Annotated in this window: 52 protein-coding genes, 3 tRNA genes and 1 other RNA gene (2 of these 56 cut by a window edge); 21 read left to right on the top strand and 35 right to left on the bottom strand. The window is 24.0% G+C overall.

Annotated features, from left to right (window positions below):
• The 6 genes from mnmA to N8G13_RS01455 form a co-directional block, all read right to left on the bottom strand.
• Window positions 1-732, bottom strand: partial view of a tRNA 2-thiouridine(34) synthase MnmA gene (mnmA, locus tag N8G13_RS01430; RefSeq protein ID WP_262289166.1) — the 5' portion only. It extends 387 nt beyond the left edge of the window; the window shows 732 of its 1,119 coding nt (coding positions 1-732); its start codon is at window positions 730-732; its stop codon lies beyond the left edge, outside the window.
• A gap of 97 nt (window positions 733-829) precedes the next feature.
• Window positions 830-1,183 (bottom strand): 50S ribosomal protein L20, encoded by a 354-nt coding sequence (gene rplT / locus N8G13_RS01435; protein ID WP_216488969.1) that lies wholly within the window; start codon window positions 1,181-1,183, stop codon window positions 830-832.
• Window positions 1,184-1,196: 13 nt separating this feature from the next.
• A complete protein-coding gene (gene rpmI / locus N8G13_RS01440; RefSeq protein ID WP_216488966.1) occupies window positions 1,197-1,385 on the bottom strand; it encodes a 50S ribosomal protein L35 in 189 nt (62 codons plus the stop codon).
• The gene (infC, locus tag N8G13_RS01445) at window positions 1,378-2,010 is read right to left on the bottom strand and encodes a translation initiation factor IF-3 (protein WP_391510160.1); all 633 of its coding nucleotides are present in this window, start codon (window positions 2,008-2,010) and stop codon (window positions 1,378-1,380) included. Before infC ends, rpmI begins: the two co-directional genes overlap by 8 nt.
• A gap of 155 nt (window positions 2,011-2,165) precedes the next feature.
• On the bottom strand, window positions 2,166-2,351 hold the full coding sequence (locus tag N8G13_RS01450) for a TM2 domain-containing protein (protein ID WP_262289167.1): 186 nt from the start codon (window positions 2,349-2,351) through the stop codon (window positions 2,166-2,168).
• A gap of 41 nt (window positions 2,352-2,392) precedes the next feature.
• Window positions 2,393-3,277, bottom strand: coding sequence for a bifunctional 5,10-methylenetetrahydrofolate dehydrogenase/5,10-methenyltetrahydrofolate cyclohydrolase (locus N8G13_RS01455; protein ID WP_262289168.1), 885 nt, complete (start codon window positions 3,275-3,277; stop codon window positions 2,393-2,395).
• A gap of 251 nt (window positions 3,278-3,528) precedes the next feature.
• Between N8G13_RS01455 and N8G13_RS01460 the strand changes: the two genes are divergently transcribed.
• The 3 genes from N8G13_RS01460 to N8G13_RS01470 all read left to right on the top strand — a co-directional run bounded on the left by N8G13_RS01460 (window position 3,529) and on the right by N8G13_RS01470 (window position 8,109).
• On the top strand, window positions 3,529-7,662 hold the full coding sequence (locus tag N8G13_RS01460) for a hypothetical protein (RefSeq protein ID WP_262289169.1): 4,134 nt from the start codon (window positions 3,529-3,531) through the stop codon (window positions 7,660-7,662).
• A gap of 117 nt (window positions 7,663-7,779) precedes the next feature.
• Complete coding sequence (locus N8G13_RS01465; RefSeq protein WP_262289170.1) at window positions 7,780-8,001, top strand: phosphopantetheine-binding protein; 222 nt, start codon at window positions 7,780-7,782, stop codon at window positions 7,999-8,001.
• A gap of 33 nt (window positions 8,002-8,034) precedes the next feature.
• Window positions 8,035-8,109: transfer RNA gene (locus N8G13_RS01470), tRNA-Trp, on the top strand.
• A gap of 87 nt (window positions 8,110-8,196) precedes the next feature.
• On the opposite strand, the gene N8G13_RS01475 is transcribed toward N8G13_RS01470, so the two are convergent.
• The 3 genes from N8G13_RS01475 to N8G13_RS01485 all read right to left on the bottom strand — a co-directional run bounded on the left by N8G13_RS01475 (window position 8,197) and on the right by N8G13_RS01485 (window position 10,229).
• Complete coding sequence (locus tag N8G13_RS01475; protein ID WP_262289171.1) at window positions 8,197-9,693, bottom strand: hypothetical protein; 1,497 nt, start codon at window positions 9,691-9,693, stop codon at window positions 8,197-8,199.
• Between the two features lie 108 nt (window positions 9,694-9,801).
• The gene (locus tag N8G13_RS01480; RefSeq protein WP_262289172.1) at window positions 9,802-9,954 is read right to left on the bottom strand and encodes a hypothetical protein; all 153 of its coding nucleotides are present in this window, start codon (window positions 9,952-9,954) and stop codon (window positions 9,802-9,804) included.
• A 200-nt stretch (window positions 9,955-10,154) separates the two neighbouring features.
• Window positions 10,155-10,229, bottom strand: a tRNA-Thr gene (locus N8G13_RS01485).
• 67 nt (window positions 10,230-10,296) lie between these two features.
• Here N8G13_RS01485 and N8G13_RS01490 point away from each other — a divergent pair.
• Window positions 10,297-11,007 carry a pseudouridine synthase gene (locus N8G13_RS01490; RefSeq protein ID WP_262289173.1) on the top strand — a complete coding sequence of 237 codons (711 nt, stop codon included), beginning with the start codon at window positions 10,297-10,299 and terminating at the stop codon, window positions 11,005-11,007.
• Between the two features lie 16 nt (window positions 11,008-11,023).
• On the opposite strand, the gene lon is transcribed toward N8G13_RS01490, so the two are convergent.
• From lon to N8G13_RS01590, 20 genes are all read right to left on the bottom strand, one after another.
• Complete coding sequence (gene lon, locus N8G13_RS01495; RefSeq protein ID WP_262289174.1) at window positions 11,024-13,504, bottom strand: endopeptidase La; 2,481 nt, start codon at window positions 13,502-13,504, stop codon at window positions 11,024-11,026.
• Window positions 13,505-13,601: 97 nt separating this feature from the next.
• Window positions 13,602-14,225, bottom strand: a complete 624-nt coding sequence (upp, locus tag N8G13_RS01500) for a uracil phosphoribosyltransferase (RefSeq protein ID WP_262289175.1) — start codon at window positions 14,223-14,225, stop codon at window positions 13,602-13,604.
• A 2-nt stretch (window positions 14,226-14,227) separates the two neighbouring features.
• A complete protein-coding gene (deoC, locus tag N8G13_RS01505; RefSeq protein ID WP_216535683.1) occupies window positions 14,228-14,878 on the bottom strand; it encodes a deoxyribose-phosphate aldolase in 651 nt (216 codons plus the stop codon).
• Between the two features lie 9 nt (window positions 14,879-14,887).
• A complete protein-coding gene (locus N8G13_RS01510) occupies window positions 14,888-16,177 on the bottom strand; it encodes a thymidine phosphorylase (protein ID WP_391510157.1) in 1,290 nt (429 codons plus the stop codon).
• A 5-nt stretch (window positions 16,178-16,182) separates the two neighbouring features.
• Window positions 16,183-16,896 (bottom strand): purine-nucleoside phosphorylase, encoded by a 714-nt coding sequence (gene deoD / locus N8G13_RS01515; protein WP_262289177.1) that lies wholly within the window; start codon window positions 16,894-16,896, stop codon window positions 16,183-16,185.
• Between the two features lie 153 nt (window positions 16,897-17,049).
• Window positions 17,050-17,125 (bottom strand) — tRNA-His (locus N8G13_RS01520).
• A 46-nt stretch (window positions 17,126-17,171) separates the two neighbouring features.
• Complete coding sequence (gene rsmI / locus N8G13_RS01525; protein ID WP_262289178.1) at window positions 17,172-17,891, bottom strand: 16S rRNA (cytidine(1402)-2'-O)-methyltransferase; 720 nt, start codon at window positions 17,889-17,891, stop codon at window positions 17,172-17,174.
• Complete coding sequence (locus N8G13_RS01530) at window positions 17,884-18,768, bottom strand: hypothetical protein (RefSeq protein WP_262289179.1); 885 nt, start codon at window positions 18,766-18,768, stop codon at window positions 17,884-17,886. Before N8G13_RS01530 ends, rsmI begins: the two co-directional genes overlap by 8 nt.
• A gap of 2 nt (window positions 18,769-18,770) precedes the next feature.
• Window positions 18,771-19,406, bottom strand: a complete 636-nt coding sequence (gene tmk / locus N8G13_RS01535; protein WP_262289180.1) for a dTMP kinase — start codon at window positions 19,404-19,406, stop codon at window positions 18,771-18,773.
• An 8-nt stretch (window positions 19,407-19,414) separates the two neighbouring features.
• Window positions 19,415-19,999: a toprim domain-containing protein gene (locus N8G13_RS01540; protein ID WP_262289181.1), complete on the bottom strand. Its 585-nt coding sequence runs from the start codon at window positions 19,997-19,999 to the stop codon at window positions 19,415-19,417.
• On the bottom strand, window positions 20,000-20,293 hold the full coding sequence (locus tag N8G13_RS01545; RefSeq protein ID WP_262289182.1) for a YbaB/EbfC family nucleoid-associated protein: 294 nt from the start codon (window positions 20,291-20,293) through the stop codon (window positions 20,000-20,002).
• A gap of 12 nt (window positions 20,294-20,305) precedes the next feature.
• Window positions 20,306-22,486, bottom strand: a complete 2,181-nt coding sequence (gene dnaX, locus N8G13_RS01550) for a DNA polymerase III subunit gamma/tau (protein ID WP_262289183.1) — start codon at window positions 22,484-22,486, stop codon at window positions 20,306-20,308.
• Between the two features lie 80 nt (window positions 22,487-22,566).
• Window positions 22,567-23,574, bottom strand: coding sequence for a type I glyceraldehyde-3-phosphate dehydrogenase (gene gap, locus N8G13_RS01555; RefSeq protein ID WP_262289184.1), 1,008 nt, complete (start codon window positions 23,572-23,574; stop codon window positions 22,567-22,569).
• Window positions 23,575-23,631: 57 nt separating this feature from the next.
• Complete coding sequence (locus tag N8G13_RS01560) at window positions 23,632-24,519, bottom strand: hypothetical protein (RefSeq protein WP_262289185.1); 888 nt, start codon at window positions 24,517-24,519, stop codon at window positions 23,632-23,634.
• Window positions 24,520-24,533: 14 nt separating this feature from the next.
• Window positions 24,534-25,385, bottom strand: coding sequence for a hypothetical protein (locus N8G13_RS01565; protein ID WP_262289186.1), 852 nt, complete (start codon window positions 25,383-25,385; stop codon window positions 24,534-24,536).
• Between the two features lie 58 nt (window positions 25,386-25,443).
• Window positions 25,444-25,995 carry a dephospho-CoA kinase gene (gene coaE / locus N8G13_RS01570; protein ID WP_262289187.1) on the bottom strand — a complete coding sequence of 184 codons (552 nt, stop codon included), beginning with the start codon at window positions 25,993-25,995 and terminating at the stop codon, window positions 25,444-25,446.
• On the bottom strand, window positions 25,996-26,874 hold the full coding sequence (locus N8G13_RS01575; protein ID WP_262289188.1) for a 5'-3' exonuclease: 879 nt from the start codon (window positions 26,872-26,874) through the stop codon (window positions 25,996-25,998).
• Window positions 26,874-29,834 carry a DNA polymerase III subunit alpha gene (gene dnaE, locus N8G13_RS01580; protein WP_262289189.1) on the bottom strand — a complete coding sequence of 987 codons (2,961 nt, stop codon included), beginning with the start codon at window positions 29,832-29,834 and terminating at the stop codon, window positions 26,874-26,876. Before dnaE ends, N8G13_RS01575 begins: the two co-directional genes overlap by 1 nt.
• Window positions 29,835-29,845: 11 nt before the next feature.
• Window positions 29,846-30,985 (bottom strand): tRNA uracil 4-sulfurtransferase ThiI, encoded by a 1,140-nt coding sequence (gene thiI, locus N8G13_RS01585; RefSeq protein ID WP_262289190.1) that lies wholly within the window; start codon window positions 30,983-30,985, stop codon window positions 29,846-29,848.
• Complete coding sequence (locus N8G13_RS01590) at window positions 30,985-32,625, bottom strand: hypothetical protein (protein ID WP_262289191.1); 1,641 nt, start codon at window positions 32,623-32,625, stop codon at window positions 30,985-30,987. Before N8G13_RS01590 ends, thiI begins: the two co-directional genes overlap by 1 nt.
• A 309-nt stretch (window positions 32,626-32,934) precedes the next feature.
• Between N8G13_RS01590 and rpsD the strand changes: the two genes are divergently transcribed.
• From rpsD to ligA, 7 genes are all read left to right on the top strand, one after another.
• Window positions 32,935-33,534 (top strand): 30S ribosomal protein S4, encoded by a 600-nt coding sequence (gene rpsD / locus N8G13_RS01595; protein WP_262289192.1) that lies wholly within the window; start codon window positions 32,935-32,937, stop codon window positions 33,532-33,534.
• Between the two features lie 196 nt (window positions 33,535-33,730).
• Window positions 33,731-35,893: a leucine-rich repeat domain-containing protein gene (locus tag N8G13_RS01600; protein WP_262289193.1), complete on the top strand. Its 2,163-nt coding sequence runs from the start codon at window positions 33,731-33,733 to the stop codon at window positions 35,891-35,893.
• A gap of 139 nt (window positions 35,894-36,032) precedes the next feature.
• Window positions 36,033-37,490, top strand: a complete 1,458-nt coding sequence (locus N8G13_RS01605) for a leucine-rich repeat domain-containing protein (protein WP_262289194.1) — start codon at window positions 36,033-36,035, stop codon at window positions 37,488-37,490.
• 226 nt (window positions 37,491-37,716) lie between these two features.
• Window positions 37,717-38,514 carry an energy-coupling factor transporter ATPase gene (locus N8G13_RS01610; RefSeq protein ID WP_262289195.1) on the top strand — a complete coding sequence of 266 codons (798 nt, stop codon included), beginning with the start codon at window positions 37,717-37,719 and terminating at the stop codon, window positions 38,512-38,514.
• Entirely contained in the window at window positions 38,505-39,431 is a 927-nt protein-coding gene (locus tag N8G13_RS01615; protein WP_262289196.1) for an energy-coupling factor transporter ATPase, read from the top strand. The genes N8G13_RS01610 and N8G13_RS01615 overlap by 10 nt, the downstream gene beginning before the upstream one ends.
• A 1-nt stretch (window position 39,432) precedes the next feature.
• Window positions 39,433-40,362, top strand: a complete 930-nt coding sequence (locus N8G13_RS01620; protein ID WP_262289197.1) for an energy-coupling factor transporter transmembrane component T family protein — start codon at window positions 39,433-39,435, stop codon at window positions 40,360-40,362.
• 1 nt (window position 40,363) lies between these two features.
• Window positions 40,364-42,370 (top strand): NAD-dependent DNA ligase LigA, encoded by a 2,007-nt coding sequence (gene ligA / locus N8G13_RS01625; protein WP_262289198.1) that lies wholly within the window; start codon window positions 40,364-40,366, stop codon window positions 42,368-42,370.
• Window positions 42,371-42,436: 66 nt separating this feature from the next.
• On the opposite strand, the gene pgsA is transcribed toward ligA, so the two are convergent.
• From pgsA to rnpB, 3 genes are all read right to left on the bottom strand, one after another.
• Complete coding sequence (gene pgsA, locus N8G13_RS01630; RefSeq protein WP_262289199.1) at window positions 42,437-43,066, bottom strand: CDP-diacylglycerol--glycerol-3-phosphate 3-phosphatidyltransferase; 630 nt, start codon at window positions 43,064-43,066, stop codon at window positions 42,437-42,439.
• Complete coding sequence (locus N8G13_RS01635; RefSeq protein WP_262289200.1) at window positions 43,056-43,622, bottom strand: MHJ_0274 family protein; 567 nt, start codon at window positions 43,620-43,622, stop codon at window positions 43,056-43,058. Before N8G13_RS01635 ends, pgsA begins: the two co-directional genes overlap by 11 nt.
• 79 nt (window positions 43,623-43,701) lie before the next feature.
• Window positions 43,702-44,005, bottom strand: an RNA gene (rnpB, locus tag N8G13_RS01640) — RNase P RNA component class B.
• Window positions 44,006-44,061: 56 nt separating this feature from the next.
• On the opposite strand from rnpB, the gene N8G13_RS01645 reads away from it, so the two are divergent.
• From N8G13_RS01645 to N8G13_RS01690, 10 genes are all read left to right on the top strand, one after another.
• Window positions 44,062-44,550, top strand: a complete 489-nt coding sequence (locus N8G13_RS01645; RefSeq protein ID WP_262289201.1) for an MAG0490 family ComEA-like DNA-binding protein — start codon at window positions 44,062-44,064, stop codon at window positions 44,548-44,550.
• Window positions 44,551-44,702: 152 nt separating this feature from the next.
• Window positions 44,703-45,794: an MAG0480 family ComEC-like protein gene (locus tag N8G13_RS01650; protein WP_262289202.1), complete on the top strand. Its 1,092-nt coding sequence runs from the start codon at window positions 44,703-44,705 to the stop codon at window positions 45,792-45,794.
• Window positions 45,795-45,842: 48 nt separating this feature from the next.
• Window positions 45,843-46,796 carry a DNA polymerase III subunit delta gene (gene holA, locus N8G13_RS01655; protein ID WP_262289203.1) on the top strand — a complete coding sequence of 318 codons (954 nt, stop codon included), beginning with the start codon at window positions 45,843-45,845 and terminating at the stop codon, window positions 46,794-46,796.
• Window position 46,797: 1 nt separating this feature from the next.
• Window positions 46,798-48,306 carry an alpha-amylase family glycosyl hydrolase gene (locus N8G13_RS01660; protein ID WP_262289204.1) on the top strand — a complete coding sequence of 503 codons (1,509 nt, stop codon included), beginning with the start codon at window positions 46,798-46,800 and terminating at the stop codon, window positions 48,304-48,306.
• A 102-nt stretch (window positions 48,307-48,408) separates the two neighbouring features.
• On the top strand, window positions 48,409-48,675 hold the full coding sequence (rpsT, locus tag N8G13_RS01665) for a 30S ribosomal protein S20 (RefSeq protein ID WP_216488887.1): 267 nt from the start codon (window positions 48,409-48,411) through the stop codon (window positions 48,673-48,675).
• An 85-nt stretch (window positions 48,676-48,760) separates the two neighbouring features.
• Window positions 48,761-49,312 (top strand): inorganic diphosphatase, encoded by a 552-nt coding sequence (locus N8G13_RS01670; protein WP_262289205.1) that lies wholly within the window; start codon window positions 48,761-48,763, stop codon window positions 49,310-49,312.
• Between the two features lie 2 nt (window positions 49,313-49,314).
• Complete coding sequence (locus N8G13_RS01675; protein WP_262289206.1) at window positions 49,315-50,403, top strand: M42 family metallopeptidase; 1,089 nt, start codon at window positions 49,315-49,317, stop codon at window positions 50,401-50,403.
• A gap of 151 nt (window positions 50,404-50,554) precedes the next feature.
• Window positions 50,555-50,911, top strand: a complete 357-nt coding sequence (locus N8G13_RS01680; RefSeq protein WP_262289207.1) for a type III restriction endonuclease subunit M — start codon at window positions 50,555-50,557, stop codon at window positions 50,909-50,911.
• Window positions 50,912-50,982: 71 nt separating this feature from the next.
• Entirely contained in the window at window positions 50,983-52,257 is a 1,275-nt protein-coding gene (locus N8G13_RS01685) for a site-specific DNA-methyltransferase (protein ID WP_262289302.1), read from the top strand.
• Window positions 52,244-54,619, top strand: coding sequence for a DEAD/DEAH box helicase family protein (locus tag N8G13_RS01690; RefSeq protein ID WP_262289208.1), 2,376 nt, complete (start codon window positions 52,244-52,246; stop codon window positions 54,617-54,619). Before N8G13_RS01685 ends, N8G13_RS01690 begins: the two co-directional genes overlap by 14 nt.
• 569 nt (window positions 54,620-55,188) lie before the next feature.
• Here N8G13_RS01690 and N8G13_RS01695 read toward each other — a convergent pair.
• From N8G13_RS01695 to tyrS, 3 genes are all read right to left on the bottom strand, one after another.
• Window positions 55,189-56,532 carry an ATP-binding protein gene (locus N8G13_RS01695; RefSeq protein ID WP_262289209.1) on the bottom strand — a complete coding sequence of 448 codons (1,344 nt, stop codon included), beginning with the start codon at window positions 56,530-56,532 and terminating at the stop codon, window positions 55,189-55,191.
• Between the two features lie 410 nt (window positions 56,533-56,942).
• Window positions 56,943-57,149: a hypothetical protein gene (locus N8G13_RS01700; protein WP_262289210.1), complete on the bottom strand. Its 207-nt coding sequence runs from the start codon at window positions 57,147-57,149 to the stop codon at window positions 56,943-56,945.
• Between the two features lie 450 nt (window positions 57,150-57,599).
• Window positions 57,600-57,671: the 3' end of a tyrosine--tRNA ligase gene (gene tyrS, locus N8G13_RS01705; protein WP_262289211.1), read on the bottom strand. It continues 1,155 nt past the right edge of the window; only the last 72 of its 1,227 coding nucleotides appear in the window; its start codon lies beyond the right edge, outside the window; the stop codon is at window positions 57,600-57,602.

A 57,671-nucleotide genomic window follows, 5' to 3' on the forward strand; every position in this document is an offset into this window, starting at 1 on the left:
ACCTATTGTATAATACATTGCTCCTTTATGTGTTCCAACAATTTTTTTAGTAGCGATATCTACAATATTTCCAGGTTGTGCCGGAATATAATTTTCAAGAAAATCACTAAATCTCCTTTCGCCAATAAAACAAATTCCAGTAGAATCCTTTTTATTGGCAGTTATTAAACCTAAATCTTGTGCTATTTTTCTAATTTCTGGTTTAGTGAGATTTTCTAATGGAAAAATTGCTTTTGAAATTTGTGAATTTGATAATTGTGCTAGAAAATATGTTTGATCCTTATTTTCATCTTCAGCTCTAAATAATTCATCATTTATGCTTTTTGCATAATGACCCATTGCGATATAATCAGCTTTTAATGTGTTGATTGCATAATTTAAAAAAGCATCAAATTTTATAAATTTATTACAAAAAATGTCTGGATTAGGAGTTCTTCCGATTTTATATTCATCAATTAAATAAGAAAAAACATTATCTCAGTATTCTTTAATAAAATCTACGCGATGTAGGGGGATATTTAGTTTATTTGCAACTGCTTGTGCATCTAAATAATCTTGTTCTTGAGTACATATATTTTGATTTAAAGTTTCATTACCTTTGAAATCATTATTTGTAAAACTATCTCAATTACGCATAAAAAGTCCAATTACTTCATGCCCTTGTTCTTTTAATAAGTGAGCAGCAACCGAACTATCTACTCCACCACTAAGACCTATTACAACTCTTGCCATTTTTTACCTCCTAATAAAGCATATATTCTTTTATATTTTACTTCAAAATAGCATTTAAATAAAAAAATAGATAGTTAAACTATCTATTAAGAATTAATTAGTTTAAAGCTTTTTTAGCTTGATTTACTAATTCTTCAAATGTTTTTGGATAATTAATTGCTAATTCACTTAGCATTTTTCTATTAACTTGAATATTTGATTTTTTTAATCCGTCAATTAGACGTGAATAAGAAATTCCTAATGGTCTTGCTGCTGCATTAATACGAGCTATTCATAATTTTCTAAAATCACGTTTTACTTGTTTTCTATCTCTAAATGCATAAGTTCATGATTTAACTACTGCTTGTTTAGCTACTTTATAACCGATTGATTTGTGCCCTCAGTATCCTTTAGCTAATTTTAGTCATTTGTTACGTCTTGCTCTTGTAACTGTTCCGCCTTTTACACGCATATTAAATCCTTTCCTATATTAATTCTTTTAATCTTTTGTAATCTGATTTAGCCATTAAACCTGATTTACGTGATTGTCTTTTTTGTTTTGTTGTTTTGTTTTGAGCAAGGTGTGAACGATATGCTTTTCCGCGTTTAATTTTTCCTGATGCAGTGACTTTAATACGTTTTTTTAAAGCACTTTTAGTTTTCATTTTAGGCATTTGTATCTCCTTCTTCATTTGTTTCTTTATTTTTTTCTAGTTGTAGCACTTTCTTTTTATCTTTTTCTAAATACATATCCAAGAAACGATCATTTACTAGTGTTGCTTCTTTTGAAATTTTTGCAACATCTTCTACATAAGAATAAAATTTATTGATAACTTCTTGACCAATTTCAGGACGAATCATTTCTCTTCCCCTAAATTTTAAACTTACTTTAACTCTATCACCATTTAATAAAAATTCTTTGGCTTTTCTTGCTTTAGTTTGTAAATCATGATCTCCGATATTAACTGTTAGACGAACTTCACGATTTATTGTTACAGCTTGTTTTTCTTTTGTTTCTTTGGCTTTTTTCTTTCTTTCGTATTTAAATTTACCATAATCTAATATTTTAGTTATTGGTTTATTGTTTGCAATTGAAATTAAAACTAAATCCATTTTGTCAGCTTTAGCCATTTCGATTGCTTCTTTTTTATCTAAAACACCAATTTTTTCTCCACTTGAATCTAGTACAAATACTTTTTTGTATGGAATATCGTTATTTAAAACGTGTTCACTTTTTGGTCTTTTATCTTTTTGAAATTGTTTTTGATTTGATTGAATAAGTATCTCCTTAATAAATAAAAAAAGTGGTTTTATCCACTTCTCACTACAATATGTAAAAACATAGTAGCAACCCGATCTTTAAATAGACCAAGGTGAGAAATGAATCTTCTTTTTGCTTTTAATGCTATTATATTTTAACATATTTTTATTTTAATGATCAAAATTTGTAATTTTTAGAAATTTTCAGGTGGATTAATTGAACCAGTTGCGATTAATATTAAATCAATTAATCATCAAATTCCAAATCCTCCAGCTGTTATTAGTTTTAATACACCTAATCCAATTTGACCTTTTATAAATCTATCAATTCCTAGTCCACCTAGAAAAAATGAAATAAGTAAAAATACTAATCTACTCATAAATATAACTCCTTTATTTAATAATATAACATATTAACTAACTACTTTGAAAAATTAGCTAAATCTAAGATATCTTTGAAATATTTTTTGTACTGTGTATGCGTATTTGTGTATGAAATTAACAAATTAATTATTAAAGAAATTACAGTCATAGGACCCACTCCGCCCGGAACTGGTGTAATTGCATAACACATATCTTTAATGTTTTCAAAATCACAATCACCTGTAATTTTGTTGTTTTTATCTCTGTGAATTCCTACATCAAAAACACTTGCACCTTGTTTTACATATTGTTTTGTAATAAGGTGTTTTACACCAGTTGCAACTATTAGAACATCGTGTTTATTTAAATAATTAATATTTGATTCTTTGTTATAACTAGTTACATTTTTGTTTTTGCATAATAAAGCATATTTAACAGGCAAACCAACTATTTGACTTTCTCCTACCACACCTACGCTAGTGGTAGTTAAATTAATTTTATAATAATTTGCAAGAATAATAATACCTAAAGCGGTTGCTGGTAAAAAACTATTTTCTTGATTTTTTAATTTGTAAGCATTAATTTCATTTAAGCCATCAATGTCTTTTGTTTCATTGATGTTATTTAAAATTTGAATTTTATTTAAATGTGGTGGTAGTGGTAATTGAACTATCAATCCATCTACTTTTTCTTGAATATTTTTAATTTCATTTAAAAGGGTTTCATTTGAAATGTTTTCAGAATATTTAAATAATAAAGCTTCAAAACCTAATCTTTTTGCAGTATCTAACTTGTGTCTAATATAAATATTTGATTCTTCTAAATTACCAACTTGAATAATTCCTAATTTAGGAAGTGGATTTAAATTAAGTTTTTTTAATATATTTGCAATTTTTTGTTCGAGTAAATTAGCTAGTTTTTTTCCATCTAAAAGTATTTGCATATTCATCTCCCATTTTAAAATGACTTATATTATATTATACTTTAACAAGTATTATTTTGCTGATTAACACAGAAAAACAAACAAAAAATACTCAAAAAATCATATTTTTATGTTTTGTGATAAATTTTAGGCTAAAATAAATAATTTTTGAATATTTTTTGAGTTTTTGCTTATTTTTTTAAAAATAAATAGAAAAATTGCTTTAAAAAGCAATAAATCTATATAATTATCTTTAAATTTAAGGACTATTTATGAAAAAAACAAATTATCTACTTTTATTAACTCTTCCATTATCAATATCAGCTATCGTCCCAGTTGTAGTTTCTTGCTATAAGACACCGGAAAATATTGATAAAAAAAGTGAAAATGAAAAAAATAATACACACAATATCACTAATAAAAACCAAAATAAACAAGAAAACACAAATAATAGCACAACAAACAAAGTGCCAAAAAACAAAAATAAAGATAATTCCAATACAACAAATAAAAATGATTCAAACATTAAAGATGAGATTAATAACAAACCTAAAAAAGATATACAATCTGAATTAATGGCAAAAAATGAAAATGAATATAAAAACAATTCTGATTTATCTAAAAAAAATAATTTAGATCTAAAAAATCAAAATAATTCTAAAACTAGAGAAGACATCAAACCTGATTCAACACAAAAAGAAAATCAAAATATTCAAAATACACCAAATCAAGAATTGAATATAAAAAACACTCCAAGTGAAAGTTTTTATAATCCTAATTTTAATTTAATTGATAATTATAAAAAAAGGGCTTCAATTAATATAAAAGATATTAGTGAATTTAATTTAGATGATCCTAATTTTATAACTTATAATACATGATTAAAAAATAAAAATAATACAAAAAAACAAAAAAATGAACATTTTGATATTTCAAAATTTAATACTTTTACATTAAATTATTCTTATTTAAGAAATAATACATTAACTTTATATATTAGTTCAAAACTTTCTTTAAAAGATTTAAATAATTACAAATTACAATATAAAAAAGAAAATCAGAATTATTTAGTTGATCTTGTTTTTTATAATGATAATAAATCAAATAAAATGTTTGTAGCACAAATTCCAAATATTAATAAAAACGATAAAATTTCTCTTTTAAATGTTCAAAAAAATGATATTACATATCAACTAAAATCAAATAATTATTCATTACCGCTTTTAGATTTTTTTAAACTTGAAGATGATGTTGTAATAAAAAGCATTACTGACTGAAAAACTTGAGATGAAACTCAAAATACACATACTTTTAGTTTGCAATTTTATAATAAAAATTTAAATAATTTAACAAATTTTCCCGATCAAATGCAACTTGTATTATTAAAGAAAGATAAAAATATATCATATGTCAATTTTAAATATATAAAAGGTAATCAGTATAATGCAGTAGTAGAAACAGATAATTTTTCAAAATTAATCGCGACAGCCGAGTCATTTGAAATTTCAGAAGTTGATAAAATTTTAGGAATACAAGTTAAGAAAAATAACGAAGAATGAAAATGACTTGAAAATATACCTAATATCGAAATAAAAAACCAAGACAATGAAAAAGAATTTTTATCACTATTTAAAAAAGGACCAAAATTAACTAAAATTTCAGTTGAAAATAATAATTTAGTGGTTAATTTTCAAGACTATCAAGATTTTGCAAATAAAGAAATTGAACTAGAAATAAAAAGTTTAGATCCATTTAATCCTTTTTCTAATCTTTATAAATTAAAAAATACTTCTCAAAATTCATTTATCTTTGAAAATATTGATTTTCCTAAGGATATTTCAAAATTAATAGTAACTAAAATAAAAATTAATAACGAATTATTTGAATATGATATTAATGATCAAGAAACTATATTTAATAATGCTAAGGTGGGCAAAGAATTTCAAATTAACAAATTAAATTTTTATCTTGATAATAAAAATAGACAAATACTAGGTTCAGTTGCTATTGACTTTCATAATGATGATCTTGAAATTTTTCAAAATAAAAAATTAGAATTAACATTTAAGCGTTTAAGTCCATTTGTTGGTGAAACACAATATGAAAGCATTTATAATAATTTATTTCTTTTAGAACAAAAAATACTCATTCCATTTAATAAGTTACAACAATTTAATTTAAATGGTTTTTATGAAAATATTGAATATGAGCTACAAAAAATAAGAATTGTTGATAGTTTTTCACTTAATGAATTTGTAAATGAAACTAAATTTTCAAAAAGTTTAGAAAAATTAAATAACAAAAAATTATTATACAATTTCATAAATAACAACCAAAAAGATAATAATTTTATTTATAAAGAAAATACAGGATATACAAAAAATGATTTAATAAATAAAAAAGATGAAGATTCAAACATTGAATACACACTTCAAAATCATTATGCTATTGTTAATTATAAACGAGAAAATTGATATAAATATCAAGCAACTTTATTTGAAGATAAAATAAATAACAAAATAAAACTTAAAAATGAGTATTTAAATACTAATTTAGATAAATTTAATTTAATAAAAAATAATAAAAAAGTTAATACTCATTTTATTTCACCAAGAGAAATAATTAATAATTTAAGTTGAAATATTAACAAAGATTTTACAGAGGCTTCTATAACGAAGGATTTATCTTCTTTTAGTAATTTAGATAAACATTTAGATGATGCATTCTTTGTACTTGGTTTTGAATTTGACCCTAAACAAAGACAGGTTATTGATATAATAGAACCTGAACCATTTTTTAGATACAACAAAACTGGTTATAGAATTAATTCTTCTGTAAAAAATATGTCTAAATCATTTGTTTATTTAACTATCCCTTACAAAAGAATATTAAAAGAACAAACTATCAATAACTTAGGTTTTGAATATTTAGCAATACGAAATTCAAAAGAAGATGAATTAAATTTAAAAAAACTAATTGACTTTAGATATCGTTTTAATATTAAATACAATAACACAACAAAAAAATTAACATTTTTAATTAATTCGAAAAATAAAGACATAAAAATATTTGATACATTAGGTGATCATTATTTATCTTTAAATAATTCAGCTTTTTTAGGTAGTTCTTTATTTTTTGTTCATTGAGCTGATTTAAATGAACAACTAAATCCTATAGAATATAAACCTATTTATAATAAAGAAATATTATCAATAGGTCTTGAACAGTTAAATTTTAAAGATAATTATGAGCATTTAAAAACAACGTTAGAAGGTTCATCTAAGCGTGTTTATTTCAATAATAATGAAAAAAACGTACTTAATGCAAGACAAAGAGTATTTAATTTCGCTTCTCGGCAAATGCGTGGACAAGGTACTTGAAATGTAATTGGTAAAGTAAAACCAAATGATCCTAATGACTTTAAGTTTTTTATTACTACTAATCAACATGTTTGAGGCGAAAAAGAAATAAGAGAATTTTCTAATAATTATTTTAATCTTCCTATAGATCTTCTTGAACCAGAAGGTGGTTGAAACATTAATAAAAGCGATAAAAGAGGATTGGTGTTTGAATCAAGAAAATGAGCTAAACCTACAGTTGGTGTTAAAATTATTACAAACTTTCATAATGATAAAGCTTTTCCTACAAGTTATAAAGATTTTAAAAATAATTTCGGTGATATAAACTACAATAGTACCTGAAATATTTATGGTGAAGGACAATATGGAAGGAATACTCATTCACTTTCTAGTGCTGATTTAATTGTTGCTATCGCTGATTTTAAAGACTTTTATTCAATATTTGAAGAAAAAGATAATAAAGTTTACTATGATGGTGTGGCTGTTGATGAAAATGATTCAAATATTTATAAAACATATAAATTCTTTAAAACATTAAAAGAATTAAAAAATCTTAAACCAAGTAAACATAACTTGCATTTATCACAATTAGTTAATTTAAATTGATCATTAGCTTCTTTTCCTATAGGAAAACAAGCAGCCAATTTAGATAGTTTAGATGCAAAAAGATACCGCGAATATATAATAGGAAGCATGGATGAAAGAGGAATAGAGGGACTTTTATATCCAGGCGCAATGTCAAAAATGCCAACAGTACCTTTAAGTTCAAAGATATTTGATTTACAAAGCGGAGCATCGGGAAGTATGGCTTTTGATTCGGAAGGCAATATAACTGGATTAGTAACTGAATCTTCTTATTACCGTTCAAATGTTATGATAGTAGATACAAATGCTAATTCATTTTTTGGTGATGGTAACATTACACAAAACCCTGGATCATTTTATGAAAGAATGCGACTACTAAGTTATTTATATCCAGAAAAATATGACTCTGAACAATTTAATAATTTACCTAATTGAGAAACAAAAACTGATAAAAATATCTAAAATACCAAACACCTTTTGTGGTGTTTTATATTTAAATTTTTATTAAATAAACTATCAAAAACATAAAAACAAGTAATAAATTTGCTTTTTTCTTTTATTTTGTATAATAATATTATTATGAAAAATGATATTCAACAAAAAGTGTTTGAAACACTACAAAATTACACAAAAACAAAAATAACTTTAAATTCAGAAATTAAAGATTTAAACATAGATTCACTTGATTTAGTGCAAATTGTTGTAGAATTAGAATCTATATTTAATATTTCTGTTTCTGATGAAGAATTATTAAATATCTCTAAAGTGATTGATATTATTGAAATTATTAAAAAATATTAATTTTATTGTATAATAATAAAGCAAATATCACTTAGGGGTATAGTTCAATGGTAGAACAACAGGCTTCAACCCTGTGTGTTGTGAGTTCGAGTCTTGCTACCCCTGCCATTATTGATATTTCTAATAAAGTTGCTTTTGCAACTTTTTCTTTTTAAAAGATACTAAAAAATTTGGCATAATAGCCAAATTTATTTTTTATTTTTCTTCTTTATCTTTTTTATTTCTTTTGTTTACAAAGAAGAAAATCATTGCTGGAATAATTAGAACTGGAACAACTAATATTGTTAATAATCAGAATGAATTTTTATAACTATTTTCATCGTTTTGTAGAAGATTTTCTAACATATCACGATTATTTTCTGATGATTTTGTGAATTCAAGTTGTTTTAAATCATATGTAGATTTTCCAGTTTTTAGATCTGCAACTTGTTCTGTTAATTGTTGAATTTCTTTTGTTAATTTTATGTTTGGTAATTCATTTGCTAAAACGTTTTTAATTTGTTTAATTTGATCTTCTGAAATGTTATCATTTGCAACAATTTTACTCATAGTTTCAAATGCATCAACTCATTGAACTTCTCAAGTTAAATATTGATCTTTAATTTCTTGTAATTTTTCAGCAGTTGGGTTTACAAAGTAATTTGCTAATTCATTTAAAGTTAATTCTTTAATTTTGTTATTACTTGTATTTGTATCAACTGTATCACTAAATGTTTTAACTGGAACATATTTTTTAGATATTTCATTTAATGTATTGTATGCATCAATTAATTGTTGATTTTCTGATTGTTTATTTAAATTTAAGTTAGCAACAGTTTGAACTTCATCAAAAATTCATGCATCAACTGGATTTTCTTTATTTAAATCTTTGAATTCTTGTAATTTGTAGTAGTAATTTAAATATAAGTTAGATGTTTTAAATTCTTCTTTAGCTTCTTGAAGTTTTGCACTTAATGCTTTAGTTTGGAATGTTTTTGGATTATCAAAACTAAATTCCATATTTTTGTATTCTTCTTTTACGTTATCTAATGTTTCTTGTAATTTAGCCTTTGGTTCTGCAAATTTTTCATCATTAGTTTCTTGAAGCATTCCTTCAATTTCTGTTAATATATCTTCATAGATTTTAGTTTCAACTTCTAAATCTTTAAATTCATCTATTGATAATTTTTCTTCTGTATACGTAAAAATTCCACCATTATTTTCAGAAACAACATTTGCTTTTTGTTTAATGGCAAAGTCGTTAAATACTTTTGACTTAAGATCATCTTTCTTTTCTATTAATGAAAGTTGATTTCTAAATATTCAACTTGCATATTTTTCATTTTTTGTAACTTCATTGTCTTCTGTTTTCTTGGAAATTCTATATTTTTCATCTTTTAATTCAAAACTATAATTCTTAATAAATTTGTTTATAATTGCATCACTAAACATTAATTGTTTTTTATCGGGATAATCTAGTGAAGATTCGATCAATTTAGTTTCTTTTTTAAATATAGCATCAATATAACCTCTTAAACCTTCAATTATTAGTGATTCAGGATTCAATATCATATTTTTATATAAATTTCAATTGTGTTTAAATCCCTCTATAACTTGTAAAAATGCTTGTCTTGATCTAGCTACTATATCTCTTGTTGTTGGATCTATTACTCATTCTTCTGAAGAATCTGCTTTTGTTAATTGTGAGTCCATAATTTCAAGTATTTTATCGTATAAAGCAATATAGTAATTTTGTGCTTCCTCATATGTATCAACTTTAAATTCTCCTTCAGTTTGTCCTGCAAAAGGTTCTACATCATGCTATTTTTTACCCTCTGGTGCACTTTCAAAACTTGCAACGATATTATTTTGTTGATTGTTTTGGCTTGTATTTAAAGCAAAAGCAGCAGAAATAGCAGAAACCGATGATAATGCTAATAAGCTAGTAAGTAAAATTTTCTTTGACTTTTTCATATTTCCCTCTCTAAATATTCTATTTACTGCTTAATTATATATTAAAAACTAGCAAATTAAAAAATATTTTTTTGACTTTGTAAAAATTTTTGCTACTAACATAATTAGTAAAAATGCAATATTGTGTTATTTTTTTGCATAAAATGTGATTTTTAGAATATAAAAAAATTAGCAAGCAGCTAATTTGGTCAAAAATGATATGGTGCCGTCAACTGGAATTGAACCAGCGACCCCTTCCTTACCATGGAAGTGCTCTGCCCCTGAGCTATGACGGCAAATGCTTTATTATTATACTTTATTTTTTTAAATTAGTATTAAAAACTGTATAATTTAAACAATATTATGAACCAAGAAACAGAAAAATTACAAAAATTTGTTTCTTCCTCTGGACTAATGAGTAGAAGAAAAGCGGAAGAAGAAATAACAAAAGGATACTTTAGAATTAATAATAAAGTGGCAAATTTAGGTGATAGAGTATCAAAAACAGATAAAATCTATTATAAAAATAAACTTGTTATAAACAACAATTCGCAAATTTATATAGTTTTAAACAAACCTAAATATGTTGTATCAACTTTAAGTGATCCCCAAGGAAGAAAAACAATTAAAAACTTTTTAAAAACTTCTCAGTATGTTTATCCAGTAGGTAGATTGGATTTTGATACAACGGGTATTTTATTAATTACGAATGACGGAGAATTAACAAATAAATTACTTCATCCTCGAAATAATATACCAAGAGTGTATATAGCAACATTACAAAAAAAATTAAGCAATAAAGAACTTGATTTTTTAAATTCTAATAATGTTTTTATTGAAGGTAAAAGATCTTTACAAAAAGTTATATATTTAGATGAAGTAAACTATGAAGTTACTTTGCAAGAAGGAAGATACCATCACGTAAAAAATTTATTTAAAGAAGTTGGAAACCTTGTTATAAACCTTCATAGAAAATCATTTGCATCTATTGAAGATTCTAATTTGCGAAGAGGACAATCAAGGGAACTAACAGCTAAAGAAATTGAAAGTTTAAAAAAATACCAAGCATTATAGTTTGGTATTTTTTATATTATTTTTTAAATAAACGATTGTAGATTTGTGTATATTCTGAAACTGGTACAAATTGAATTTGTTTTTTAACTTCGTCAGGGACATCCACTAAATTCTTTTCATTGTTTTTTGGAATAAATATTGTTTTTATTCCAAACTTAGAAGCCGCTAGTGATTTTTCTTTTAAACCACCAATTGGTAAAACTTTACCTCTTAAAGTAATTTCTCCTGTCATTGCAACAGTTGGTGAAACTGGTTTTTTAGAAAGCGCACTAATTATTGCAGTTGTAAATGTTACTCCAGCACTTGGTCCATCTTTTGGAACCGCTCCTTCGGGAACGTGAATATGAATTGTATTATTTTCAAAGTCAAAATCAATATCAAATTCCTCTGCGTGGGATCTTACATAATTTAATGCAATTTGTGCTGATTCTTGCATAACTTCTTTTAAAGAACCAGTTAATTTCAGTCCTTCTTTTCCTGCAAAAGTACTTACTTCGATTGCAAGTGTAGAGCCACCATAACTTGTTCAAGCTAATCCATTTACTGAACCTATTTGATCTTCTTTTTCATTTTCTGCATCTTCAAATTTTATAGGTCCTAGGAAATTAGTTACTTCTTCTAAGGTAATATTAAATTCATCATCAACTTCTTTACTTAATAGTTTAACAACTATTTTTCTTGCAATTTTATCTAAAATCCTACTTAATTCACGAACTCCTGATTCACGTGTGTAATATTTTATAATGTAATTTAAAATATCATCTGTAATTTTAAATTGATTTTCAGTTAGTGAATTAAATTCTAATACTTTAGGGATTAAGTGTTTTTTTGCAATTTGTAATTTTTCAATTGAAGTATAAGAACTTAATTCAATCATTTCAACCCTATCAACAAGCGCTTCAGGGATATTTTCAAAATAGTTTGCAGTTGCTATAAATAATACTTTTGATAAGTCATATTCTATTTCTAAATAATGATCTTGGAAATTAACGTTTTGTTCAGGATCTAGAACTTCTAATAAAGCAGAAGTAGGATCACCACGATAATCAGCCGACATTTTATCTATTTCATCTAATAGAACAACCGGATTTGAAACACCTGCTTTTTTAATAGCATTAATAATTTTTCCAGGCATAGCACCTACATAGGTACGACGATGTCCTCTAATTTCACTTTCATCTTTAACTCCACCTAAAGATACCTTAATATAAGGTCTTTCAAGCGCTTTAGCTATTGAACGAACTAATGTTGTTTTTCCAACACCTGGAGGCCCTATTAATGTTAAAATTGGCATAGGTTGAGTTGATTCGTTAACTAAACTTCCTTCTTTACTTACAAATAGTGTTTTATCAATAAAAAATTTATCAGTATCAGGTAATTTAATTAAATCATTTTTATGAGATTTTTGCAATTTATTGTGTGTTAAAACAGCAATAAATTCTAAAATTCTTTCTTTTGGGTCTTTTAAACCATAATGGTGTTCATCAAGAATTTTTTTTGCATTTACTAAATCTAAGTTTTCTGAAGCTACTTTTCTTCAAGGTAAAACTTGTAATAAATCAACATAATTTTTTGAAATATTAGCTTCAGGGCTTGCGGGCATCATATTTTTTGTTTTTGATTTTTCTTTTTCGATTGCTTTTATAACTACTTCTGGGTATTGTTGTTTTAATTCTGCATTAGAAACTGATTCTTCATAATTTGTTTCAGTTTCTTCATCTCCTAATGATTTTTGAATAATTCTCAATCTTTCACGCAATAAAAATTCTTTTTGTTGTTCTTCTAATTCGCCTCTTAATGTGCTATCAATTTCATTATCAATTAATTGTAATTTAAATTGAATCAAAATATATTCAAGAAGTTTTTCAGATTTTAAAACAAAATCATTTTCTTGAAATACTTTATATTTTTCAGTAGTTTTTAATTTTTGTGCTTGGATTATTGTTAATAAAATTGACTTAGCACCTGCTTCATCTAAAGTTTGTACTGTGCTTGCTAATTGCTTTGCGATTTCATTAATATCAATTTGTCTTGGTGAAGAATAGTCATTCGCTGAAGATGCACCTTTTGAAAATACATCAGCAATTTTATTTAGCATTTCTTTTAGCATATCCAAATTAGAAACATATTCATTAACTTCTTCAACTTCTACATTTCCGTCTTCGATTATATCTTCTTCTGTTTCTGAAACATTTAAGGGCAATATATTTTTTAATAAAACTTTCTTTAAACCTTTGAAAACAACAATTTTATTATTTGAATTTGTTTTACTTTGTGCTTTTACTTCTACTATTTCAGCAATAACTCCATATTCATAAAAATTTTCTAAAGTTTTTGTTGAGGGTGTGTGTTTTTTTAATGTTGTAATAACAATTTTTTCATTATTTTTTATAGCATAATCTAATATTTTTAAACTATCTATTTTTCCAATGGTAATTTCTAATAAATCATCTACCATTAAAACTTTATCTTTGATACCGATTATAGGATGTTTCATGTTATTTCCTTTCACTTTCATTATTACAAATTATAGCAAATTTTTAGCACTCTAACTAAAAAAGTGCTAAAAAATAAAAAAGAGTTATTAACTCTCTTTATTTTGTACCAAATAATCTATCACCGGCATCACCTAATCCTGGGACAATGTAATTATTTTCATTTAAATAATCATCCTTTGTTGCTAAATAAATATCAACATCTGGAAAGGCTTGTTGAATTCTTTCAACTCCCTTATCCACACCTACTAAACAAACTAATTTTATATTAGTAAACCCTTCTCGCTTTAACCTATTTATAGCATCATATGCACTAACACCTGTTGCCAACATAGGATCAACCACTAAAACATATGAATCTTTTGAAACACTTGGAACTTTATAAAAGTAATCAATGGCTTCAAAAGTTTTTTCATCGCGATAAATTCCTATGTGACCTACTCTTGCCTGTGGAACTAAATCTAAAATTCCTTGAACCATTCCTAGTCCTGCTCTTAAAATAGGAACAATGACAATTTCTTTATCTAAAAAATATCCTGTTGTTTCTGCACCTATTGGTGTTTTTATTGTTGCTTGTTGAGGTTTATAATCTCTTAAAACCTCAAAAACCATTAATGATGCTATTTCGTTTAAATTTTTTCTAAATACATCATGAGAAGTATCTTTATTTCTCATTGTTGTTAATTTTGTTTTTATAAGTGGATGATTAAATATTTCTACCATGATTAGTTTCTCTTTTCTTCAAAAATTGCAACTGATTTACTCATTCCAAATCTATTTGCACCAAGTTCTGCCATTTTTTGCATATCTTCGTATGATTTAATTCCTCCAGCAGCTTTTATTAAAAGCTTATCTTGGGCAATTTTTTTCATAATTTGGATATCTTCAAAGTTAGCACCACGATAACTAAAACCTGTTGATGTTTTAATGAAATCAGCACCTGATTGCAATACTATTTCTGTAGCTTTTTCAATCTCTCAATTTGTTAATAATGCGGTTTCAACAATAACTTTCAATACATTATTCCCACACGCTTCTTTAATTGCTTTAATTTCATTTAAAACATAATCATATTGACCATCTTTAAAACGACCAATGTTAATTACCATATCAATTTCTTTGGCTCCATGATTTAAAGCTAGTTTTGTTTCAAAAACTTTTGCTTGTGTACTCATAGCACCCAATGGAAATCCAACTACTGTACAAATTAGTGTATTTGAATCTTTTAATTTTTCAAACGCATATTTAATTCAACTTGGATTTATACAGATGCTTCAAAAATTATATTTTTTAGCTTCATCTATTAATTTGTCAATCTCTTTTTGAGTTGCTTCTGGTTTTAATAAAGTATGATCTACCATTCTGTTATATTCCATAATTTTCTCCTACTGAATTTTTTTAAGTATAATTGAATTTTCAATTTGATTGTCGTTTATTTGTCAAAAATCTTTTAAGTCATTGATTATATCTTGCGGAATTGGATTTGATGAATATAAAGTGAATAAAACTTCTCCATCAATAACTTTTTCATTTGTTAATTTATTTAAATAAATTCCAGCTTCATTATCAATTTTATCTTCTTTGGTTTTTCTTCCTGCCCCTAATTTCATAGCTGCAATTCCAAATTCAAGTGAACTTAAAATTTCTAAATAACCTGATTTATGAGCAACAATTTCTTTTTTATATTTTGGTGCATATCAATTTTTATCAAAGATTTCATCGATATTTCCACCTTGTGATTTAATTCAATCTTTAAATTTTTCAAAAGCTTTACCATTTTCAATAACTTCATCAATTAATTTTTTTGCTTCTGATAAAGTTTTTGCTTTATTTGTTTCCAATAATAAACTTGTTGCAGATGAATAAATTAATTCCTTGAATTGTTCAGGTCCATTTCCTTTTAAAGTATCAACAGCTTCTAAAATTTCATTTTTGTTACCAATAGCTCTTCCTAGTGGTTGTTGCATATTTGTAATTTCAACTAAAACTTTTCTACCAAGGTTTTTTCCAATATTAACCATTTGCGTTGCTAGTTCAGTTGCTTCTTCAATATTTTTCATAAAAGCCCCTGAACCACATTTAACATCTAATAAAATTACATTAGAACCAGTTGCAAGTTTTTTAGACATAATACTTGAAGCTATTAAAGGAATTGATTGAACTGTTGCAGTTACATCTCTTAATGCATAAATTAATTTATCTGCGGGTACTAATTCTTTGTCTTGACCCACTAAGGCTAAACCATGTTGTTTAACTGTTTGTTTAAATTCTTGATCTGTTAATGTAATTTTAAAACCACTAATTGTTTCTAATTTATCAATAGTACCACCGGTGTGACCTAATCCACGTCCTGACATTTTTGCCATTGTTAAACCTAAAGAAGCAAGTAAAGGGGCTAAAACTATACTTGTTTTATCTCCAACACCACCAGTTGAATGTTTGTCAACTACTATGGTATTTAAAAAATCTCAATTTAAAACTTTTCCACTATTCATCATAGCTTCTGTTAAATAAGAAATTTCTTTATCAGTCATTGATTTTAATCTAATAGCCATTAATAAACTAGCCATTTGATAATCAGGAATATTTTTATTTACATAATTTGTAATAATAAAATTTATTTGTTCTTGATTTAATTCTTTGCCATTAGCTTTTAAATCAATTAAATCTATCATTCGCATTATTGATAATCCTTAGCAACTGATAAAGCTAATTCCATCATCTTATTAAATGATTTTTCTCTTTCGTCACTTGTAGTGTATTCTTTTGTTACTAAATTATCAGAAATAGTTAAAAGACATGCAGCTTTTTTATTTAGTTTTTGTGCTATTGTAAATAGTCCATAACTTTCCATCTCAACACAAGCGGCGTTATTACTTCTTGATTTTCTTGTTTCAACATTTTCATCGGTATAAAAAGCATCTTCTGAATGAATGTGTAAAGTTTTTAAGTCAATATTTAATTCTTTTGAATTATTTTCAATCTGTAAATTTAATATTTCATTTGGAAAAGCCATATGTTCTTCTGGAAGACTAAAAGCTTTTCTAAAACTTACATTTTCTCCATAACAACTAGAAGCTAATACTAAATCATAAAGTGCTAAATCCTTTTCATATGATCCAGCAGAACCAACTCTAACAATTGCTTCTACTCCATAGAAATTATATAATTCATAAGCATAAATTCCAATTGAAGGAATCCCCATCCCTGATGCACATACACTTACTTTATTACCTTTATAATCTCCTGTGTACATAAATACATTTCTTACATTTGAAACTAATTTTACATTTGTTAAGTAATTTTCAGCAATATATTTTGCTCTTAATGGATCTCCTGGCATAAGAACATATTTTGCTATTTCATTATCTTTTGCATTTATATGTGGTGTCATTTTTACTCCTTTAGTTTTTTAATATGTTTAAATTTTACCACAATGCATATTGTTTTTAATAGATTAAAAACAGCTAAGAAAAATAAAAAAATAAAAAACCACCATAAAAAGGTGATTAGTTATTATTCTAAAATAAAAAATTTATAAAAAAAATGGGGCGGAGGACGGGAATCGAACCCGCGTATGCTGGAGCCACAACCCAGAGCGTTAACCACTTCGCCACCTCCGCCAAGTAGTTCTTATATTATAGCACAAAATTTTTTCAATGTAATAAATTATTTATTTATTTTTGAAAATTTTTCATATTTATTTACTTTTAAATGTTTGGGTTTTTGAATATTAAAAACAATGACAAATTCACCTTTTGTATTGTTGTTTAATTGACTTAGTACTTCTTTTGCAGTTCCTGTGTAAAATGTTTCAAATTTTTTTGTCATTTCTTTAATTAAAAATATTTTACATTCTTGTTCATTAAAAACTTTTTCAAAATCTTCTAAAGATCTAAGCAATTTATGTGGTGAAATGTAAGCAACATAAACACCATAGTCTAATTTTTTTAATTGATTGATTCTTTGTTCACTTTTATCTTTTAAAAAACCTAAAAAACTAAATTGACTAGAAAAATTTGCTTTTATTACTGCGTGAATAAGTGCGGTTGGACCACTTATTACTTCAACATCTATATCACTTTCATAACATTGTTTAATAATTTCAAAACCAGGATCACTTATAACAGGCATTCCAGCATCAGAAATCAAAGCAACTGATTTATTTTCGTTTTTAATTAAGTTAATTGTTTTTTTTGCCATGATTTCTTCGTTGAAATTATGGTATGACATAAGCGGTTTTTTGATTTCATAAAAATCAAGTAATATTTTTGAATTTCTAGTATCTTCACATAGAATAATGTCAACATTTTTTAATGTTTCAATCGCCCTATATGTGATATCTTTTAAATTACCAATAGGTGTTCCTACAATGTAAAATTTATTCATATAAACTCCTTAATTCTAAAACAAAAGCCGATTTTTGAATTTTGAAATTATAAGTATTATTGGTAATTACATTTTGATATTTATTTATTAAATTCAAAATTTTTTCAGTATTTTTTGTTGTTTTATTAATTATTAATTTATCAATTTTATTTAGGTTAATGCTGTTTTGTAAAAAATAAATATTTTTAAAAACATAATTTAAAAAATTTAAAATTAAAAAACTATTTTCAAAATTCATTTTAGTGATTAAGATATCAAAAAAATTCAAGTTTTCTTGATTAATTGCTTTTAAAATGTCTTGTAAAATATTATCATTTTCTAATGAATAAAATGTATTAAAAATATCAATATCATTTGTAAGAATTTGATAAAAATTAACAAATGGAGTGTTTAAATTTTTTAAATAATTTTCAAATTCTTGTGTGTTTTCATCAATCAAATCAATAACTGTACTTCTTGAAAGTATTGTTTTTAAAACAGCACCTTTATTATTTGTTGTAATCAAAACAAAAATATTGCTAGATAAAGTTTCCAAATATTTTAATAATGCATTAATTGCCTGTGTTGATCCATTTTCAATATTTTTTATAATTAATATGTTTTTAATGGATTTATTCATTGTAAAAAATGTTTCATTAATAGAATTTAAAATTTCGTCTTTATTTAATGAATGGATATCACCTAAAATTTGGATATTAATTTGTTTTTGTAATTGTCCAAAATCACTAAAGTGAGAATTTTGTAATTTATTTATATAATACAAAATATATTTGTCGATTTTAAAGTTTTTAGATGATGAAAAAATAACTGATTGAAATGGCTTATTTTGTTTTATTGAATTATCTATTAATTTATAAACATAGTTATTATCTTTCATATTTATAAAACTTTCTTTTTAAAAATTTCTAAAACATTATTTAAAACTTCTTCAATTGGTTTTGAAGCATCCACAATTTCAAAAATTTCTGGTTCATAATCAATTAATTTTTTATAACCGTCATGTAATTTTTTATAATATTCTAAATCACTTGTTTCCATGCGATCTAAAATAAGGCGATTCTGTGTAATCCGTTGTAAGGAAATTTCTGGTTTTAAGTCAAAGAAAATAATTAAATCTGGTTTTGTGTAATCAGTTGCAATCATATTAATTTCACGAACTTTTTCAATACCAACATTTCCTAAAATACCTTGGTAAATTAAAGAAGAATGATAGTATCTATCGCTAATTACAATTTTATTGTTTTCTAATGCAGGTCAAATCGCTTTTTCTAAATTGATCCTTCTACTTGCTGCAAATAAAAGAGCTTCAACAGCTGAACTAAATGTATTATTATTATCTAGAATAAAATTTCTTATTTTTTCAGCTTCATCACTTTTTGAACTTCCTGGTTCACGGGTAAAAACAAAATTGTTTATTATATTTTCCTCGATGAATTTTTGTTTTAACTTACTTATTATCGTAGTTTTACCACTTCCATCCATACCTTCAAAAGTTATAAATCTTGCTCTTTTCATAATATCTCCTAAATTTCGGTCTTGTTTTTAAGTGATTGAATTAAAGTAATTGGATCAATATAATCAACACTAGCCCCAACAGGAATGCCTGTACTTAATTGATATATTTTTTTTGTTTTATCTTTTACTAATGTTTTTAAATATTGCATTGTCATTTGTCCCTCTAAATTACTAGGTAGCGCCAAAATAATTTCATTTGCACTCTCAGTTGATGCTAAAAATAATTCAATATTTTTTTGATCAATAGAAATTTTTTTAACAGGATTAATTAACTTTTCAATAACAAAGTATTTTCCATTAAAAAAATCAAGATCTTCAAATTTTTGAATATCTTCTGCCTTTAAAACAACTAACAATTTATTTGCGTTTTTTCTTTGTAAACAAATATTACAAATATCTTTTTTGTCAAAATTATTACAAATAATACACTTTTTATGTGTTTGCTTAAAGGTTTTTAAGACATTTGTCAAATCATCAACATATGTTTGATCAGAAAATAAAATAAAATAAATAATTTTTTCTGCTTGTTTTGTGGTTATTCCTGGTATTTGTTTTAAAAGTTTTAAAAGATCTTTATATGATTCATCTTTCATTTAAAAAGGTAGATTTCCTTGTGGCAGTGATTGACTTAATTCTTCATAAGTTTTATCAATGGTTTCCATCGCATCATTGAATGCAACTACTATTAAATCTTCTAATGTTTCAGGATCATTAGGATCAATTAATGCTTCATTTATTTTTACAGATTTTAATTTTCTTGAGCCTAAAATTGTTAATGTTATTCCCATTTTTTCAATTACAAATTCTTTTTTTGCAATTTCTTTTTCTTTTAATTCCATTTCGCTTTGCATTTTTTTTGCTTGTTTTAACATTTCTTGTATATTCATTATTTTTTTCTCCTATTTTGTTATTTTTAATTTATCTCCAAATGTTTCTTTTAGTTTATCTATACTTTGTTTTGATTGAAAATTGGTTGGATTTTTCATATTGCATTTCATAGGTACTATTTTTCTTTGTGAAATTTCTACTCTATTTTCTCTTCAATATTGACTTGCTTTTTCTAATTTATTTCTATTAACTACAAAAATACAAATTTCTTTAGAAAAAACTGATTTTATATATTCGTGAAATTGAAATTCTTCTAAATACTGCAAGTACGCATTGATAATACTTTGATAATCCGCTAAGAAAATAATAAATTTCTCAGATGAAAGTATTAATTTTATATTTGAAAATAATTTTTTATAGTTATCGTATGCAGGGTTTTTATCAGTATCTAAACTTTTTAAAATATTACTTTTATAAATAACAGATCAATTTATTGGATTTGATTCATGTTTTTCTTTTTGACTTATTAACATCATATTAATAATGTCATCGATTTCTATTTCTTTTGGTTTTTGGGATGTTTGAATGAAATTAGAATTATTTTCATAATCGTCATTTGAATCAAAAATATCAGATGCAACAATTTCCCCTTCATCTTCTTCTTGATTTAAAATACTATCTTGAACTATTTCTTGTTCGCTTGTTAAATCATTTTGAATAACTGCAAATTCTTGGGTATTATGTAAAACTGAATTGATTTTTTGATTAGTTGATTGTTTTTCAATAATAGTATCATTTACTATGTCATCAATAGGTAAAAATTTATTAATGTCCTTTGCATATGAATTTCAGGAATTGTGGCTACTTTGTTTAATATTATCTACATATGTAGTGCTTAAATTTGTGTCATACATTTCATTGTATTTTTCTACTGTTTTGTAAATATTTTCATTATTATTTTCAAAATTTTGCTGATCGTTTAATGAATTATCTTCTAAACCGGTTCAGTCTTCTTCTATGCTTTGTTGATTATTTTCAATTTCTAATAAATCTTCATTTGAATCTTTGGACGCTGAAAATTCTTGAAAATCATCATTAATTGACATTTGATTTTCTTTAATTTCAGTAGTAATTTGATTTTTAAAATCAGCGGTTTCAATATTGGTGTTTTTATGAATATCTCCATAAAGTTTAATTAATGATAGTTCAAACTGTTGTTTTGGTGTATCAGAATATTTTATATCTTTAAGAAGTTGAATGAAGTGATCTAAAATTAAATAAGAGTTTGATAAATTTAATTTTAAATTTTTAATTTCTACTTCCTGAGAATTAATTAATAATTCTGGTTCATTTGTTTGTTTGTATATAATAAAATCTTTTAATATATCTAATAAGTGAACAATTAAACGTTCAGTATCTATTCCATTATCAAAAATATTTTCATTATATTTTAGTGTTTCATTTAATGAATTGAAAGAAATTAAATTTAGCAATTCAATTATCGTTTCATTTGATGTCAAACTAAAAATTGTTTCAACATCTTTTTTTGTCACTTTTTTTTCTCCACTAAAAATAGATACTTGATCTGCCATGGTTAGTGCGTCCCTCATCGCTCCATTGCTTAGTGTTGCCAATAATTTAAGAGCATCTTCTTCGAATTCAATATTTTCTTTTTCATAAACATACTTAAGTTGTTCAATAATAAATTTATTTTCAATTTTTTTAAAATTAAATCTTTGAACACGACTTAAAACAGTTATTGGAATTTTTTGAGGATCAGTGGTTGCTAAAATAAAAATAACATGTAATGGTGGCTCTTCAATGGTTTTTAAAAGTGCATTTCATGCTGATTTTGATAACATATGTACTTCATCAATAATATAAATTTTATATTTTGAACTAGTAGGAAGATTTTTAATTTTTTCTTTTAAATTTCTAATATCATCTATACCAGTATTTGATGCTGCATCAATTTCAATTATATCTAAACTATTATCAACATTTTTTATACACTTTTCACATGCTTCAACTGCATTTACTTCATTATGTGAACAATTTAAAGTAGAGGCAAAAATTTTAGCAATTGATGTCTTACCTGTCCCTCTTGGACCACTAAATAAATAAGCATGAGATACTTTGTTATTTAAAATAATATTTTTTAATGTTTTTACAATATGTTCTTGACCTTTTACTTCATCAAAATTTCTTGGTCTATATTGTCTATATAAAGCTTTATAAGTATTATTAGTCAATTTTACTCCTTAATAACTTATTTTAATTTTACCACATAAAAAATATAAAAAAGAGATATAAATATCTCTTTAAAATATATTTATTTTAATTCTAAAACGTGTTTTAAAACTCTTACATATTGACTTACAAAACTTTGTTCATTGTCGTATCAACCAAAAACTTTATATAATTTTTTGCCATCAACTTCAATAACACTTGTTAAAAGTGAATCAAATCATGCGCCATGTGAACCGATAATGTCGCTAGATACTATAGGTTCATCGGTAAAAATAAGTGATTCTGAAGCGTTTTGTTTCATTAATTCATTAATCTCTTTAACGGTAGGTTCTTTTTCAAGTTCTAAAGTTAAATCAACAATTGAACCAGTAACAGTTGGAACTCTTAAAGCAATTCCATCCATAACTCCTGCTAATTCTGGAATTACTAATCCTATAGCTTTTGCTGCTCCTGTTGTTGTAGGTACTATATTCATCGCTGCCGCTCTTGCTCTTCTTAGATCTCTATGAGGCCCATCTTGAAGATTTTGGTCAGCTGTATATGCATGAACTGTTGTCATAAAACCTTTTTTAATTTTATATTCTTTATTTAAAATATTTGCAATGGGAGCTAAACAGTTTGTTGTACATGAGGCAGTACTAATAATTTTATCTTCATTTGTTAGTGTATTTTCATTAACTGAATATACTATTGTTTTAATGTTATTTGAACCTTTTGAAGGAGCTGTGATGATTACTTTTTTTGCTCCTGCTTCAATATGTAATGAAGCACCTTCTTCAGTTGTAAAGCGTCCTGTTGCTTCAACAACTATATCAACATTCAATGATTTTCATGGTAGATTTTTTGGATCTTTTTCACTATATATAGGAATACTTTTTCCATCAACAATAATATTATTTTCATTGAAAGTTACATCATGATTAAATTTTCTATGTGCTGTGTCATATTTTAATAAGTGAGCTAATGTTTGAGAATTTGTCAAGTCATTAATGGCTACTATTTCTATATCTTTTTCTTCGAAAATATCTCTAAATACCAGTCTTCCGATTCTTCCGAAACCATTAATTGCTATTTTTTTTGTTTTTTGCATATTTGTCCTTTCTTACAAACTATCACTATAATGATTTTAATTTAAAAATTTCAAAAATTATTTTTTTAATGTATCAAAATTTTCGTTTATTAATTTTACTAAAATATTTTTTAAATTTTTAAAAGTTTTTTCATCAAAATTATTTGTATTACTAATTAACTGCGTTGATTTTTTTTCTATATCAACAAAACTAAAAATATATGTCATTTTTTGCATTTGAGTTCTAGATATTAAAATATTCATAATATATTCTTGAAAAAATCAAAGAGGTTTGTTAATTAAACCTAACCCTGTATAAAATAAATAATCTACTTCTTTTAAAAGTGGAAGAATAGAATCTTTGATCTTGTATCCTTGAATGCTTAAAAAATTATACAAATCATTTAAATCTAAAAAAGCAACAGTTTTATTTTGTGATGCTACTAAAAAAGCTAAATATTTTAATGAATAATTTACATTAATTAAATCATCATTTACAATAAATAAACTTTTAGTAGCTTTAAGTTTTAAATGATCATTTATTAATTTTTTTATATCTCCATATTCTTTAAATGTTTCTATTGTTTTTTTAAGTGCTTCTGTTTTTTTAGTTTTATTATTTCAAAAATTATCAATATCTTTTTCAATGTTTGTTATGTTTGAAAATCAAAAATTATCTAAAATCTTTTGTTTTTTAAATCATGATTGATTGCTAAAATCTAGGTCTAAAAATCCATAATTATTTACTACTAATTCTCAATTAGGTTTTTTTTGATATTTTTTTAAGTTACTGTAATACTTATACAATAAATTCATCCCTTCTTTAACTTGTTCATCATTAAGGTTAAGTTTAGTAATAATTTCTTTTATTTGATCATCATTAAGCATTTCTTCTTGCTTTTTACTTAATTTTACTTTGGAAGTATTTAAATTTATTTTAATTTCTTTTATCGATACATTACCCATTTAAATTCCGTTCGTTAACATAAATTATTAATATTTTGTTTATTTTTTGAATAGTTTTTTATTTCTAAGGTGATTTCTAATTCTTTTTTAATATCATTTGTTAACATGATGTTTTTTATTGCATAGTCACGAGCAATAGTTTCAACATAATTTACAACAATTTGATTGTTAACTTTTAATGAAAAGTCAATAAATAAATTAATTTGTTCATTTAAAAAACCTAAATTAACTAAATTTTCAATCATCTTTTTATGATATATAGTTGGTTCTTGATTTGTTTTTTGCTTTATAAATTGTTCAGGAGTTAAAATACTATTAAAATTTGTATTTGCACTAATATTTTTAGATTTTTCTATTTCAATATGCAATTTATCAAAGTTTAGATTTATATTATCTTTTAGTTCAAATAAATCAGTATATTTTTTTGAAGTATTAATATATTCATCTTTGTTTAATGTAAATAACTGTTGTGCAAAAAATATTTTTTCATATTTTTTTTCACCAATTAATTTAAAAAGTTGTTTAGCTAAAACTGATTTTTGATATTGTTCAATTGTTAGCGGTTTATTTAAAGAAATAATCATGTTTTGAAATAAAGGAGATTCAAAACACCTTATTAAACCCACAGCTTCTAATTTATCTTTTGCATCAATTAAGATTTCTATATTACAATTTAAACAATTTAAAACTTCATCAAATGAAAACTCATACCTAGGGTTTTGAGCTAAATTAAATTCATCTAATAAAAAATGATAAAGCGCAACTGATTCCATACCTATAATAGGTGTGTATAAGATACGAATATTTTCTAAGTCTGTTTGACTAATGTATTGATTTTTTTCAATATAAAAATTATTGTACTGCATACAACACCTCAAATCTAAATTATAAATTTTGAATTTTTTCGTTCTTGATAATCTAATTTTAAATGCTTGAAAAATAAATTTTGAAGAATTTTTTAAAAAAGTTTCTAGATAGAACTTTATAACAATAAATATTTACAATTTTAGGATCAAAAAAATGCTTGTTTATAGTATCAATTACAATTTTATTCTTGTTATTTACATTTCGTTTTTGTAAGTTTTTAACTCTTATTTTTTCCGGAATGTCAATGCAAATAACTTTTGTAAAAAAACGACTGAAATTAGCATTTTTTTTGTATAAAATTGGTATTTCTACGAAATCATAAAAATTATTTTCCAAATGATTTTCAATTAAAGGAAAAATTAATGATTCAATCTCATTAATAAATTCAGGTTGCAAAAAAAGCCTATCCACAAGTGCTTTTTTATCAACTTCAACATCATTTACAAAATTTTCACCAAGATTATTTTTTATTAATTTATAACCTTCACTTCCATTTTGATAGAGTTTTTTTACTAGATTATCCACAATTAAAACACGATAGCCTTGACGCTGTAAAAAATTTAAAAATGTTGACTTACCAACACCGCTTTTTCCAATTATTGCTATCATTTAAATTACCTCTAATTTTCTTAAATTTTGAGTTATTTTAATAAGCTCCAATTCTTGTAATCTATTTTGAGCATTTTCTGATATTTTTACATTTAAAAATGAGTTTAAAATATTTTTGTCTTCAAAAGGTACATCATATCTTAGTTGTGCTAAATATTTATCTCTTTTTAAATCATTTTGATATTCTAAAAATTTTTTTTGAAGGTTTTTATCTAGTAATTGTATATTTACATAAATGTTTTCTACGTTATGGTATTTATCTAGTAATTTAATTGCAGTTTTTGGTCCTATTCCTTTTACTCCTTTAAAATTATCGGAACTATCACCAACTATTGATTTATAGTCTACAACTTGTCAAGGATAAAAATTATAAATTTCAAAAAAGTTATCATTTGTTAGCTCAATTAACTCCCTATTTTTTGGTTTTAAAATTTTTACATTGATGTCGATTAGTTGATTTAAATCTTGATCAGCTGAATAGATTAATATTTCTGTATTTTCTTTTAATTGCGAAGTTATTGATGCTACTATGTCATCGGCCTCAAATCCGTTTTGCTCAAAACTTTTAAAATTAAGTTCTGGTAAAAGATCTTTTATAATTAAAAGTTGAGTATAAAAATCTTCAGGTGCTTTTTGTCTTTGCTGCTTATATTCTGGATATTCTTTATGTCTAAAAGTTTTAGCTCTTGCATCAAAACAAAAGAAAATTTGATCTGGAGAGTATTCTTTTAATAATTTAAAAACTGTATTAAAAAAACCAACAATTGCATTTGTTTTAATACCTGTTGTAGTTTCTAGTTTAAGTTTTGAATATAGTGTTCCATAATAACTTTTAAATACTAAATATGTTCCATCTACAATAATTACTCTTTTTTTCATTACATTTCCTTTCAGCCTTTAATTTGTCAACTTAGATCTTGTTTTTTGAGTATGTCAACATAAATAATTTTACCTACATGTTCTTTAATTGGTGAATTATTTCAAATAAATACTTGAATTGAAGCACTGCTATCAAACAAATTAACGATAGTAAATGGTTTGTTATTTTTGGTAGTTTTTACAATGGCATCTTTTATAAAAACTGCAATTTTATGTTGCGTACCAGGGTGAATATTAACTAATCTTATATCTGATTCAAATTGCTTAGTAAGTGAAGAATTATAAACATTACCTAAATATAATATTTCATTTTTTGATTCAAATTCATAATCATAATCATATTGAATGGGTTTAATATTTCAATTAACTTGCTCTCAATTAATTATTTTTGTTTTTGTGTTATATCCATTAAATAATTCCAACTTAAAAGCTGTAGAATTTTCTAAACTATTTAATATTGAAACTTGATTTTCAAATTCTCTAAAGACACTAGCTTTTGTTAATGTTTTAAGAGTACTTTCTCCAATCGAAGCAGCTCTTAATCTTAAAAATGTTTCTAAAATATTTTTAAAAGGTCCATTTTTATTTCTTTCGTTTACAATATTTTCAGCTCCAACTTTTCCAAAACCTTTGATCATCGTTAAAGGTAAATAAATTTTTTTGTTTTTTATTATGGATTTTAATTCTGAATCGTTAATTGTTGGACTTACCACAGAAATACCTAACTCTTGTGCTTCAGAAATATATTTATTTAAATCTTCATAACTATTAATAGAAGAAGAAATAATTGCATTGTAAAATTCTAATGGAAAATGAGTTTTTAAATAAGCCATACGGTATGTAATAAGTGAATAACTAACTGCATGAGATTTATTAAAACCATAAGCAGCAAAACTTTCGATATTATCAAAAATATTTTCTGCTAATTGTTTATCGTAATTATTTTCAACGGCTTTTTTAATAAAAATATCTTTAAAACTTAAAAATTCTTCAGCTTTTTTCTTACTAATTGCTCTTCTCAATAAATCAGCTTCAGCGTAATCCATATTGCTTATTTTTTGAACAATTTCTAAAACTTGTTCTTGATAAATCATTATTCCATACGTTTTTTCTAAAACCTTATCAAAAATTTTTTCTACTTTTGGAATTTCTTCTTTTTGATTTTTTCTATTTGCATATGATTTAATGTGTTGCATAGGACCTGGCCTAAATAAACTAATAATTGCTGCAATATCATTAAAATCTGTTACTTTTACTTTCATTAATGTATTTCGCATTCCTGGACTTTCTAATTGAAAAATACCAGCAGTTTTACCTCCTGAAAGCAACATAAAAGTATCTTGATCATTTAAAGGTATATCATCAATATCGAAATTTGCGTTTTGTTTTTTAATTTCTAATAAAATATCATTAATAATTGAAAGTGTTTTAAGCCCTAAAATATCGATTTTTAAAAGTCCAAAGGTTTCTAAATAATCCATAGTTATTTCTGTTTGTAGATAATCATTTGCAAACATAATTGGTGATTTTTTAATAATTTTTTGATCAGAAATAACAATTCCAGCTGCGTGAGTTCCTGTTTGACGATAAAAACCTTGAATTTTACATGCTTCATTAAAAGCATTTTTTAAATCATTTTCACCAGTTTCAGGATTTTTATACTTATTTAACTCTTCACGAAATGCATATTCTTGCTCATAAATTTCTTCTAATCTTAAATTGTTAGGAATTTTTTTTGCTAAATGATCAATTGCTGGAATAGGGACATTAAAACTACGAGCACTGTCACGCATAGATGATTTTGAACCCAGTGTTGAAAAAGTAATAATTGATGATACGTTTTCTTTTCCATATTTAGAAATTAAATAATTTATTAAATCTTGTCTTTTGTCATCTTGAACATCAATATCAATATCTGGTAAACTGATTCTTTTTGGATTTAAAAATCTTTCAAACAATAAATTATATTCAATTGGATCTATTTGAGTAATACCCAGTAAATAACTAATTAATGATCCAGCTGCGGATCCTCGACCTGGTCCTATCGAAATATGATTTGTCTTAGCTCATTTAATAAAATCTCAAATAATTAAAAAATAATCTTCAAAACCTAATTGTTTGATAATTTTTAATTCGTAAGTTAATCTTTGTTTATATTCATCTAAGTCAAACGTTTTAATTTTATTTTTTGCGCTTTCAATTACTAATTTCTTTAAAAATTCAAAACTTGAAATATTTTCTGAGTTTTTATAAACTGGCATTTTAAACTTAGAAATAGGTACTTCAATTGCAAGAGATTTAGCTAAATTATTTGTAAATTCAATTAATTTTTGAATCCTAATATCATCAGTTTCTATATTAGCAACTAAAATATCAATAAAGCGCTTTGTTTTATTTTGTGTTTTTATTCATTCAAGTGTTTCAAGTGTTTGATTATCAAAATGATCAAAAATTCTTCCTTCGTTAACATAAAGAAATTTCTGATCATTTATTGTATTCAAATCAATTTTTAATTTTTCAATAATTTGTAAATTTATTGCAATATATGTGTCTATTTCAGTATATTTACACTTAGTTTGTGAAAATAAACCCAATGTGGGATGATCGATAAAAATTAAATTTTGAAATTGTTTTAAGTATGTTTGCGAAACTAATTCATTTTGTGATTGATAAAAATTTAGTTCAAATAATTCTTTTAATCCTAATAAATTTTTAGCAATAACTATTAAGTCAGATTCTATTGCTTCTTGTGAAGTTTTTATTTGAATTCCGTAAATAGTTTTAATGTTATTTTCTTTAGCTTTTATACAAAATTGAGCAAATGAAAACATATTTTTGTTTTCAGTTATTGCAAGATATTCAATTTGATTATCTTTTGCTCATTTAATAATTGAATCAAGTTCTATAGTTGATTCAAGTAAAGAAAATACTGTGTTTACATGTAAATTAATTAGTTTCATTTTTAGCCTCTCTATTTGTTTGTAAAATGATATATGGTCACATTTTCAATTGCTTCTGCCTCTAATTCTTTTAGTCTTGGCAATTCTTCTTCTAATTTTAATGCTTCTTGTAAATTAGGTTTTGTAACAGGTTCTTTTGGAGCGAATAATTCACATGTTTCACAAGCTCTTCTTATACTTATTTCATAAGTGTTAATTTGCTCTGCTATTTTTATAGTATCATTTTTATCAAAACTTACCAAAGGTCTAAAAATTGGTAAATTTGTCACTTCTTGAATGACATTAATGCTTTCTAATGTTTGGCTAGCCACTTGTGCTAAATTTTCACCATTAGATAGTGCAGAATAATGAAATTTTTTTGCAATTGCATCAGCAATACGATAAAAACTTCTTCTCATTAAAGTGATTTTGTATTTTTGATTAGAAACAAGGGTTAAATAATTCATTATTTTTGTGTAATTTATCTGAAATAATGTTGATTTTAATTGATATTTTGTAATTTGAGTAATTAACTCTTCTACTTTTTGAGTTGTAAAAAAATCAGTGTGTGGTGGGGTTATAAAATTAATAAAATCGACTACTAATCCCCTTTTTTGCATTAAGTTAGCAGCAACGGGACTATCAATTCCCCCACTCATTAAATGTAGTGTTTTCCCGCTTATTCCAACAGGCATTCCACCTCTTGTATAAACATAATTTGAAAAAACAAATGATTTTTTAGCTCTTATTTCAACATATATTGTTAAGTCAGAATCTTTTAATTGTACATATGAGTTTTCAAATTTTTTTAAAATTACCCCCCCTAATTTTTCATTAGTTTCTTGACTTGAAAATATAAAGTTTTTATCTGATCTTTTTGTTTGAATTCTAAAAGAATTAAATTTAAATTGTTTTGCTTCTTCTAATACACAATTAACAATATTATCTCAAGTTGTATCTATTTCTTCAACTATGCTATAACTTGATAATCCAAAAATATACTGCAACTGATTTACATTATTTTCAGAATAACTAATAAAAGCACGATCAAAAGTTACAACTACTTCACCTTCCATTTTTTTCTTTAAATTGTTTTCTAAAACTTTTATAAAATTAATTCTATTTTTACCCTTTAAAGTTAATTCTCCATATCTTAATAAGATTTTTTTCATTAGTTACTTCCTTTTTCTATGTGTTTATAAATTTTATCAATTGCTTCTATATATTTTTTAGATTCTATGCTTTTTTCAATATCTAGACATAAATCATTAATATCTAAAATACTACTTCTGTATCTATTAAAAAAAGTAATTGAGATTTGAAATAATTTATATGCCTTTATTTTTATACCTATTGATGCTTCAAGTGCTTTTATTTTTAATACAAAATGTTGAACATCATCTTTAAGTGTTTCAAAAATATAATTATTATTTTGATTTTTGATTCGAATTTTTTTGTTAAATTCTTTAATATTTTCAATATTTTCTCATTCAACATCTGCTAATTCTAAATTTAAAATTTTTAATTCAGCTTGAATAGTTAAAAATTTAAATTCATATTTTTTCATTTCAGAAATTATTTCATTTAATGGTGAAAATTGTTTTTTTAAATCCTGAATAACAATAAACTGGCTATTTATTTCTTTTATTATAGTCAATAATTTAGATGATATTTGCTTATTGGTGAATTTTGTTTCACTTATTAAAGTAAAAAAATCATCTCTAAAATTATTTTTTCATAAATTTTTGTATTTTAAAATGTTTTCTTCCATCACATATGTTAGTTGATTATTTTTTTTAAAAAATTCATAATCTTTTTTAAGTTCTTGTTTTTTTTCTTCTAAATTTTTAAGTAAAAATTCAATATTTTCTTTGTTATAATTGTTGCTTTTTAAGTATTTATATGCATTTTCTTCTATTTTAAACTCATGTATTATTTTATTTATTTCTTGCAAAACATTAGCAAACAATTCATTGATTTTTTTGGAATTTTTTAAATAATTTTTTTGATCAAATAACTCTTGCATACTTTTAATTCAATTTTCTATCTCAAATAACCTTTTTGTAATGTCAAATTTAACTATAAAATTTGTAAAGTGATTTTGCTGCAATTTAGTTTTTATTTTAAAAAAATCATTTATTTTGGTATCCAAAAACATTTTTAAACCGTACGCTTCATTTAATATTTTTGAATAATTTAGTAAAATTAAATTTAAGTTTTTTAAGTTAGTAAAATTTATGTTGCTATTATTTTTTATAAATTCATTGTTTTTGAAAAAATTGTAGTTTTCACTCCACTGATTTTCTATTATTTTAATTTCTGAGTTAAAAAAATCATATTTTTGTTCATTAACTTTAACATAGCTGCTAAGTTTTCTAAAAAATGAAAATAGTAAACGAGCATGGTGAATGATTAATTCTGTATTTTTTGTGTGTTTTTTAACAAAAGCATTAATATCTTTTTCAAATTGTAAAATGACCTTAATGTCTTTTTTACATTTTCTTAAACCCTTATCTATGTTTTTTATTTCTTTCAAAATAATTATTAATTTTTTATCAAAAGTAAAATGAATTGTATTTTTAAGAGTTGTTGAATAAAAAATCAAACTTGATTGTTTTGCTTTAAATTTTGTATACATTTCTACATATTGGTTGTATATTTTTTCAAATTCAGTATCATTTTTTGAAAACATTTCAAATTGAGTTAAGGTTTGGGTGAAATTTTTTAATGTTTGATCATTTTTTTTGGTTTTTAAAATAATTTTTTCAATTCCATATTTTTTGTAATAATTAAAAATCCAAATATACCACAAAAATAAAACAGTGAATGTTAAAAAAATTAAGATTAAAACAGCCAAAAACAAACTTATTTTCATATATATTAATTTTATATAAATTAAATAAATAAACATAAAAAAACAAATTAAATTTCAAAAATAGTTTTTTTGTTAAAAAATAACTTAATTTATAGTAAAATTTAAAAGCATTGACACAGCAATTGTACATAGTGTAAAATTTTTGAATTCTTAAGATTTGAAAGTAAGTTAGCTGTTATACTGAAATCATTAAAAACTTAATATTACAACTAGAGTACAATAAAGTCCTTGCAGAAAGGAAATAATATGTCTCGTTTTAGAGGATCAATATTCAAAAAATCTCGTCGTTATGGGATTTCATTATTAGAAACAGGAAAAGAATTTGCAAAAGGTAAACAACGTAAATATGCTCCAGGACAACATGGACAAAAACGTGCAAAATTAACTGACTATGGACTTCACTTATATGAAAAACAAAAAGTTCGTTTTATTTACGGAGTAAATGAAAGACAATTTGAAAATACATTTAAAAAAGCTTCAAAAAGACAAGGTATTACTGGTACAAACTTCTTACAAATGCTAGAAACTAGATTAGATAACATTGTTTATCGTGCTGGTTTTGCGAAAACAAGAAGACAAGCTCGTCAATTAGTAAATCATGGTCATTTTACTTTAAATGGTAAAAAAGCTAATATACCTTCAATGCAAGTTGCAATTGATTCAGTTATTGAATTAAAAGAAGGATCACGTCAAAATTCAGAAATTACACAAGCTATGACTGAAAGACAAGTTGCTGAATGAATTAAACGTGAAGAATTCAAGGCAACATTATTACGTCTACCTGAAAGAAAAGAATTAAATCCTGAAATCAATGAATCATTAATCGTCGAGTTCTACAACCACTAGAATTGGTAAAAAACATCTTCGGGTGTTTTTTTATATTTATATATCCAAAAAAATAATTAAAAATATTAATTTAAATAATATAAAAATTAATAGTAATTAAAAGAAAATATTTTGTAAATTTTGCTAAATTAATAAATAAATTTCTTTTGTAAAAAGTTAAAAATGATAAAATTAAAACAGTTTTTATAGGAGGTTTATGAAATCAAAAAAAGCTTTAATTTTAATATCTATGGGCGCGGTTTCACTGCTTAGTCCATTGTTTTCATTATCATGTATCAAACCTAATGATAATGAAAATACTAAACAAACCTTAATAGTTGAAGAAAATAATTTAAAAGATTACATTAACAAAGGAATTATATTAGCGGTAAATAATTTCAATAAATTACCTGATATTGATTTAAATAACTTTGATCAGGAAAATACAATATTTTATTTAGTTAAACCAATTGAACAAAATTCAATAAAATGAACATTGCCATATAAATTTGGCATAGGAAATCCTTTTGTTGATTTTTCAAACCAAAAAACTGAATTTAATGTTGAATATATAGAATTATCTAATGCAACAAAAATTGCAAACAATAGTTTTTCAAACCTTAAAAATCTAAAAGAAATTAATGCACCTAATGCAATTGAAATAGGTTATGGAGCATTTGAAAATAGTAATTTACTTAAATTAATTAATATTCCTAATGTTAATAAAATTGCTCAAAATGCTTTTTATAACACTGAATTTTTAGAAAATCTAATTAATAAAAATCCGCAAAAATTAGCAATTGTAAACAATGTTTTAATAAATGGTCAAAAGGCTAGCGGTAAAATCAATATCCCTAACAATGTAACAATTATAAGCGCTGGTGCTTTTGAAAATGCAACTGAATTGATAAGTGCGGACATGCAAGGGGTTGTAGAAGTTGGCTACCGTGCTTTTTGAAACGCAAACTCTTTAAAAAGCATTAATTTGCCTAACGCCACTTTAATAGATGATTGGGCTTTTGCGCACGCTAAATCGCTGACAAGTATTAGTTTACCTAGCGCAACAAAAATAGGCGAAGGAAGTTTTAATGACACAAGTTCACTATGACTTATAAATATTCCCAATGTAACAGAAATTAAAAATCGAGCTTTTGAAAATGCTATTGCATTAAAAACAATAATTTCACCTAATATAACTAAAATAGGTGACAGTGCTTTCGAAAATGCTAATTCACTAATTGAAATAAATATTCCCAATATAACAGAAATTGGACAAAGCGCATTTTACAACGCTATATCACTTGAAAATTTAAATATACCTAATGTTACTCAAATTAGTGAGCATGCTTTTAAAAATGCTAGTTCACTAAAAAATATTAAAATGCCCAATGTTATTTCAATTGCAAAAAAAGCATTTGAAAATGTTAGTTCATTAACTGAAGTTGATATACCAAATGCTTTAAAAATTGATGACATGGCTTTTTATGGTGCTAATTCTTTAGTTACTTTAAATGCTCCTAAGGTAAAAGAAATTGGAGAAAATGCTTTTTGAAATGCTAATTCATTGGTTAGTGTAAATGCAGATAATGTAATTGAAATAAAACAAAGTGCTTTCGAAAATGCTAAATCATTAAAAAATTTAAATATTTTAGGTGTTGAAAAAATTAATAAAGATGCATTTAAAAATGCTACTTCATTAACAACATTAGAATTACCTAATATATTAGAAATTTCTGATAATGCATTTTATAATGCAACAGAATTATCAAAACTAAATGCTCCTAAAGTTATAACAATTGGTCAAAGTGCTTTCGAAAATACTCAATCTTTAGAAAATATAAATATTTTAAATGCTCAAGAAATTAAAAGAAATGCATTTAAAAATGCTAGTTCATTAATAGAAATTGAAGCACCTAATGTAACAGAAATAGGACAAAGTGCTTTTGAAAATGCTACTTCATTGCAAACATTAAATATGCCAAATGCAAATGAAATTCCAACTAAGGCATTTAAAGATGCTAGATCATTAGAAAACATTAACATTGAAAATGTAACAGAAATAGGACAAAGTGCTTTTGAAAATGCTAGTTCATTAACTAAATTAAATATACCTAATGTTACTTTAATAGATAGATATGCTTTTTATGGTGCTAATTCTTTAGAACACGTGGATGCAAACAATGTAACTGAATTAGGTGAAAGCGCTTTTGATGATATCAGTTCACTAAAAATTTTAAATATGCCTAAAATTTCAGTAATAAATGAGTATGCATTATACTATACATCAATTTCTCTTGAAGATTCTTCATTACCAAGTGAAATAACAGAAGATGTTTTAGATACAATAAAAACTGGAGAATATTGAAAAACGAATAACTAGATATAAAAAGTATAAATATTATCCTATTTTTTGTATTAAATGATTTTTTAAAAATATTAAAAATATGTTTATAATACTAGAAGTTACTTATTGTTACTTTAAAAATTAAAAAATATAATAAATCAAAAGGAAAAGTATTATGAAAAGGAAACATAAAATTTGAATTATTCTAGCTAGTTTATTGGGTATTTTAGCAGTGACCACTACAACTTTTGTCGTAAAAGAAATACAGCTAAATGTTCTAATAAAAAAACAAAAAAAATTATGAAATAATTTGGACAAACTACAAAATGATAAATTTAAACAAGATTATTTTTGAAACTCAAAAATTCAAGAAATTTTAGATAAAAATATTGTTTTAAATACTTTTAAAGAAAATTTTCCAGATGTTAAAAGAAAAATTAATAACCTTGATGTTGAATTAAAAAAATATTATGAAATTAATACTCAAATAAAAGGCATAGAACCGGTTTTTATTAAATATAATAAGATTACTGAAGAAATAAAATCATATATAAATAAAAATTTAAGTGAAAAGCAATTTCAAAAAGTAAAACAAACACTTGAAGAAACAGAAAAAATAACTAGTAAAATCATACATACAAAACCTACTAAAAATAAAACAATAGCACAAACAGCCTTTTTACAAAATGCTTTTGACAAGGCAAAATTACATAGCATAGCAACTGAAGACAACGAATATAATTATTTAGAAATAAATGAAAGTAACCTCCAAAAATATATGGATGAGGGATTTATTTTTGCAAGACTAAATGATAGTGAACCAACGAGTGATTATACAAAATACATATATACTTACAAAGATTTGCAAAAGTATCAAATGAATAGATTAACATTTGTATTTACTAAAAACATACCTAATGTAGATGCTATTAACTGAACTTTAGAAAATAATTTTGAAATTAATAAATTTTCTAAAAATAAAATAACACTTAAACATTTAAAATTACAAAATATTAAAGAAATAAAAGAATTAACTTTTTCTCATGCTAATGAATTGTTAACACTTGATTTGCCAAATGTAATAAATGTAAATATCGATTCCTTTAATGCAGAAATTCCACTAGTGAATGTAAAAGCACCAAAATTAAAATCAGTAAATAGTACAACATTTGGTGAAATTTTTTTAGAAGTATTAATAGAATCAAATAAAGATAAATTAGCAATTTTTAATGATGTAATCGTTGATGGGACTAGAGCAAAGGGAAATATTGTAATACCTAATAATATTACTACAATTTCATCTAGTGCTTTTTTGGCTAACCACCAATTAATCAGTATTGACTTGCAAAACGTTGTTGAAATTGGAAATTCGGCATTCTTAGACAATAAAAATTTAACAAATTTTGCTGCACCAAAACTAAAAATAATAAAAAATGGTGCGCTTAATTCAAATGAATCATTAAAAGGAATATATGCTCCTAATGTTGATGTTTTCGGAACAAATGCAATTAAATATTCTGGAATAACACTTGAAAATTCCACATTACCAAAACAAATAACAGAAAATATTTTTAATTCAATTAAACAAGGTTTAGCATGAAAAAAAGATAAAACAAACAATTCTACTGAATAATTTATAAATGTAAGTTCAAGAAAATAAATCTTGAACTTTTTATCAATCTTACATTTAACAAATAAAATAATTATTCATTCAACTAATATACGATTTAATAATCGTAACAACTAGTTATATTTTATTACTTTGTATTATACTAATTAAGAAAAAAATTGCAAAAAATATACCATATTTATTCAATTGATTTTATTACATTAATACTTATTAATATATAATTTACAATATGATAAAAATTAAAGATTTATATTACAAATACCCAGAAAGTCAATCATTTGCTTTACAAGGTGTAAATTTAGAAATTCAAACAGGTCACTATGTGGCTATTTTAGGTCATAACGGTAGTGGAAAAAGTACACTTTCAAAATTAATTAGTGCAATTTATAAAGCTACTGAAGGTGAAATTTGAATTGATGACATTATATATTCAAAAGAAAATTTAAAAAAAATAAGACAAAAAATCGGGATTATTTTTCAAAACCCTGATAACCAATTTGTTGGTGCAACTGTTGAAGATGATATTGCTTTTGGTTTAGAAAATAAACATGTTCCAAGAGAACAAATGAAAGAATTAATTCATAAATATGCAAAATTAGTTTCAATGGATGATTCTTTAGATCGTGAACCATCTAACTTAAGTGGTGGACAAAAACAAAGAGTAGCTATAGCATCTACATTAGCTCTTGATCCTGATATTATTATTTTCGATGAAGTTACTAGTATGTTAGATCCAAGAGGAAAAGAAGATATCCTTGAAATTATTCATAACTTACACAGAAATACAAACAAAATATTAATTTCAATCACACATGATATGGATGAAGCTGTTTTAGCTGATGAGCTTTTAGTATTTAGTGGTGGAAAATTAGTTGCAAGTGGTTCTCCGAAAGAAATTTTAAAAAATAAAGAAATAGTTGAACTCGCTAAAATTGACTCACCTTTTATTTATAAATTATCTGAAATGATTGATGGAATTGAACCAACCTATGATGAAAAAGTTTTAATTGAGGAAATATGCAAATAGAAGTAAATAATATTTCAAAAGAATTTGATAAAAAATTACCAACTCATATCAAAGTCTTAAAAGATATAAATATAAATTTTGATGAAGGTGAAATGATTTCAATAATAGGACATACAGGAAGTGGTAAAACAACCTTTATTGAACATTTAAATGCATTATTATTACCTGATTCAGGTATGATAAAATTCAAAAACATAAATGTACCACATAAAAAACTTTTTAGTAAAAAACAAGAAATTCAATTGGTTGAAACAGATATAGAAATAGTAAATACAAAAAGAAAAATCAAAAATATTAAAAGTGTAAGAAAAGAAGTGGGTGTTGTTTTTCAATTTGCTGAATATCAATTATTTGAAAATACAATTGAAAAAGATATTATCTTTGGTCCTGTTTCAATGGGTGTTCCTGTTGAAAAAGCAAAGCAACTTGCTAAAAAATATTTAGAAATGGTCGGTTTACCTGAATCTTATCTTGATAAAAGCCCTTTCAATTTAAGTGGTGGACAAAAAAGAAGAGTTGCACTAGCTGGTATTTTAGCAATGGAACCTAAATTTTTAATTTTAGATGAACCAACAGCAGGTTTAGATCCAGTGGGTGTTGAATCAATGTTGCAATTATTTAGTGATTTAAACAAAAAAGAAAACAAAGCAGTAATTATTGTAACTCATGATCTAGATAATGCTCTAAGATGAACAAAACGTTGCATTATGTTTAAAAATGGTGAAATCATTAAAGACGATGAAACATATAAAGTTTTAAATGACGAAAAATTTTTAATTGAAAATAACCTAAAAGCCACTCAACTTCTTACTTTTGTAAACAAATTAAAAGCTCGTGGCGTTAATTTAGGAAAAATAACAAACATAAATGAATTAGCAGATGCAATAAATAAAAAACTAAAAAACAATAAGGAGTAAAATGAACGCAATTATAGGTAAATTTGTTAATATTGACACCATAATTCACAAAATGGATCCTAGATTAAAATTTATAGCTAATATTTTATTTATTGTTTTATTTTTCTTAGCTGATACTTTTGTTATTTTAAGCGCACTGCTTATTTGTGTTATGATTTTTTATTTAATTGCAACAAGATCATTTAGAACTTTAATAAGAAAATTTAAATTACCAATTTATATAGGATTATTTTTATTAGCCATAAATGTTTTTACAATCAAGGGTGTTGCTGAAAATTATATTCCTATTGCAAACGAAGGTGGAGTTGATGATTTTGTTATTTATAGAAATTATATGATTATAAATGATATTTACTGAGCACCATTTGGAAATGATAATATTTTTCAAATAACTAAATTTTCTTTAATTAGATCAGCAAGTATTACATTAAGAATTTATGGAGTTATTTTAATTACAACTATTTTAACTTTTACAACAAAAAGCGTGCTTTTAACAAAAGCAATCAATGATTTATTAAAACCTTTAAAATTAATTAAATTTCCAAGTGAAATTATTACTATGATAATCAATATAGCACTAAGATTTATTCCTACACTTTTAGATGAAGCAAATCGAATTATGAAAGCTCAATCTTCACGTGGAGTTGATTTTAAAAATGGACATGGAAAAGATAAAATAAAAGCTTTTTTAACTTTAATTGTTCCATTGTTTGTTTCTTCCTTTTCAAAAGCTAATGATTTAAGTGATGCTATGGTCGTTAGAGGATATGAACCTTATTCAAAAAGAACTCAATATAGAATTTTAGAAGCTAAATGGTTTGATATAGTTGCAACCATTATATTGATGTTAATTACTACGATGGTAATTGTATTCCAAATTTCTACAGTGCCCGTTCCTGAATGATTTGCAAATACTTTTGTAAAGGTTTAATATGGAAAATAACACCAATAAAAAAATTAAAGAAGAAATTATCCTGCTTCAAGAAAAAATTCAAGCGTGAAATCACGCTTATTTTGATTTAGATGATCCTATTGTTGAAGATGCAATTTATGATAAAGAAATCATTAAATTAAAAAACTTAGAACAAGAATATAATTTTTTATTTACAGAAGATGAATTATCCCAAAGTCCAACACGCATAATAGGTTCTTCAGTGTCTAATGCATTTCAAAAAGTGACTCATGATTCTCCAATGCTTTCATTACAAAAATCATATGAAAAAGAAGAATTACAACACTGAATTGAAAATATTAATAAAGTTTCATTTGATGTTAGTTATTTTATTGAACCAAAAATAGATGGTTTAAGTATTTCTTTAAAATATAAAAATGGAAAATTAGTACAAGCGGTTACAAGGGGTGATGGTCATATCGGAGAAGATGTAACACACAACATATTAACTATTGAAGAACTACCTAAACAAATTAATTATTTAAAAGAAATTGAAATTCGTGGTGAAGTTTATTTAAAACTTTCTGAATTTGAAAAATTAAATCTTGAATTAAAAAAAGAAAATAAACAACAACTTGCAAACCCAAGAAATGCAGCAAGTGGTTCACTTAGACAACTTAATCCAGAAATAACAAAAACAAGAAATTTATCAATATTTTTATACAATATTCAAGAACCACATGAACACGAAATTTATAGTGTAGATGAAACAAGAAAATGACTAAAAAATCATAATTTTCCAGTAACAGATGAAGGTAAGGTTGTATTTAATATAAATGAAATGTTAGAATGAATTAATGACTTTAAATTCAAAAAAACACTTTTAGATTATGAAACTGATGGAATAGTAATTAAATTAAATGAAATTAAATATTACAATCTGTTAGGAACTACACAAAAATTTCCACGTTATGCAATAGCATATAAATATGAACCAAATACAGCTACAACCGTTTTAAAAGATATTTTTGTTACAATAGGAAGAACTGGAATGGTAACTTATAATGCTACTTTAGAAAATGTTTTTTTAGGTGGTTCAAACATTCAAGCAGCAACTCTTCATAATTATGATTATATAAAGAAATTAAAAATAGATATAGGTGATTTAGTTTATATAAAAAAAGCAGGTGAAATTATTCCTAAAGTAATTTCTACAGTTCATTCAAAATCTCAAACTAATTTTCAAAAAATTTTACACTGTCCATTTTGTAATAGTTTATTAGAAGATAGCGATACTGGTATTGACCAGTTTTGTGTAAATGAAGATTGTAAAGAAGTAAAATTAAAAAAAATGATTCATTTTACTTCAAAAACTGCAATGGATATTTTGACACTAGGAGAAAGAAATATTGAAATTCTTTATAATTTAGGTTTAGTCAATTCTTTTAGTGATATTTATAAATTAAAAGATAAATATGATCAGTTAATTAAAATTGAAAGATTTGGAGCAAAATCAGTTGAAAAAATGCTTCAAAGCATTGAAGATTCGAAAAATCAAGATTTAAGTAGTTTAATTCATGCAATTTCTATAAAATTAGTAGGTGAAAAAGTTTCTTATTTTTTAGCATCAAAAATCCAAGAATTTAAAAACCTTTTAGATTTTGATTTTGATTCTTTAATAACTTATCACGAAATAGGTGAAAAAATTATTCATAGTTTAAAAGAATTTACCTCTAATTCAAAAAACAGACAAATGATTCAAGAATTAATTGATTTAGGCTTAAACCTAAAACACAAAAATCAAATAAATTCTTTTAGTTTAATGAACCAATCATTTGTAATTACAGGTACATTATCACAACCTAGGCCTTCAATTGAAAAGATTCTTATTTCAAAAGGTGCAAAAGTTTCAAGTTCTGTAACTAAAAATACTTCATATTTATTAATTGGTGAAAAACCAGGCTCAAAACTCGCAAAAGCAAAAGCTCTTAATGTAAAAATAATTACTGAACAACAACTTTTTGAAGAAATATTACAAGAAAATTAATAAAAATAAAGTTAACTGCAAAGTTAACTTTTTTAATAAAAGTTGAGCATAACAACTAACTTTAAACTATTTAATTTTAAAGTGAGGATCTTTTAAATAAGAAGAAATATAGATATAACCGCTTATATAACTAACTATTAAAGTAGCAATTAACGGTAAAGTTATTAAAAATAAATATAAATTAATATTTTGTAGTGCATTATGTCAAATAATTGGTGCAAATAAACCAATTATTACAAGAGATACACTCATCATAATAGTTTTAATTTTCCCTCATATATTAGCTTGTACTGAAATATTTAATGATGCTGCATATATTCTTATTCCATCAACAACAATATCTCTTAAAACTAATAAAATAACAATAACTATAAAATAAACAGTATTAATTTGTAAGATTAAACTAATTAACATACTAGTTGTAATTAATTTATCTGCAATAGGATCAAATATTTTACCAAAAGTACTAACTACATTTCATTTTCTTGCTAAATACCCATCTAAGTAATCAGTTACCATCGCAAAAATAAAAACAACTAATAATAAATATGGAATAACCACTGATGAAGAAAATGAATTATAATAACTTATATTTTGAATAACGATTGCATAAATAATTAATAAAATAACAAAAATAATTACTGAAGCTAATCTTGAAATTGTTAAAATATTAGGAATATTTTTTTTATTTTTCATAGAATTTTCTTTCAATGCTTTCTTTTACATTTTTTTCATAATTTAAAAATAAATCATCTTTTTCTAATTGTTCATAAAGATTGTTAAAATATTCAATTTCTTTAACACAAGATTTATATCAAGTACTTGCATTTGTATCAATTAAAGTTTTAATATTTTTTATAAAATCTTGGTATTTTTCAGATTCTTTAAAGTCATTAAAATCTTCACGATTATAAAGAGTACTTAAAAGATTTTTAGCACCATCTTTAATTTCTTGCATTTTGTATTTTCCAATACTTGGAACAAAATTTTTAACTTGGTCATTTGTATATTTAATTATTTCAGTAATTGAAATAACATATTCACGATAAATTTCTTTATTTATTGTTGATTTTTCTTTTAATTTTTTTATTTCTTTTCTTTTTGTAACTATTTGTTTAATTATTTTATATAAAATATATGAAACAATTAAAGCTAAAATAAGTGCTAAAATAAGATACATTAATCAACTATTTGCACTAAGTAAACCGCCACTTTGTGCTGATTCTTCACGTGATACATATAAATTTGTCATCTTTCCTCCATGATTCTTTTTAAATTATATTTTATTTTTATCAAAAATAAAAAAATACACTATTAAAATAGTGTATTAGCTCTATAAACCCCTTTTTGTACCTTAAATTTAAGGCGCCAATTATTTATCTAGAATAAAAATATTCTCCCAAAATTAGTTCATTTCCCTTTTTCGGGCTCCAATACCATAATTTTTGTTTCTGACTCATGAAGTTTAACCTTTTCACTCTTGCTATAACTAAAATAGTAGACCTTGTTTCTGTGTCACTAGTTGTTAGTATAAATACTACCTGAATTTATTAGACTCAGCATGAACACTACTTTCATCGCAGAAAGTGCCAGTGGGGATTTTCCTCTACATTACTGCAGCAATTGGCCAAGCTAAATAAAATTATATTATAAAATTTTTAGATTTTTTTAGATTTTTTACTTTTAATAGTGTGAAGATAAATAAAAAAAGTATATTATTAATTTTTGTAATTATTTGCATTATTGGAGGGGTTTTTATTACCAATAGTCTAAAAATAAATAAACAACAAATAACTTTAACAATAAAAAGAAAAGTCATAAATTTATCAGGTGCTATTGAAGTTCCTGGTTTATATGTAATAACTGAAAAAGAAGATCTTAAACATCTTTTATTTAGAGCAAAAGTTTTGCATATTGCTGACTTTAAAAATATCGATTACAATATGCAAATTTTTAAATTATCAACTTTATACATTCCTTTTGATACATCTAAAAAAATTTCCTATAAATATATAAAATCTCCTGATTTTTTTATACAAATAAAAATAAGAAAAAAGCAAGCTGATATACTATTTAAATACTTTCAAAATACAAAAAAACCAACATGAGATGAAATAGAAAATATATATGGAATTGGCAAAGTAGCTTTAAAGAATTTACAAGAACATATTTTAATTTAGTTACTTTTCAATCAAGTTTTTTATCAGTTTTATTTTTATATTTATCAATATTTTTGAGTATTTATTGAGTATTTGGAGTAATATTTCTCTTTTTTTGAAATCTTAAAAACAAAAAATTTTGAAAAGTATTTATCTTATTTTTAATTATTTTTTTGTTGTTTTTTGTAATAAGCTTTATTATATGAAACAAGATCAAAATATTAAATGGAAATTTTAGGGTTGAACATGTTTTTAAAAATGGGTTTACAATTAATGTTGCAAATAAAAAAATTTTTGCTTATTACAAAATAAATAATAATGTTGATTTTGTTTACTTAAATTCAGTAATTGAAAAAATAAATAAAACAAATAAAGATTTTTTATTTTTAAAAAATATGCAAATTGATTTTATTTTAAAAATCATAGATATAAAAGAAAATGAAAATACATCAATTTTTAATTTTTTTAAAGTTATTATTCAAAAAAACACAGATATTTCACAAGAATTTCTTAATTATTTTCTTTTTGCTAAAAAGTTAAATGTTGAAAATATTTATCAAAAAATTAAGAATTTAAATATTGTTCATTTATTTGTAGTTAGTGGATATCATTTTTTTATAATTTATTTTATCTTTAAAAAAGTTTTTTCTAAAGTAAAACTTTTAAATAAAATAGATGATTTTATCATAATTTTAATACTTAGTTTTTATATTTATTTACTGAATTTTAATTTACCTTCAGTTAGAGTTTATACATATTTTCTTTTAAAATTAATATTAATTAAAATTCTTAAATGTAAATTTAGCAATTTACAAATATTTGTAATTTCTGCTTTATTAAATTTTTCTTTTAAACCTAATTCAATATCTTCTCTTTCTTTTATTTTAAGTTTTGGTCTTAGTTATATAGGTTTAAAAATGCAAATGTTAAATACTAAATATAAAACACTAAAATTTAGTTTAATTTGTTATTTATTTTCAATTTGTGTAATGAGCCAAATCAATAATAAATTCAATGTTTTTGGGTTTATATTTCAGTATATTTTTAACTTTATAGTGATATTTTATTATATTTACTCACTTTTATTTTTTTGATTTTTCTATTTAAATAATATAGTCTATGATTTTTTATTTCAGTTAATTGAAAAAGCAAATCAAATAAGTATTTATTTTGATTTTTTAAAGCTAAATTTAGCATATGCATTGATATTTTGAATATCAATTAATTTTTGATTAACATATAAAAAAATAAAACAAAATAACTAATTTTTTAAATGCCATAATTTTAGTTTTATATATAATATAATTTTAATTATGAAGTTTATATATGGAGAAGAAGAATTTTTTATAAATCATTATATTCAAAAAACACAAAATGATTTCAAAGACTTAAATAATAAATATGTTTTTGATGAAGATGCAGACATTGAAGATATTTTTAACACTATAACAAGCATGAACATTTTTAATGAAAAAAGACTTGTCATTATAAAAAATAATGTTTTATTGTCTTCTAATAAAAAATACAATGATATTGTTGAAACTTTTATAAAAATTTTAAAAGATTTGCCAAATGATATTGAGATAATTTTTTCTTTACATGTTCCAAAATTAAAACAATTTAAACCTTCTAATTTGTTTTTATATTTAGAAAAAGAAGCAGAAGTAAAAAAATTTACAAAAGTTAATGATAAAGATTTAGCAAAATTTATAAAAAAATACGTAAAAATAAACAATGCAGACATTGAAGAATTAGCTGTTGCAAAAATAATTGAAACATTTCCTAATAATTTATTCTTAATAACTTCTATTTTAGATAAATATATTCAAAGCAATAAAATAATAAAAATAGAAAATATTCAACAACAAAATGAAATTTTCTATGAAAATCCTGAATGAATTGTAAGTGATTCTTTATTAAAAAGTCAAAATTTAAAAGATTTTTATTTAAAAATTTTATATCAATTAAATTTTGGTATAAGTATTAGAAATATAATTGTACAAATTATGAATATTTTTACAACTGCAATGGACATTTATATTCTCAAAAAACAAAATACATTAAAAGAAATTAGTGCGCTTTTAAATATTCATGAATATCGCTTAAAATTAATTTTTAATTATTTAAATACACATGACATTGATTTTATTAAAAAACAAATAATATTTTTATCACAACTAGATATTGACATAAAACAAGGTTATATAGATGAAAATATAGCTCTTGATTACTTAATTTTAAATTTATTTAGAACGGCGGAAAAATAAAATGGCAAATAAAAAAACGATTTTATATCAACTTAAAATTGATAAATTTAAAGATTCAAATGAAACAGGTTATGGTGATTATAAGGGGCTTTTATTACAAATAAAATACTTTCAATTCTTGCAAATTGATGGAATTATTTTAAATAATATTTTAGATTATTATAAAAATGCTAAATCATTAGCTGAAATTGAATCAAAATATGGTTCTATTTTAGAATTTAAAAAAATGATAAATATTTATACTTCTAACAACATAAAAATGGGTATAAATTTAGATTTTAATAATTTAAGAGATACATTCAACAATTGAAAACAAGCAAAAATACTTCATGAAAATAAAAATTTCACAGCAAATCAAACACAAAAAAATACCTTTGAAAAATATATTGATAAAAATAATAAAGAAAATGATATCTTTTTAAATCAAACAGAATTTCTTGATTTTTATAACAAAATATTTGATTTCTATTTAAATTTAGGTTGCAATTTTTTTGTTATAAACATAAATAATGAAAATTCAAAAAATAATAACATAAATGAAAAAGAAATAGATTTAATTAAAAATATATACAAAATCTCTAAACAAAAAAACGAATCTTTTGAGATTATTATAAAAACAAAAAATCACGAATTACATAAAATTCAAGCATCTCAAAAAGAAAAAATTTATGACTTTTTATTTATTGATAAATTTTCTGAAATCGGTAGCGATAAAACATACAAAAATAAATTAATGATAAAATTTAAACCTTGACAATTGCTAAAAGAATTAAGAAATTATTTAAGCTATGAAGATGTAATTATTTCTTTAGCTTCAGAACATATAGGTAGAATAAATAGCCGTTGAGGTGATGAATTAGCTTTTAATAAAGAAGCTTCTAAATCATTTGCTTTATTGTTGCTTGCAGCAAGAAATTCAGCAAACATTTATTACGGAGATGAACTTGGTTTACTAAAAGCAAAAATTGAAGATTATCGAGATTTTAATGAATTTAATTACAATGAAACCAAAAGATATTTAGAAACCAAGAATATTAGTACTGATATTTTTTATAATTCATATTTATATCAACATTCTATTTCAGTAAATAATATGATGCCTTGAAATTTAGAACCTAACTTTGGTTTTTCGAAAATAAAAAATAAAAAATTTATTTTTGCAGAAAATTCTAAACAAAATAATGTTGTAAGTGAATTTAATGATCCAACTTCATCACTTAATTTTTATAAATATTTAATTGAATTTATAAAAAATAAAGATTTTGAAGAAATTTTAAACAATGGTAAAATATCTTTTTCTAAAGATGTATTTAAAAAAGGTGTTATTAAAATTAAATATAAATTACAAAATAAAAAATTGCTTTTTGTCATAAATATTTCAAAAAAATCAAGAAAAATTCACTTATCAAAAAAATATGAAATAATTAAATCAACATACCATGATAAAAAATATTTAAATATTCCAAATTCACTTGATCCTTTTGAAAGTTTAATACTATTAAAAAAGTAAAATAAAACATAGAAAACAAATATAACAAAAAACACAAAAAATATTATTTTTTTTGTATAATTAATAACATACGCTCAAAACATTATTATACGAGGAGAAAAAATGGCAAATATTAAATCAAAAATGAAAGCAATCAAATCAAACGAAAAAGCAAGAGTGAGAAATGCAGCTATTAAATCAAGTGTAAAAACAGCTATTAAAAAAGCTAAACTTGGTGCTACAAAAGGTGAAGAAAATATCGCAACTTTAGTAAGCAAAGCTCACCACGAAATTGATAAAGCTGTTTCAAAAGGTGTACTACACAAAAACAACGGTGCACGTAAAGCTGCTCGTTTAGATGCTTTTGTTGCAAAGTCTACTACAAAATAAAAGTGTAATAATTGTTATAACTCTACTCTATGTAGAGTTTTTATTTATTTTTTTTAAATATATATTTTAATAGTAAAATATAAATATGAAAAATATAACAGTTAATATAGAAATTCCTAAGGGAAGTAAAATTAAATATGAATACAATCGTAAAACACAAAAAATAGCGGTAGATAGAATATTAAGAGGAGACTTTACATATCCTGCAAATTATGGATATATTACAGAAGCATTAGACTGAGATGGAGATGAATTAGACGTTTTAGTTTATTCACAAGAAACATTTATGCCAGGTGTTAGTTTAGAAGCTAGAGTAATCGGAGCAATGAAAATGATTGATGGGGGAGAAACAGATACCAAATTAATTGCAGTTCATGCTGATGATTATCGTTTAGACCACATTACAAAACTTGCTGATTTAGATCAAATGTGACTACAAAGTGTTGAAAATTTCTTTACAACATACAAAAATTTTAAAGGTAAAGGTGTTACATCAGTTAAAGGTTTTGAAGATGAAGTTTGAGCTGAAAAAGAATATTTAGAATGTGTTGAACTAATGGAAAAATATGGTTCAATGGATAAAGATGAATTTATCGAAAAAATGAAAAAAGAACACCCTGAAAAATACGAATTTTAATTATGAACAAACAAGAATTTAAAGAAAAACTAATTAAATACATGGAATTAGAGGCGATGAGCCGTTATGAAGAACCTGTTGCTCATGAACTTAAATATTCAACAAGTTCTTCAAATTTCAGTCATAGTTACGATAACTTTGGATCATTAATTATTTTTAAAAAATCTAAAGTAGAAAATGCACCAAAAGTTCAAATTTCTGCACATATGGATGAAGTTGGTTACATTGTAAGAATGATTGATAAAACTGGACACTTACTTCTTATGCCAATTGGTGGAATATGAGCATCTGTTGCAATAGGGACTAAAGCAACTTTAGTAACTAATAAAGATAACAAAAGATTTACAGGAGTATTTGGTCATACATCAATTCACGTAATGACACAAACCCAAGTAAATAATGCTCTAAAAAATAATGAATTATTTGCAGATTTTGGATTTACAAGTGACAAAGATGCAATCGAAAATGGTGTCGAAGTTGGAGATAGAGTCTATATGTCTGGTGAAACTATTTTATTTGCTGATGAAGATTTAGTTGGTGGAAAAGCAATGGATAATAGAGCAGGAGTTACAACACTAGATTATGTAGCTAACCAAATTAAAGATTTAGACTTAGCTTGTGATGTTTATTTAGTAGGAACTGTTCAAGAAGAAGTAGGAACTAGAGGTGCTAAAACTTCTGTAAGTATAATTGAACCTGATATAGCTATCGCACTAGATACAACAACAAGCCATGATACTTATGGTATTGTTGCAGGAAATACTAAATTAAAAGCTGGAGCAGCACTAAGAATATTTGATAGAGATACAATGATGGATCCTAAATTAATTGATTTTATTGCAAAAATAGGAACTAAAAACAACATAGATTTTTATAAATATGTTGCAGTTGGTGGTGGAACCGATGCAGGTGAATTACAATACGGAAAAGGTGGAGTATCTACACTAACAATAAGTATTCCACAAAGATATTTACACTCACCAATTGGTGTTTCTTCTATTCATGATATGATGTCAAGTGGTAACTTAATTGTTGAATTTTTAAAAGAACTTTCACCAAAAACATACCAAGAACATATAAAACATAAATAAAAATACATTTAAAAAACATGAACAAAATAATTTAATTTTCTGTTCGTGTTTTTTTATTATTTTTTATTTAAAATAAAATTAATAATTTCTTAGATAAAACTGATTTAGAACTAAAAAATATTATAATATTAATATAAAAAGGAAGGTTAATATGCAAAATGATGATTATTTAAAATTATTAGAAAATTATAAAAATAAAATAGATGAATTATCAGTTAATGATCTAAACAATGATCAAAAAAAATTATGTAAAATGATTTTGGATAATTTAGATGATAAAACTCAATTACAAAATGTTTATCAATTTTTAATAAATAGAGTAAAAATTGGTTTTACTTTTGATATAGCACCTGAGGTTAATAATAAAAATATTTCAGTACTTAACTATAACCAAAAAAAATCTTTTAGTTTTCCTGAAAATGAAAACAAAAATACGCTAATTATTGGTGAAAACTACGATGCATTAAAGAATTTATTAGTAATAGAGAGAGAGAGAGAGCGGGCCTAGATTATAACTACGACATAATCTATATTGACCCTCCTTACAACACAGAATCTGCAAATTCTGATGGTAATAACTTAGCAAATGACAAAGAAAATATATCATCTTCAAAATTTATATATAGAGATAAATTTAGTCGTAACGGATGATTAAATATGATGAATGAAAGGCTTAGATTAGCTAAAAAACTCCTTAAAGAAGATGGGGTGATTTTTGTTTCAATTGATGATAATGAACAAGCTTACTTAAAAGTTCTAATGGATGAAATATTTGGTGAAGAGAATTTTATAACTAATATATCATGAATTAAAAAAAGGGGTCCAGGAGGTAACACTTCATTTGATTTTTCTATCGTAAAAAACACAGAATATATATTAGTTTATGCTAAAAATAGTGAAAAAAAGGTTTTCAACTACATTAAGCATGACGAAAATAAATTAAAAAAATTGGGATATGTTAATAAAGATGATTTTTTTGAAGAGAGAGGTTTTTATAAATTGACATATCTATTCCGGCCAAGTTCTAATGGTAGTTTTCAATATAGTAAATCGCTTGACTATCCTATTCAAGCACCAGATGGAACTTTTTTTGATTTGCATGTTAATAAAATTAAACCAGAATCTGGGTGTTATACATGGGGTTATGAAACATATTTAGCCGGTAATAAATTAGGTTTTATTGAATGTGAGAAAAATAAAGATGGACACTGAGTTGCTTTTCGAAAACAATATACTAAAGTAAAATTTGATCCTAAACAACATAAGGTAATTGACAAAATTGCAGGACAACAATATCAAAATTTTATTGATGATTTTTATTCATCAAATGGTGGTGAAGAAATGAAAAATATTTTTACTAATAAAAATATTTTTGATTTTCCAAAACCTACATCATTAATTAAATATTTGATAGAAATGGCGAACGAAAAGAATAACATTCGTGTTCTCGATTTTTTTGCAGGTTCAGGAACAACTGGACACGCTGTTTTAGAACTAAATAAAGAAGATAATGGAAATAGAACATTTACACTTGTAACAAACAACGAAAGCAATATCGGTTATGGTGTTACTTATGAGCGTTTATACAGAATAAACAATGGTTTGGGTACAAATGCAGAAACTTTTAAATGAACTGAAAAAAATGAACCATATAAACAAAATTTAAATGTTTTTGATTTGGCATATTATAATGTTGATATTTCAAATAACATAGATAATACAAATACATTAATAGATGTCTTAAAAAACTCATTAGCAGAATTTGGTATAAAAGATATCGCAAACGAAGAATTGTTAAACAATTTAACTAATTTATATGCATTAGAAAGAAATGAAAAAAATGAAACTAACTAACGTACAACAAAAAGCAGTTTCAGAATTAATTAATAATTTTAATGATGCATATATTAAAAATACCAAAGAAAATAACATAATTGAATTTCAAGCTCCGACAGGTTCTGGAAAAACATTTATGATTGCTAATTTTATAGATCAAGCTATATCAGTAAATAAACAAAATGAAAACAGACCAATTATATTTATTGTTATGACACTTTCTAATGCTGAATTACCAAAGCAAATGGAAGATAATTTTAATGAATATAAAATAAATTTAGAAAATAAATTAGACATAATTTTTGAAAGAAAAGAATCACCATCAAATGGTAAAAATAATACAAAAGATGGTGATTATACATTCAAATCTGAAACAAATAAAGTATTTATTTTAGGTTCTTCATCATTTGGAAAAAATAAAATTTATACTGAGTGAGGTATTTTAGATAAATTTATAGCAGAAATTAAAGAAAAATATTTTGTTATTTTCATCAGAGATGAAGCACACATAGGAACATCAGAATCTAAAGCAAAAGGCCAAAATAAAAAAGAAATTGATAATTTCTATAACAAAATGAAAAATGCAGCTAATTTTCAAATTAATATGACTGCGACACCCAATAGAAAATATAAACAAGTTAAAATAACCGAAAAAGAATTAAAAGAAGATAATATTAAACTCATAAAAACGGTAGGTTATTTAAATGAGGGTATATCAGAAGATTCTAACTCTCAGTTAGATGATTTAAGTATTTTAAAATTAGCATGCGAAAAATTCAAACAAATTAAAAGCATATATATTTCAGAAGAAGGTTTAGTAGATAATATTAACCCTGCAATGTTAATACAAGTTAATGACAAAAAAGAAAAAGATGCTAATTTTGATGAAAATATCAATAAAATTATCAAATGTTTAGAAAATAATGGCTTAACTTGAGTTAAATATTTTTCATCTGATAAACAAGAATCTGGTAGTAGGGGAAATATTACTCTAAAAGAAATTTCTAAAAATAGTTCCGATATAGACGTAATTATTTTTAAAGTTGGTCCGGCCACTGGTTGAAATATTCCACGAGCTTGTATGCTTGTACAATTAAGAAATGTTTCATCAGAAAACCTATCAATACAAACTTTAGGAAGAATTAAGAGAAATCCTAATCCTGCTTTTAATTTTAAGCAAGATTCCAATGCTTTTAAATATTGGGTTTATTCTAATATTGATAATTTAGACTCATTAAGCAAAGAAAAAAACTTTAAGTCTTATAAATTAAACAAAAATAATGTAGAAGATAAATTTTATTATGGACAAATAAACAAAGAATTAATAAAAATTAAACTAGATTTACATAAAGAAATATCAAAGATAATTAAAAATAAAAAAAACATATTAAAATCTAATTATGAATATTATTTAGAATTTTATAAAAAAAATGGATTTCTTTCAGCTAAAGATAGTATATTAAAAGAAAGTACAACAAATATAGAGCGCGAATACATCATTAAAAAAATAAATAATAATATTGAACTAAACAAATTTAAAAAAGAATTTCAATTTAATTCTAAAAATATACTTGATAAAAAGTATATAAATACAATAGATGAAGAACTAAAAACAATAGCTAATGAATCAAACTATAATAAAACACTTCTTTGGTATGTATTTATCAAGCTTTTATATTCTCAAATTAAAAATTTTATTTTAGCAAAAAAAGAAGAAGAAATAGAAAAAACAAATGAAAAAGAATTTAATTTTATTTATAATAAACAACTGCCTTTAAATATCACGATTGAATCAAGTGATGAAAATAACAAGATAATGTTTGATGAAAAGAATATAAATTATAAATATGAACTTATTAGTATAAATAATAAAAACATTGAAAAAAGTCACTACTTTGACTCTCAAAATGAAAAAATTTTTATTAATGCAATTATTTCACTTTTAAAAAATAACAATAAATTTAACGAAATAGAATTATTTAGAAATCCTGTAGGAAATGGTTTATTTTTTGAATATTATGACGAAGAACATGAAATAAAAAGACAATTTCCTGACTTTTTAATTACTTATAAAACAAATAAAATATTACATCAATTATCAATAGAAATAAAAGATCATAATTGAGATTGTGATATAAAAAAAACATTTAAAATTATTGATTCTTATAATAAATATTACAAGCAAGATATTAAATCAGAATTTAACCAAATTATTACCTCTATTTTAATTACTGTGGATAAAACACAAAATTCCATTAACAAGTTTCACTTACGAGGTGGAGGGAGTATAGATCCTAACATAAATAGTTTTATAGATAGTAGTAAAGATTCTTTAATAACAGTAGAAAAAATATATCAACTTGTTAAATTAAATATATAACTTAAACAAGTACAAGAATAATAAAATATACATAACCAACTGACTTGGCATAGAAAATTAGGATAAATTTTGATTTAAAGTTAAAAAATTATTGAATGAAATATTATTTACAAAAACTTTTGATTATAACTTATCATTTAAAATATATTTAAAAATTTAACTATTAAATAACAAAAATAACTTTAAAAACAGGACAGTGGCAAACAACTTGTTATTTGCTGGTAAATAAAAAAATGGAGAATTAAGTTATGGAAAAAATAGAACTAAAAGAACTAATAAAAAATCAAATTACTTCAAGGAATGAAAACCCATAACAAATGTTGCATCTTATATTAAACATGGTGTTTGTAATTGACTTTATATAATTAAAACTCATTACAAGATGACAATATAATAATAAACATTAAATCGAAATAAGTGTGGATAAAAAAATTAACATTCGTGAAATGTTAATTTTTTTATCCATCTTTAATATGTTATGGTGCTAACTAATTAAAAAATACTAATATTTGTTTTCCACATTTAAGTCCATCATTATTAATCATATCGTTAATTTGTTTTTGACCTATTTAATTATTTTTTATTTTCCAGTAACCATTCTTTGAACTCCCTATATATTCTAATTTATCTTCTTCTTTTAGTTTCAAAATATCTCTTTCAATTGTTGATTTTGATACACGCAGAATATCTTTAAGGTCACTTCTTGTTATGTTTTTATTTTCTTTGATTAGCTCTAAAATTTTATCTATTCGTTTTTGACTATCCAATTTCAATTTTTTTGCTTCATTTTGGGCTTCATTTTGGGCTTCATTTTGGGCTTCATTTTGGAATTCATAGTTTCTATTAAATAGAGTTACAATAACACCGTTGTTAGAAATATAATATTCAGGCTGTTTTGTAAAATCAGTATAGTCTTCAAATATTCTTCTTACACCTGATGCATAGTTTTCAATAACATCAATTTTATCTAAGGTATTAACAATTATCTTATTCCTTTTAGCCACCATACCCACTTTAATATTTTCAAGTGTTAAACCATCTGGCAAACTACCTGGGGAGAAAATTTGAACTCTGTCGTCATAAAATTCAATTTTTATATCACCACTTAATGTATAATCTCGATGACAATAACAATTTACGATAGCTTCTCTTAATGCTCTCTTAGGTATATCCAAAAATTCATCTCTATCAGGTTTTCCTGAGATGGTAATTCTTTTTCTATTGGATAAACTAGAAAAATACAACACCTCATCTAATTGTTTCAGTATTGAGCCTGTAAATTCTTTTTTATCAAGAAACACGCTAACATTCATTCCTTGAAATACTGCAAATTTACTAATCGTTGGATTTTGATCACTCAGTAGTAAAGCTGCATTATTATATTTTCCATCTTTGTCTAATAAAGATAAAGCATATTTATCAAATTTAACTTTTTTATCCCTAAACCTCTTTTCTAAGTACTCAAAAGTTAAATCATCTCTTTCAATTCTGATAGATTCAAAATCATTTGAACTATGTTGTCTTATCATTCTTTGAAATTCATCAACACTAGCAACTCTTTTTGTGCTTCCAACTCTAATGAAAACACCTTTAGAGTTGAATCCTTCTCCATCTTTATAATAATATGGTTTGTTTTTTCCTTCTAATATTTTTATTTTAAAAGGTTCTTCATTAGGATAAATATGAATTAGATTTGTTACATCACAACTAAAAGCATTTACTACCCAATTAGATAAAATTTGTTCCCATTCTCGCTTCTTACTCTGTATCAAGTTGCTATCAATTGTACCATCATCATTAACACCTAAATGAATTTCTCCACCTTTTGTATTTAAAAAAGATACTATTTCTGCTTTTAATTTATTTTGTTTTTCCGGAATGTCAATTTTATATTCAATTGTACTATCTTCCATATCCCTCCCTTTATGCCTATGTGTTGTTTACAATCACCTAAGTATTAGACAACTCTAAATAACACAGATATTAGTAATTTTTTAATGTTTAATAGTTTTTTTAAAGCACTAAAACCTTGATTTTGCTAGTTCTTGTACCGTTGTAGTAATTATGGTATAAAACCTAGAAGTCGCTTTTAAATTGAAATTTGTCTACAATCTCTTAAATGATTTGAAATTATTTCAAACACCAATTCGATACTTCATAAGTGTATAATATTAACTAACTTCTTTTTCTAATGTATTTAAAAATTCACCAATAAAATATTAATAAATGTAGCCTAATAAATCATAATCTTGTTTTCCTGTGGGGGATTTCATCTATTTTTTTATCAATTGTTTTAAATTATTTTCAGTTGCACATTTATCGCTTACTGATATTTTTCATAATTATTTTTTAATTGTTTTAAAATTCCATGATGGAATTGAATAAAATTATCATCTTGTGTATCTTGTACACTTGTTTTAAATGAAGATAATCCAGAATTAAAAAATCTATTGAAAGTTGTTCGTCTTCATTGGATTATTAATTCAAGTATGAAATAAAAATTTATAAGGTATCTAATAACCTTTTTCATCTAAAATTATTTTTTGGATATTTTCACCTGGAGAATTATCAAATTCTTTTATTTCTTCATATTTTATATTTTCATTTCCAAAAATCAATCAAAAATTATTTGTAAAGAAATTTATAAAATATAAAAACTCAAAATTATATCTTTATATTTTTCTGAATCAAATTTTTTCTTAATTCATTAGTTTAATCTCATAATTTACTAACTAATTGAGTGGGTTTCATTTTACAGCCATAAAACTCCTTTATAATATAAAATTATATATAAAATCAAAATTATAAACAAGACAAAAACAAAAAGTTTCCATAGTCAGAATTAGTTTTTAGTACTGTAAATATTTTTTGATTATAAAAACAAATACAATTATTTAGTATATTATTAACTATATAAGTACCTACCATTATAAACTACTAATAAAAATACACAAGCATCAAAACTTGTGTATTTTTAATATTATTTTTTAATGATAATAAATTCTTTTTTACCCTTTTTTAAAATAGCATATTTATTATCAAAATTATTAAA

Origin of the sequence: Mycoplasma zalophi (genome assembly GCF_025486335.1) — a bacterium.
GTDB lineage: Bacteria > Bacillota_I > Bacilli_A > Mycoplasmatales > Metamycoplasmataceae > Metamycoplasma > Metamycoplasma zalophi.